Raw genomic sequence first — 56,089 nt, 5'->3', positions numbered from 1 at the left:
GAGACCGACGCCGACGCGATCCGGCTGGCGAACACGTTGCTGCGGAGTGCCCGCTTCGGTGCCCTGGCGGTGCTGGAACCGCAAACCGGGTCGCCCCTGGCGAGCCGGGTCGGTGTCGCCACCGATATCGATGGCGCGCCTCTGATCCTGGTGTCGCAGCTTTCGGCGCACACGCCTGCCCTGCTTGCGGATCCCCGCTGTTCTCTGCTGCTCGGCGAGCCCGGAAAGGGCGACCCGTTAGCCCATCCGCGCCTGACCCTGGTCTGCCAGGCATCGCGGCTCGAGCGTGGCTCGGATGCTTATGCTCGCGCCGAGCGCCGCTATCTCAACCGCAATCCCAAGGCCAGCCTCTATGCCGGGCTCGGCGACTTTTCGATCTTTCGCCTCGATCCGCAACGCGCCAGTCTGAATGGCGGCTTTGGCAAGGCCTATCGGCTCGGCCGGTCCGATCTCATGACCAGCGGACCGGTCGTCGAAGAGCTCGCGGCGAGCGAACAATCGGCTATTGATCATATGAACTCCGACCATCTCGACGCGATCGCCGTTTATGCACTGCATTTCGGGAAGTCGTCCGGCGACAATAGCTGGGTCATCAGCGGAATTGACGCCGATGGCATGGATCTGCTGTCGGGCGACAATGTTTGTCGGGTTTTCTTTCCGCAACCCCTATCGACGGCACGTGAGTTGCGCCCGGTTCTGGTCGACATGGCCAGGAGCGGCCGGGCCGCGCAGGGCACGACAGAGTGATTAGCATTTGATCAAAAGCAATGCTTGAGATTTAAATGAAATGTTCTAGGCTTTATCTGTGACGCTGACTCGTCAGCGCCATTCACAAGCGAGTTGATGGATTCAGGTGCCATTGCCCCCATGGCGCCTTGATGAGCAAACAGCATGGGGGATCGATGGTCTCGACAAAGCTAATCGCCAACGCCGAATCGGCAGCCGAATTTCTGATGCTGATGGGCAACGAAAAACGGCTGTTGATCATGAGCTATCTGATCGACGGTGAAATGTCGGTCGGTGCCATCGCCGAAAAGGTGATGCTCAGTCAGTCCGCCCTGTCACAACATCTGGCCAAGTTGCGGGGACTCGACCTCGTCGAAACCCGTCGCGACCGCCAGATGATCTACTATTCCTGCAAATCCGACGCTGTGCGCGAACTGCTCGGCGTGCTGGATGGCATTTTTGGCAGCGGCAAGGATGATTTGTCCCAGATGGCACACAGGTTGCGCCGCGCGGGAACTTGACCGGCAAGCCCTGCTGCCGCTTACCTCGTCGACGTATGAGCGCCGAGGAGCGGCATGGAACCCATTCGGATCGACGACCCGCGAGACCCGCGTGTCGCAGCCTATCTCGATATCCGCGAACGTGATCTTGCCGGCCGGCAGGGCCGTTTCGTCGCCGAAGGCAAGGTGGTGCTCGACCTGCTGTTATCGGCCGGACGGTTCAGTGCCGAATCGGTGCTGGTCCTGGAAAATCGTTTGGCAGGCCTTGAAGACATCTTGCGTAAGGCCCCGGGCGACCTGCCGGTCTATGTCGCCAGCGGCGCTGTGATGGATGCCATCGCCGGCTTTCACATGCATCGCGGCATCCTGGCCATTGGCCGCAAGGGCACGCCGCAACGGGCCGAGGCGCTGCTCGATGCCTTGCCTGCCCAAGCATTGGTCCTGGTGCTTGTCGGCATCGCCAACCATGACAATATGGGATCCATTTTCCGCAACGCCGCCGCCTTCGGCGCCGATGCGGTCTTCATGGATGCGACCTGTTGCGATCCACTCTACCGCAAGGCGATCCGCGTTTCAGTCGGCGCCGCGCTCAAGATTCCCTTCGCCTCCTTCACCGATGCCGCCGGGTTCACAGCAGAACTTGACCGGCGCTTCTATGGCCAGTTTGCGTTATCGCCGCGTGGGCACACCGACATACGCGACGCGCAGCGCAGCCAGCGCCTGGCGCTTTATCTCGGCACCGAGGGCGAAGGCCTGCCCGAAAGCCTGCTTGCCCGTTTGCAGACGGTGCGCATCGGCATGGCGCAAAACTTCGACAGCCTGAACGTCGCGGCCGCGTCAGCCATCGCCCTGCATCATTTCTGCGCAGGCAGGACCTGATTTCCGTTCGCCGCCTTCTGCAACGCCCGCACGCGGTCGGCGAGGCTACGGTCGCCATTTCCGGAACTGCTGTCCTGTGGCTCGGCCAGCGCCTTGGCGATTGGCGAGTCCGGCCCTTCGAGCTTGGCCGTCAGATGGACGACCTCCGCCGCCAGTTCGTTCATCTGCTCGCGCAGCGCGGCACTGCCGTTCGCGGGGCCTGATGCCGTCATGGCCGCCTTCAAACGCTTGTTCTCGCTCGCAAGCGCCGTGAGCCTGGCTTCCAACCGCTCGCGATCGCTGTCGAGCTTGGCGATCGCCTTGTCCAAATCGTCCCGCCTTTCAGCTTCCCCATGCCTGTCGGCTCCATTCTGGTTGCCGACCAGCCGCAGCGCCGGCCCGCCCTCCTCGGCTTTCACCTTTTCACGCGACCGCGCCAGCTCCTTTTCGCGACGCTCGAGCTTGTCTTCGCGATCGGCGAGCGTAGCGAGCAGCCGCTCGACCTTCTTGTCGAGTTCGGCCGTTCTCTTCTTCTCGGCTTTCAGGGCTTCGCGCGCGGCCCTGTTCTCGGCTGCGATTTCCTGGCCGCGCCGGTCCGCTTCCTTGCGCTGGCTGCGCAGCAGCGCAATGTCGTTGGCAAGCTTCTGCAATTCGGATTCGCGCGCCACCAGTTCAATCTGGCGGCTGCTGGAGGAGAAGCTGGCGTCGTCATACATATGCTCCAGCTTTTCAAGCTCGAGCGCGCGTTTTTCCAGTTTGCGTTCGATCTCCTTGAGCCGTGCCGACAACAGATGCTGTTCCTCCTCGCGCTGCCGCAACGCCTCGCTCTTGGCGCCGAGTTCGGCAAGGGCAAGGTTCTTGTCCGTGCGCTCGACCGCCAGCCCCTTCAAAGCCTCGCGGCCGCGATTGATCTCGACCAGCTGTTCGGCTGCCTTCTCGCGCAGCGCCTTGACGTTCATTTCGAGGCGGCGCGTGGACATGGCGAATTCGGCGCGGATCCGGTCCTTGTCGGCCTGAATTTCGGCCTGCGTCAACGGGATCGAGGCCTCTATCCGTTTGCGGGTCAGGGCGACGGCGCGCCGCCAGATCGCCGGAGCCAATATCAGCGCCAGAAAGCCGGCACAGAGAAAGCCGAGTGCAAAGAACAGGACCGACTGAACCAAGGGACTACCCGTTATCGAAGGCAACCGCGAAACTAATGCATGTCGTCCAATGTGGGAGCCGGTTTTGGGACGACGACATGCAATCAGACGAAGACCAAAAGCGCGTCTTGCGCTTTTGACCGTGGCACATTGGCATGGCGGAAATCCGGCGCTGCGGCAAGGGGCTTGCCACAGCGCGCTTCGGTCATCGGCTTGTGAAGACTCGCGGACATGTCCGCGTTTCGATCACGCCGACTGGGGCTCAGAAGGGATTCCAGGTCGCCCGCTCGGTAAGTTTGAGGTAGCCGAGATTGACGCCGAGCCGAGCGCCGACACCGGTGCGGATCGGCACCAAAAGCACGTTGTTGTTCTTCAGCACATTGAAGCCGACGCCAGCCACCACATAGGCTGAGCCGGCGACGCCGCCATAGCGGTTGTAGAGATTGCCGACATCGTCGAGATTGTAGACCAGCATCATCACCCGCGACCCTTCGCCGCCGAAATCCCAACCCAGCGACGGGCCTTGCCAGAACACTTTGTGGTCGCCGGCATTCTTGGTGTAGAGCGTGCCTTCGCCATAGGTCAGGCCGCCGATCAGCGCGCCCGAGCCCTCTTCGCCAAGCAGATAGCCGTTCGGCAAGCCGTAGGAGGCGAAGACCTTCTCGACGACGGTGGCGAGCCCTCCCGATGTCGCTCCGAAGAACTTGTGGCCGGAATCCACGATCTCCTGAGCGGTGTATTCCTGGGCCCGCAAGGCTGAGGTCGAAAAGACGAGAACGCTCATGAGCGCGACCGCCATTGAGACGACACGGAAAAAGCTCCGGTCTGGGACACGGATAAAAATCCGGTCTGGGATGACACGGAAAAAGCTCCGGTCGTAGAATCGGGAAAACATGCTTCCAATCTCCGTCAGGGAGCACTTTCGCCGACGCCCCACACCCGTACGGCTCTCTTATCCGGCCGTTAAGGGTAACTGTTACGGGCAAACTATGCCGTAATTCTTTTTCAACCATTAAGCTTCCACATGAAGATGGCGGTTCGAAGGCTGTTTTGGGGTCGCACACGTGGGGCGGCAGCCTGCGTGAACGCGCATTTGCCATGACCATAATTTTGGATTTGTTGCCGCACGCACAGGCGCTGTGTATTCAGAGGACCTGGGGAGAGAGCGTGATTCGTGCGGGCAGGCGACGATTGATCGCTCGGCCGTGAGTTGTGAAATTTTGCAGGGATTTTTCGCCAATGGCCGATCTGTTCACCATTTCCGCACCCGATCTGGCAGCGCTTTTGTGCAGCCGCGTCTGCCACGACATTATTTCCCCGGTCGGCGCGATCAACAACGGGCTTGAACTCCTCGACGAGGGCGGCGCCGACGAAGACGCCATGCGGCTCATCCGCCAGAGTGCCAAGAATGCCTCGGCCCGGCTGCAATTCGCCCGGATCGCCTTCGGTGCAGCCGGCTCGGCGGGCATGCTGATCGACACCGGAGACGCCGAGGCGGTCGCCATCGCTTTCCTCAAGAACGAAAAGCCGGAACTCGTCTGGAAAGGGACGCGCGCGCTGCTGCCGAAGAACAAGGTCAAGCTGCTGCTGAACCTGATCCTGGTCGCCAACGCCGCCATTCCACGCGGCGGCAAGCTGGTCGTCACATTGGAAAATCTCGAGACCGAGCCACGCTTTTCGCTTTCGGCAAGCGGGCCGATGCTGCGCGTGCCGCCAAAATTCCTCGAACTGCATTCCGGACACAAGCCGGAAGAACCGATCGACGCGCATTCGGTACAGCCCTACTACACACTGCTTCTGGCCCGCGAGGCCGGCATGACGATATCGATCCATGCGACCGCCGAAGAGATCGTGCTTTCGGTAGCCTGAGAATCCGGCTGATCCACTACGAGCAAAGTATTTCAGCGAAATAATATTGCCATACGGACAAATCCGCGGGAATTGAACTGCTTCTGATTGCAGCAGCGAAATATCCGCAAGAAAAAGCCATGAAACGGCATCCTTGCAAAAAATTTACCTAATCGCTTTCCGGGTTCTTTACCAGATCGGCCTAGTGTGCACCGCAGATGCCCCGACGACCGGATCGCCATAAGGCAAAGAGGACCCGGAAATGAAGCGCTGCATGTTCGTCGACGATTCCAGTGTCATCAGAAAGGTTGCAAAACGCATCTTGGGTGGTTCCGACATGACGGTAATCGAAGCAGCCAGCGGGCTTGATGCGCTGGAAATGTGCGCCGCCGACATGCCCGACATCATCGTCGTCGACGGCGCCCTGCCCGACGTGAAGGCGGTTGACCTGATCCGCCGTGTGCGCGCCATGGAAAGCCCGGTCAAGCCGCAGATCCTGATCTCGCTGGTCGAGCTCGATATCGCGTCCATCATGCGGGCCAAGCGCGCCGGCGCCCAGGGCTATCTCCTGAAACCCTTCAACCGTTCGCAGTTGCTCGAACGGTTCCGCGCCCTGAAGATTGCCGCTTGATTCGCCGGCTTGGAGCAATTCCAAGAAACGTGCGTCATGGCCTTTCCGTCCAGGATTGCGTAGAAACAAACGGCTAATTTAATGGCCCATTCGCACAAAAACCCGGCTTGGCCGGGTTTTTGTCGAAGAGAGTCGGACGGTGTTCGCCGTTCAGGCGCTGACGCGGATGTCTTCGGGTTCGCGCAGCACATAGCCGCGGCCCCAGACCGTCTCGATGTAGTTCTGGCCACCGGACGCGGCGTCGAGCTTCTTGCGCAGCTTGCAGATGAAGACGTCGATGATCTTCAGTTCCGGCTCGTCCATGCCGCCATAAAGGTGGTTGAGGAACATTTCCTTGGTGAGCGTCGTCCCCTTGCGCAACGAGAGCAGCTCCAGCATCTGGTATTCCTTGCCGGTGAGATGCACGCGCTGGCCGCCGACTTCAACGGTTTTGGCATCGAGGTTGACCACCAGGTCGCCGGTTGTGATGACCGATTGGGCGTGGCCCTTGGAGCGCCGCACGATGGCATGGATACGGGCGACCAGCTCATCCTTGTGGAACGGCTTGGTCATATAGTCGTCCGCGCCGAAGCCGAGGCCGCGCACCTTGTCCTCGATGCCGGCCATGCCGGAGAGGATCAGGATAGGCGTCTTAACTTTGGAAAGGCGAAGCGTTCTCAAGACCTCGTAGCCGGACATATCGGGCAGGTTGAGGTCGAGAAGGATGATGTCGTAGTCGTAGAGTTTGCCTAGATCGACACCCTCTTCGCCGAGGTCTGTCGTATAGACATTGAAACTTTCCGATTTCAGCATCAGTTCGATGCTTTGTGCGGTTGCACTGTCATCTTCTATCAGCAGAACACGCATCTCATTCCCCTTTTCTGCTGCCGGACCATCTCGCGACCCGTCCTGGACCGGAGCAGTGATTGCCTAATGCAGAGGCTGCCATCGAATGGTTAACAAAACCTAATTCCGCGCCGATTACGGTACCAGATTTTTTAACCTCTTTCTACACCCTCTTGAATCTAATAGTGAATCACAGACCCAAACCGCTAATGCACAACATTAATAACCTGGACTAAGTGACTCCAGGGACTCATCGACAGCGCTTCCGTGTCGTCGGTCGGATTTTTACCCGGCCTTAAGCCCTGACCCGTATGATTAACAATGCCCGTAAACGAATGGTTACCGCCGGCAAAAAACTTTAGGGTTTTGTTTCCCATAGTTCGGGGAAAGCTGGTGGAAACGGGCAACGCCTGGGGCGTTTCCGGGTGATTGGACGATATGTGCAGGTGTGCGTTTCCGGGAGTACCGAATCATGAAGTCACGTGAGAACCTCGTTCGACTGAAGCAGTTTCAGGTGAATGAGAAGCGGCGGCAGCTGCTCCAGCTCGACATGATGATCGCCGAGTTCGAACGCATGGCCGTCGAACTGGAGCTTCAGATCAATGCCGAGGAAAAGAAGGCCGGCATCACCGACATCAACCATTTTGCCTATCCGACCTTCGCCAAGGCGGCACGTTTGCGCCGCGACAATCTTAGAAATTCGCAAAGCGACCTCGCCCAACAGCGCAGCGCTGCCGAATCACTACTCGGCGAAGCTGAAGCGGAGCTTTCCAAGGCGGAGATGCTGGAATCGCGAGACACCAAGATCCGCGAAACCGAAAACGGCGGTCGCAGCGCCATGATCGGCTGAAGTCCGGCTATTCATAACGCAGGTGCTTGCCACGCGGGCGGGCACCGCACCAGGCTGCGAGGCGCTCGACCAGGGCAAAGCTCCCTTAGGCGGCCCAATCCCCTTCACTCCCGGCCACCGCCCGCGCACGGGCGTCCTTGATATCAGGCGCATGCTGCTCCGCCCATGATCTTATCTGGGTAAGCAGCCCCGCCAGGTTCTGGCCGAGTTCGGTCAGTTCATATTCGACGCGTGGCGGAATGACCGGAAAGACCTCGCGCCGCACCAGACCGTCACGCTCGAGCACACGCAACGTCTGCGTCAGCATCTTCGGCGTTATGCCTTCGAGCTTGCGGGCAAGCTCGCCATTGCGCTGCCGGCCTTTGCGCAGCGCGCAAACCACCAGATAGACCCATTTGCTGGCCAGCATCTCAAGCACGGTATGCGAGGGGCATGTCCGCCGGAAGGCGTCATAGCCGAAGGGGCAGTTATCTTCACTATCCATGGGGTGCCTATATACCAAAAAGGTACATACTGGACAAGGGATCATTACTATCCAAATGATAGTGGCACCAATCAAGCAGGAGATATCCAATGCGTGCCGTGATCCAGAATTCCTTCGGCGGACCCGAAGTCCTTGTCATCACCAGTCAGACCGACCCCACGCCGAGGACCGGCGAAGTGCTGGTGCGTATCAAAGCCGCCGGCATCAATCCCGTCGACGGCGCCGTCCGCGCCGGCTATTTTCCGTTGCTTGGCGAACCGCCCTTTACCCTCGGCTGGGATATCTCCGGAACAGTCGCCGCGCTGGGCGCAGGTGTCGCCGGCTTCAAAATCGGCGACGACGTGTTCGGCATGCCGCACTTCCCCAAACAGGCGGCGGCCTATGCGGAACTGGTGGCCGTGCCTGCCGACGAGATCGCGCTGAAGCCGAAGAAGGCCGATCACCTACAGGCCGGTGCGCTGCCGCTGGCCGGCCTCACCGCCTGGCAAGGCCTTGTCCGTCATGGCGGGCTGAAGTCGGGCCAGCGCGTACTGGTGCATGCGGGTGCCGGCGGGGTCGGCCATCTGGCGGTGCAGGTCGCCAAGGCGCGCGGCGCCTGGGTTGCCGCCACCACCAGCCCGGACAAGCTCGATTTCGTACGCAAGCTCGGCGCCGACGAGGTCATCGACTACACCAAGGACGATTTTACCGGAAAACTTCATGATATCGATCTCGTGCTGGAACCAGTCGGCGGCGACCATGCCGAACGCTCGCTCAAGGTCCTCAAGGACGGCGGCGTACTGGTTTCGCTGCTCAATGTCAGCGACGCCACGAAGGCGCAAGCCAGCATACGGGGCATCCGGGTCGAGCGCATGTCCGTCGTGCCCGACCGTGAAGGTCTGCTGGAGCTCGGCCGGCTGATCGACGCGAAAAAGCTCGCCGTCCATGTAGCCAGGAGCTTTCCGCTCGACCAAGCGGGAGCCGCCCACGCCTTTCTCGCCACCAAGCCGGTCGGCAAGGTGGCGCTGACGGTCTGACCGCGGCGAGGGTTCGGAGCCATTCGAAACCAGAAGGGTGCGGAGTGCCGCGCCCTTTTTTGGCTCAGACCGGCTCTAATGCCGGTATTGCTGGATGCGCGTGGTGCGCAGCCCGGCCAAGCCATATTCGTCGATCGACGCTTGCCAGGACAGGAATTCCTCGGTGGTCAGCTTATAACGCTGACATGCCTCTTCGAGGCTCAACAGGCCGCCGCGCACCGCAGCGACCACCTCCGCCTTGCGCCGGATAACCCAGCGACGTGTGTTGGTCGGCGGCAGATCGGCAATCGTAAGAGGGCTGCCGTCGGGCCCAATAACATACTTCACTCTAGGTCTAACCAGATCGGTCATCGTACTCTCTACAAAAAACTCAAAGACCCAATCCCCGCCACGTTACCGCCACAGCTTTAAAAATTGCCTAAGCAGACCCTAATGACTAGGTAAGGATCGTGAACGCCGCGTTAGTCTTTTCGCGGGCATTTGAAACATTCGGCAGGAAGCCTTGATTCACCGGGGAAAAATCCGAGCGTTCGCCGGATCAGCCGCATCCGGGGAATCGTCCTGCAGCTGGCGCAGCCGGAAAGCTTGACCTATATTCGCGTCCTTGGCATTCAGGCGCCGCGCAGAACGAAAGCATCATGAACAGTCTCGATCTTCCCGGACGTCCCGAAAAGACCCGCATCGTCGTCGCCATGTCGGGCGGCGTGGATTCGTCCGTGGTCGCCGGCCTGTTGAAGCGCGAAGGCTATGACGTCGTCGGCGTTACCCTGCAGCTATACGACCATGGCGCGGCGACGCACCGGGCTGGCTCGTGCTGCGCCGGCCAGGACATCGACGATGCTCGCCGCGTGTCGGAAACGCTCGGCATCCCCCACTATGTGCTCGACTATGAGGAGCGCTTCCGCAAGGCGGTGATCGACCCCTTCGCCGAGAGCTATGTCGCCGGCGAGACGCCGATCCCTTGCGTTTCCTGCAACCAGACAGTGAAGTTTGCCGACCTGCTCGCCACCGCCAAGGAGCTTGGCGCCGACGCGTTGGCAACCGGCCACTATATTCGCTCCGGCGCCAACGGCGCCCATCGCGCACTCTACCGGCCGGTCGATGCCGACCGCGACCAGAGCTATTTCCTGTTCGCCACCACGCAGGCACAGATCGATTATCTGCGCTTTCCGCTCGGTGGCTTGTCGAAGCCGCAGGTGCGCGCCATCGCCGAGGAGATGGGGCTGACGGTGGCTGCAAAGCAGGACAGCCAGGACATCTGCTTCGTACCGCAAGGCAAATATTCCGACATTATCGCCAAGCTGAAGCCGACTGCCGCCAATCCGGGCGACATCGTCCACATCGACGGTCGCGTGCTCGGCCGCCATGAGGGTATCCTGCGCTACACGATCGGCCAGCGCCGCGGCATCGGCATCGCGTCCGGCGAACCGCTCTATGTCGTCCATCTCGATGCCGAGCGGGCCCGCGTCGTGGTTGGCCCGCGCGAAGCGCTGGAGACGCACAAGATCTATCTGCGCAATATGAACTGGTTGGGCGACGGGCCGTTGGCCGATGTTCCTGCCGGTGGCCTCGAGCTTTTCGCCAAGGTCCGCTCGACCAGGCCGCCACGCCCCGCGGTGCTGCGCCACAAGGCGGGCGTGACGTCGGTCGAATTGGCCGACGGCGAGTCCGGCATCGCGCCGGGACAGGCCTGCGTGCTCTATTCCGACGACGGCAACGAGGCCCGCGTCTTCGGCGGCGGCTTCATCGAGCGCTCCGAGCGCGGCGCCGAGGCCGAGGCGATGCTGACCCGGCTGGCCGCTTTGCCTGCGCAGGTCCCCGCCGAGTAAGCCGAACAGGTCTCTCAGGACTTGGTGTGGGTCAGGACTTGGTGTGGGTGACCGTGCCGGCCGTCAGGATCCGCAGCACCCTGATTGCTTCCTCGCCGCTCGTGCGAGGTTCGGCCCGCGTCTCGATGCACTGGATGAAGTGCTCCAGCTCGCGCGTCAGCGGCATGCCTTGCCCGACCGCGACATAGGACGGCTCGTTGGTGGTGAAGGCCCACTGGCCGCTGTCCTGCCAGACCGCATGGCGGTAGACTGCAAGTTTGCGCTCCCAAGGCTCGACATCGTCGAATACCGCCATGGCCTTGGTGCCGACCACGGTCAGCCGCCGCTCGCGGTAAGGGTTGAGCCGCGAGGCGAAAAGATGGCTGCGCAGGCCGTTGGGAAAGCGCATGTGCAGATGCGCGAAGTCGCTGAGACTGTCGAGCAGGGCCGCCCCCTCGCCGCGCACCTCGATCGGCTCGGTGCCGGTTATGGCCAGGATCATCGACAAATCGTGCGGCGCCAGATCCCATAGCGCGTCGTTCTCGGTGTGGAACTTGCCGAGGCCGAGCCGGTGCGAGTGGATGTAGCGGACTTCGCCGAGCTCGCCATTGTCGATCAGGCCTTTCAGCGTCTCGAAGGCGGGATGGAAACGCAGGACGTGGCCCACCATGAAGACGCGGCCATTGTCCTTGGCCGCTTGCACCGCGCGCTCGGCGTCCGCCACTGTCAGGGCGATCGGCTTTTCCACCAGCACGTCCTTGCCGCTCTCGACGGCGCGCACGGCAACGTCGGCATGGTATTGCGGCGGCAACGCCATGACGATCGCGTCGATATCATCACGGACGAACAGCTGGTCCGGTTCTATCGCGAGGCAGTCCTGCTCGCTGGCGAAGCCTTCGGCGCGTGCACGGTTGGCGTCGGAGACCGCGTGCAACGCGCCGAGCCCCTTGAGGGTGCGGATATGGTTGCTGCCCCAGTATCCGCAACCAAGGACTGCAATGCGCGGCTTCATCTGTTTTCAAACTCTAAAACTCGTGGCCGAGACATAGCGACGTGCCCCTTCGAACTCAACCCCGGTGACCGCAACCAAATGTCCACGCCGCAAAGCTTTTCGGCAATGAGAATATGCGCCCACATCGAATGTTTCGAAGCTTGACAGGCTCGCCCTCCCAACCTTATATCCGCGCGACCTTGGCGAACGCCTCCGGAATGCCTTTCGATTTTAAGGCAGATTTCGGACCTTTCGCCGCCCTGGCGGGGTAGCTCAGTTGGTTAGAGCACGGGAATCATAATCCTGGGGTCGGGGGTTCAAGTCCCTCTCCCGCTACCAAAACTCAACATGTCGGATCCGGCAGCACCTCACGTCGGCTATTGAGCAGGCGAGCCTGACGATTTGAGGTTCGGGCTTATGGTCAAAGCCGGAGTTCGGCGGATGGCCGCTGCCGCGACCATTCCTGTCAGCCGAACCTGCTGCCGTACGAGGCGTCCGCGCGGCCGATCTGGCAGCCTCGGCTTGTCAATATAGCAAAAGATATATTAGCTATTGTTGACAAACTGCCTAAGCTCTGGTTTCGTCATTTGAGGGTAATTAAAATAAGTTCGTTGCGTTTTTTACGGACGGTGTTCGCATGTCAACTTTGGTTGTCGCGGACCCGCGGGGGGTGTATCTCGCCGGTCTGGAGTGGGTGTTGCGCAAGGCCGGACACGATGTTGTCGCCGAGTGCCACCGCGCGGTTGACGTTCTCACGCATGTGGAGCGCCATCGGCCTGATATTGCCATCGTCGGCGTGGAGGCAGCAGGTCCGCAAGCGACCAGTCTCTCCGTACGGCTGAAAGCCAGCCACAGCGCACTCGGCATCATCTTCATCGTGCAGCCAAACGGCGGTCTTGATGTCAAGGAAATACAGGCGCTCGACATCGACGGGCTGCTGCTGGACGGCGTTAGCCACCGCAGTCTCGTCGAGTGCGTGAATGCGGTGGCAAACGGCAAGAAATGGATCGACAACAAGATCGTCCAGCATCTGCTGATGCGGAGCCCGCAACAGCTGCTGTCGTCGTCGAAGCTGACGGGGCGAGAGAGCGAAATCGCTGATCTCGTCTCGCGCGGAATGCGCAACAAGACCATCGCGCAAAGGCTGCACGTGTCCGAAGGCACGGTGAAAATGCACCTTCACCACGTCTACGCGAAGCTTAATCTCGGCAGCCGGGCGGAACTGGCCTGGGCGGCGCATGGCAAGGGCTCCGACCACCCGGGAACCCGCCCCACCGAGCTGATCTAACCATCGCTTTAGCCGGCATGGAGATGGTGCCGTGACGGGCCGGAAGGCCGCCTGACGGCACTCGCCGGCGCCGGCGCCGGAACTATCGAAGGATATATATCGTTCGATCAGCTACGGCCATTGATCCCAATACTATCGAAGCGGGAATGGACGCGCCCTCTGCGACAGCGGCACAATGAGGTTGGAGGGGACGCATTCAGTAAGCGACCGAATACCGGATGCGGTCGGGCAGGTGCATTCCGGCGTCATCAGATCGAGGGATCGAGCGGTCACACACGTGACTGATTGATCGGGGCAAGATCAAAACGCCGCATCATTCGCATCTCGCCTTTATAAATAGATCCATTTGGATAGCCGTGCTTAAGGCGTCTGTAATATAATAACGCCGTATAGGCGTCTGGGGTTGTGTCATGTCCGAAAACTTCTCTATTAGCAACGCTAATACCGTATGGAATTTCTGCAATAGAAATGTCTTTTGGGGTAACGGAATAGAGTTGATTCGACACGCTCAAACTTCGTCTACCCCAATTCTCACTATACCTACAAAATCAAATATTGAGTTCCACAGATGCGGGGGCGACTTTCGTCGCGCCGCAAGGGAGATTGATCATGGCTGTTACCATCAACGTGCTTGGCACGACCTCGATCGACGAAACGCCTGGTTTGCAACAGGACGACATCGACCTCAGCAGTTTCCAGACAAACCATGCGAGTGCTCTTGCCGCGATCAACGCGGCTCTGGCTGCCGACACATTAACGGTAGCCAACGCGATCCAAATCGCCGGTGACGAGGATGTCGATATCACGCTGACCAATGCGACGAGTCCGGTCCAGGGTCTCGGCTTCGTGACGCTCGATTCGAACGGCCAGAATCCGGCCCCGGTCGACGGCCTGGACAGCGGCCAGCAAACGCTCGACGGCAACGAGATTTTTCTCTACGCCGACCCTGACAACGACAATATCATCCTCGGCCGCGAGGGCTCGGGAACGACGGCAGATTCCAGCGGGAAGATCGTTTTCGCGGTCTATCTGGAGGAAGTTACCGACCAGAACAACGTGATCACCGGCGGCCAGCTCTGGACCGTTCTGTTCGAGCCGCTGGCGCATCCGGACGACACCAATTCCGATGATGTTGTGAAGCTGCCTAATACCTTGGGCGTTGCCGCCACAGGGGAGCAGAACTTCAGCTTTGCGGGTGCACCGGCCGGCAACAACCTTTTCATGGCGTTCGGGAGCTCCGCCGACGCATTGCTGGTGAGCGGCACCTCAATTAGCCACACCGTCAACAGCAGCAAGGGCGGCGGCGCCACGACGCTCGGTACCGACGCGCAGGACGTGCGTGCCGGCAAAGGCTTGTACTTCACCTACGTCACCGGCATGGACGCGAATTTCCTCGCTCCGGACCTGACGCACAAAGAGGCGACCACCGTCAATGACATCTCCTTTACGGGCGTGCTGGATTCGGACGCGGCGTCGCTCACCATCGTCAAACTGACCGGCGGCGCCAGCGTCTCGGTGAAGCTGACGGCGTTTACGACGGATGTCGAAACTGGAGCCAATTACTTCCCGGGGCTCGGCGACTCCGATGATGTTAACGTCACGATCACCCATGTCTACATCAACGGCAGCGAGGTCTCATTCACGCTCGACGGCGATGGCACTGGCGTGATCGTGGCGGGTGTACATGACGGCGACGTGATCAAGTTCGAGACCGACGGCGATCACAACCGCGTCCTGGTCGAGAATGGTGAGGCTCTCGGATCGAACATCCACTTCAGCATCGGCGGGTTCGCGATCGAAAATGCAGTAACGGCGGCCGTGCCGGTCGGTGATCACCTCGAGTTCTACGACGACGGGCCGGCGGTCGCGGTCGCGGACGTCACGGACGGCGACTACGCGAACGGTGCCCAGGGCACCTGGACTCACGATCCAGGCGCTGACGGGCTCGGCTCGTTCAGCGCCAACTTCGACAGCTTCCAGATCGATAGCCATGGCATCGTCGATACAACGGGCACCAACAGCACCTTCGAGCAGACGGGCGACTTTACCTTCGACGGCTCGATAACCGCCGACTTCAACGGCGACGGCAGCAACGATACCGTCGAATTCACGCTGACACTGAATCCTGACGACGACAGCTACGACCTTCAGGTGACGACGCCGCCCACGACCACGACCACCTTCTCGACGGACCAGGGTAGTCTCGATGCGGGCGGCCCGGATCCGGTGCGGACGTTGACGATCGGCAGTGAGAATATCGTCTTCTCGGCGGTCAATGCTTTGACCGACCCGAATGACATCAAGCTGTTCCTTGATGCAAGTGAGGCCACGATCCAAGGGTCGGCAACCTACCTTAGCCCAGCCCAGATGAATGTCAGCACCGCGGGCATCGGACTTGGTGACAACCTGTTCGAGGGCAACTCCATCGCCGGGATCGACGGTGCCACGACCTCTGGGGGTAAGTTCGACGAGAGCTTCGTGATCGACCCGCACGGTGATGTGAGCAGCATGACGGTGATCATCAACAACAAGACGAACGGCGGCTACACACCGCTTACTGGGGAGGAACTCTACTACCGCATCTACGACAGTAACGGCGGCTGGAGCGCCCCTGTCAAGGTACTGCAGGGCGACCTAACCGTTACGAGCTCAACGGCCAGCTTCACTGTCGGCGATCCAAATGGGCCGAATGATATCGATGCGGTCCAGCTCATCATGGGCAAGGGCACCATCAAGGTTCCCACCATCACGTTCTCGGTGTCGACCGAGTTCTCGCCGCAACCGCTCGACCTGAACTTCACGGCCGATCTCTTCGATGGCGACCATGACAGCAGCACGGACCCATTCACGATCCATCTGGATGCCGCCACCGTTTGAGCACCTAACGAGCCCGCCCCTCGACGAGGGGCGGGCTCTCACCCTTCAGGATCTAGCGTCTGGACCGGGGCACAAAGCCGATGCTTAAACAAACCAGCAACTCCCGCCTTTCGCAGGTAATGAACGCTGTCCGCAGGGAGTTCCCGCTCCTGATAATCCTGAGTTGCCTGCTCAACCTGCTGCTTCTCGTTTCGACGATCTACATGCTCCAGGTCTATGACCGTGTGCTTTCGACGGGATCGCTGGACACGCTGTTGTGGCTGACCGTGATCGCCCTGTTTGCCATCGCCGTCTACGGCGTGCTCGAACAGTCGCGACGCATGGTTCTGGGTCGCGTCGCAGCCTGGGTGGAATGCGAGTTGAACGCTCCCGTACTCAAGCGCGCGATGGAAGCCCGCCTGGAAGGGGAAAACCTGCAGGGCGGCATTCGGGACGTCGGCAATCTAAAAAATTTTTATGGAAGCGACGCCGCCCAAGCTTTTCTCGATATGCCCTGGAGCATCATTTTCCTGGTTTTCATGTGGGCGCTGCACCCGGCGATCGGCATTGTCGGCACGCTTGGCGCGGTTCTGCTCTTCGGGCTGGCCGTCACCAACGATCTGTTGACCCGGGAGCGCCAGAAGAAGGCCTCGGTCGACGCGCGCACCAGCCAGGACAACGCCATCCGGTTCGTCGATGCGGGCGAGACGATCGGCCCACTCGGCATGGCGCGCCAGGTGTTCGAACGCTGGCGTCTGCGCCATGCCGAGATCGCTACGGAGCAGCAGTCGCTGCAAGACAAGACAACCGTGATTCTTTCCCTTTCCCGCAGCGTCCGCATCGCGCTTCAGGTGGCGATCCTTGGCGTCGGCGCCTACTATGTTCTTGCCGGCGAGATCACCGCCGGCGCGATGATCGCGGGTTCGATCACCATGGGGCGTGCGCTCGCGCCGATCGAACGCGCCACCGCTGCCTGGCGGGCCTTTGTGGCCGCGAGAGGAGCGCATGGCAACCTGCGGCAGCTATTCGAGCGCGTCGATCGTGATGGCAGCGAGCGCGTTGCGCTTCCCCGGCCGAAAGGCAGATTATCGTTCGAGGACATCTTCTATGTGCCTCCGGGTAGCGCGGAGCCGTTGCTTCACGGCATCCGCTTCGCCCTGGAGCCCGGCGAGAATTGCGTGGTGGTGGGGCCGTCCGGTTCCGGCAAATCGACACTATGCCGCCTGGCCGTCGGCGCCTGGAGGGCGGCGAAAGGTCATGTCCGGCTCGATGGAGCGGACGTATTCGACTGGCACCCCGAGGATCTGGGTGCCTATATCGGCTATCTGCCGCAGCAGGTCGAGTTCCTACCCGGTACTGTTGCGCAAAACATTGCCCGTTTCAGGGAAATCGACAGCGGAGCGCTGGTCCGTGCAGCCAAGATGGCTGGCGTGCACGAGTTGATCCTCGCTTTGCCCGCTGGCTACGAAACCGACATAGCGCTGCACTCGCGGCGCATCTCGCAGGGTCATCGGCAGCGGCTAGGCCTTGCGCGGGCTTTATATGGCGATCCGACGCTTGTGGTGTTGGACGAACCGAACGCCAACATGGACGAGGCCGGCGATAGAGCGCTTATCGAGACCTTGGCCACCCTTAAGCAGATGCAGGCCACCGTCCTGATCGTGACCCATTGCGTTTCCGTGTTGAAATCAGCCGATAAGGTGGCGGCATTGGACCACGGTACGCTGGCGGCGTTCGGTCCGCGCGATCAAGTGATCAGGCCAGTGCCGACTTTGGTGCCCGCGAAGTCACCTTTGCAGGCGGTTCCGTCTGAATGGCCGGCTTCGCCCCCCGTGTCAGAACATCCAGTATCAGCTGCAGCGGAGTGAACCATGCAGGACCACCCTGATGCCGTGCGTGTGATGATCACCTGGTTGGAAACCTTGCTTTCCGACATAAGCAAAGTTCTGCACTCGGCTTTCACCGCCCTCATCGCTGCCGTGCATCGCCAGTTGGCTGTCTATGGCATCGAAACCAGTGACACTGCCATCACGCTAGCAATTGGCGGCGCTGTGCTTCTGGTGATCGCGATGCTCATGAGGCTGTTTGGTTCAAGAGCAGCATCCGCTAGAACAGGTCATGCCAGATCTCTCGCGGACATCACGCGCTTTCCACGCCGGCTTGGGGTCGTGGCGACTGCCCTTTTTGTGCTGGTGCTGGGCGGCTGGACTGCCTTCGCCCCTTTGGCCAGCGCGGCTCTGGCTCCCGGCATCATCAGCCCCGACGGGCATCGAAAAACCGTCCAGCATCTCGAGGGCGGGATCATAAAAACCATCCACGTTCGAGAGGGTGACCTAGTCAAGGCCGGAATGCCGGTTGTCACACTCGACGATACGAGGGCTAAAGCGCTCGATGCGGAGCTTCGCGAGCGGTTCTCGTATCTGCTGGCAAGCCAAGCCCGACTTGAAGCGGAACAAACCGGTGCCGTTGAAATAAGCTTCCCGGAGCAACTTCTTCTCAAGGACTCGAACGAAATGCGAAAGGTCGTCGATGGGCAACGGCAATTGTTTTTCAGCCGACGCGCCGCGCATCAGGGGCGGTTGCAGATACTCGACGCCCGAATTCGTCAGTCCCAGGAGCAGAACGTCGGACTTCGGGAGATGATTGCTGCGGAAGACGAGCAACTCGCCCTAATCGATGAAGAAATATTGGGTGTCCAGACCCTTGTCGACAAGGGGCTCGAACGCAAGCCACGGGTGCTGGCGCTGCGCCGCGGACGCGCCGACGTTGCTGCCACCAAGGCGGCAAATCATGCGAAGATCGCCGAGAACGAGCAAGAGATCGGAGAAACGCGGCTGCAACTGGTCACGCTGGGCGAGGAACGCCAGGAGAAGATCGGTTCGGAGCTCGCCGAAGCTCGCCGGATGACGGCGGAAATCAATGGCCAGTTGCCATCGCGCGAGGACATGCTCATTCGCACTGTTATTCGTGCCCCGATCGACGGCACGGTGATGAACCTGCGGGTCAATACCGAAACGGGCGTCGTGGCACCCGGGCAGCCGCTGCTCGATATCGTTCCCGACGGCAACCATTTGGTGATCGACGCCCGGGTGCGTCCGACGGATATCGAGCGCATTAGACCCGGAATGTCGGCCCGGGTAGTTCTGACCGCCTACAGGCAGCGGAACCTGCCGCTCATTCATGGCAGGCTGCGCTCGATTTCCGCTGACGCGATGGCCGATGACAGAACGGGACTGCCATACTTTCTCGCGAAAGTAGAAGTCTTTCCTGAAGACTTGGCAGCGTTGCATGAGGTGACGCTGGTCCCCGGCATGCCTGCCGAGATAATGCTCATGGATGGCGAACAAAGCGTATTCGCTTACCTGCTTGGCCCCATCATTGATAGCGCGCGGCGGAGCCTTCGCGAGAATTGAAGTTGCTTTGCATAGCCACTGCCGCAGCCCCTGGATGTTTGATTCCAGGTCTTAATCCGGCCCACTTGCCGCCGACAATGGTCTCCCAACCCGGTGTTTCCAGCTTCAGCTCGACGACGACACCAGTCTTGTGAACCCAATCGAGCCTCTCTCCGGCCCGGGCCGCCGAAGCCGCCATGGTCAGCGTCAGCGCGAAAGCCGCAATTCCCGAAACCGAGATCTGCATGCCTGGTCAAATCTCGTTGTTGAAACCGAGATTTGCTGCACTTCACCCGCGTCCTAAGGGGCGGACTCTTCAATTAACTTCGGCAACGACGAAAAACCATCCGCGTCGTTTCAGCTAGCCGGCCTCAGCCGAACCTGCTGCCGTACGAGGTATCCGCGCGGCTGGATCTGACAGCCTAGGCTTGTCAATATAGCAAGAGGTATATTAGCCGTTGTTGACAAAATGCCCAAGCTCTGGTTTCGTCATTACGGCAAATTAAAATAAATTCGTTGCGTTTTTACGGACGTGTTCGCATGTCAACTTTGGTTGTCGCGGACCGACGGGGGGTATATCTCGCCGGTCCGGAGTGGGTGTTGCGCAAGGCCGGACACGATGTTGTCGCCGAGTGCCACCGCGCGGTTGACGTTCTCACACACGTGGAGCGCCATCGGCCTTACATTGCCATCGTCGGAGTGGAAGCAGCGGATCCGCAAGCGACCAGTCTCTCCATACGGCTGAAAGCCAGCCACGGCGCGCTCGGCATCATCTTCATCCTGGATGGGGATATGACACCGAGGCAGACCACAGTCCTTGACGTCGCCTGATACCTGACCAACGGGGGCAGCCAATGCTGCCCCCGTGCCCGCGATCTGTTATACGGAGACGTCATCTAAATCATGAAAACCAACCAACAGCCCTCTGCCCTTCAGATGGTGATGAAAGAGGCCAGGCGGGCCGTCCAGCCGCTTATCTGGTTCAGCGGCGGCATCAACGTGCTGATGCTGACCGGAGCGCTTTATATGCTCCAGGTCTATCACCGCGTACTCGGCAGCCATAGTCTGGAGACGTTGGTGATGCTGTCGCTGATGGCACTGGCCGCGCTCGGGACGCTCGCGGGGTTGGAAGTGGTACGCGGGCGTCTGTTGGCCAAGGTCGGGTCATGGATGAACGCGCGGTTGGCCCCGGTCCTCCTGACCGCATCGGTGGAATACGCCGCTTCGGCCCCCGGTCAGGTTAACGCGCGACCACTGCGCGACCTCGACCAGGTACGAAATTTCTTCACCAGCCCGAGCATCTTCCCGATCCTTGACGCGCCTTGGGCACCGCTGTTTTTCGCAGCCATATTCGTCATGCACCCTTGGCTGGGTTGGTTGGCGCTGTGCGGCGGCATCGTACTGTTTGCGTTGGCGTTGCTCAACGAATACATCACACGCAAGCCGTTGATCGATGCCGCAAGCGCACAGTCGCGGGCATATGTGCAAGCTGAGGCGGCGATCCGCAACGCCGAGGTCGTCCAGGCAATGGGCATGTTGAAGCCACTGCTGCAGGGCTGGAAGGCGCAGCAGGACGAGGCAAACAAAGCGCAAGTTCTTGCCGCCAACCGTGGCGGCGTCATCGCGGCCATCGCGCGTTTTCACCGGCTGGCCCTGCAAATGGCCATACTGGGCCTTGGTGCCTATCTGGTACTTCGCAACGAGGCATCACCCGGCATCATGATCTCCGCCTCGATCCTGATGGGCCGGGCGTTGTCCCCCGTCGAGCAAGCAATCGGCACATGGAAAGCGACGGTCGGAGCGCGTGCCGCTTACCGGCGACTGACCGCAGTTGCCGGACAGCACCCGGAGGCCACGCCGGTTCTGCCACTACCACGACCCAAAGGCAGGTTTGAGGCCGACAACCTTGTGCTTGCCCGTCAGGGTGGCGAGCACATCCTGAAAGGCATCAGTTTCCAGCTCAAGCCGGGCGAAGCAATGGCGTTGATCGGCCCGAGCGGCGCCGGCAAGACAAGTCTGGCGCGAATACTGGCCGGGGCTTGGCGCCCATCCGGGGGGCGTGCTCTACTGGACGGCATGGACGTCGCCCAATGGGCGGCGGAGGACCGGGGCCGTCACGTCGGTTACTTGCCGCAGGACATCGAGCTCTTCGCCGGGACCGTCTCCGAAAACATCTGCCGCTTCGCGAATCTCAACCCCGCGGTTTTCAACAACGTGGTCAGGGCCGCGCAGTTGGCGGGCGTTCACGAACTGATCAAAAGGCTGCCGAAGGGCTACGCCACCGAGATCGGCGAAGCGGGCGCAATACTGTCAGGCGGGCAACGCCAGCGTATCGGGTTGGCGCGGGCGCTCTACGGCGACCCGGCACTCCTTATCCTGGACGAGCCCAATTCCAACCTCGACCGCGAAGGCGAGGAGGCATTGATCGCCGCCCTAGGCGTGGTCAAGGCAACGAAAACAACCGTTATCCTGATCGCGCACCGCCCGAATATCGTGGAGAAGGTCGACAAGATATTGGTCCTCATCCGGGGCCAGCAAGACCTCTACGGCTCGCGCGACTATGTCTTCAACGAACTCGCCAACCGCGTCCGCAAGGTGGCTCATATGCCAAAGGCAGTCCAACCGCCAACCCTTGAAGTGGTCACGGAAGCCAAAGAAATCAAAGAGGTCAAGGAAGCATGAGCCGTTCCCCAGAATTGAACGTGGTGCCACTACCCGTCGCGCCGCCCTCTCTCTTGGAACCGATGCCCCTGCGTCTCACGGGCGTGACCTGCACCGGGTTCGCGATCATGTTCCTGTTCTTCGGCGTGGCCGGAGGTTGGGCGGCGCTGGCGCCGTTGGACAGCGCCGCGGTGGCACCGGGCGTCATCAAGGTCGCCGGCGACCGCAAGCTCATCCAGCACCTCGAGGGCGGCATCATCGCGGAATTGAATGCTGCCAACGGTGATATCGTCAAGGCGGGCAAGATCCTCATCAGGCTCGACGACACACAGGCAAAGGCGCAGCTTGACCTGGTCCAGAACCGGATCGCAACGCGTGACGCGCTGGCCGCGCGTCTCAGGGCCGAGCGTGATGGCAAGGCCGAGATCGAGTTTGATCCGTCGTTGCTCGCAAATCCCGCCGCCGCCGCAAGGGACGCGGTGGCCGCACAACGTGACGTGTTTGCGGCCAAGCACCACAACTTGAAGGACGAACGGGAAATTCTCAGCCAGCGCCGCCACCAAACGGAGGAAGAGACAAAGGGACTGGAGGCGCTTATCGCCACCGAGGACAAGCAGATCGAGGCGATCGAGGGTGAGACCAAAGACCTCGAAAGTCTGCTCAAGAAAGGACTGACCACCCGCGAGCGGAACCTGTTGCTCAGACGGCAGCAGCAGCAAATCGAAGGAGAACGCGCTACCAACGTCGCGGCAATCGCTCGTGCCAGAAGCGCCATGGCCGAAATTGACATGCAAATCTTGAACCTCAACACGGTGCGGCTGAACGAGGCCGTCGACGAGTTGAGCAAGGTCGAGTCGGAGTTGTTTGACCTCGGGCAGCAGGAGCGCTCCGCCAGGGACGTGCTTACCCGTACCAATGTGGTCGCACCGGTTGACGGTATCGTCATGGACCTGAAGGTCCACACGGCGGGCGGTGTCGTGAAACCCGGTGAGACATTGATGACCGTCGTGCCGCTCGGACAGCAACTCGTGGTAGAGGCTATGGTCAAACCGGAGGATGTCGAGACGATCGCGCCCGGACAGCCCGCGCGCGTCAGCTTTCCGGCTTTTGCCCGCTATAACCTGCCGCCACTCGACGGCGTCGTGGAGATCGTATCGGCTGACCGCATGGTGGAGGAGCGCAGCGGGGCACCGTATTTCGCCGCGACCGTGTTGATCGACAAGAGCGAACTTGCCAAGCTGGAGGGCCGTAAGCTGCTGCCCGGCATGTCGAGCGAGGCGATGATCAGAACGGGTGCGCGCACCGTGCTTGCTTATCTCGCCGAGCCGATCACGCAGAACTTCCGCCGGGCGATGCGGGAAAAATAGCCGTAGCCTCCGCTTCGGACGGGCCTTCCGAACCGGTCGATCGATGATCTTGGGAAAGGTGGGTAACGCTCCCCCGCGCTACCACCATACCATTGTTGTTGAATTTCCATTTGGCAAAAAAAAATCGCGGCTGTTTCCAGCCGCGGGGGTATGGGAGAGCTCTTGGGTACTCGCGGTCAGATGTTGGCAAGCAATTCGTTGACGCGGCTTTCCATGTCGGCAAGCGCGGCATCGACGTCCTTCTGGCCAGTGATTGCAGCGCTCATCTCTTCGCCGATAATATCCTGGATCGCAAACTGGCGCTGCACCGTGGATGGCAGCGGCTTGCCGAGATCGGCGATTGCGGAAATCGTGTTGCGATGCGGCAGAGCCTTGAAGGCGTCCGAGGTGATGACGGCCTTATATGCCGGCAGATGGCCGGTGCGCGACCATTCGAAGTCGTTGTCCGCGAAGAACTTCAGGAACTTGCCGATGGCCGCGGTCTGCTCCGGCGTACGGTCCTTCTGCGAGACTGCCCAGGTGTGGCCGTCGGCATATTGCGCATGAGTGCCGTCAAACAGCTGCGGATAGGGGTAGACCGCATAGCCGCCCTTGTTGAGCGCCGTACCCTTGGTTTCGGACTGGGCGTTGTTGTCACCGACAACCCAGGTGCCGTTGAGCTGGACGCCACCCTCGCCAGCAAGAAAGGCGTTGATCGCGCCGCCATAGTCGAGGTCCTTGGTGGTGTAACCCTTGTCGAAGATGGCCTTGTACATCTCGACCACCTTCTTGGCTTCCGGCGTATTCAGCTTCACATGCCTCGGATCGGCAAAGAAGTCGGAGTCCTGCTGGAAGAGATAGGTATAGAGATTGCGCGTGTAGAGTGCAGTCTCATTGGCCAGGTTCTGAACGAAATAGGGCTTGCCGGTCTTCTGTTTGAACTGTTCGGCTTGGGCGAGCAGTTCGTCGGGCGACTTCGGAAGGATCGGCGTGCCGTCGGTATTGACGAGCCCGGCTTGTTTGAAGAGATCCATGTTGATGTGATAAAGCATCGTCCAATTGTCGATCGGCAGGCCGTAGATCTTGCCGTCTTTGGTGGCGCCGTTACGCGCCGCATCCGTGAAGGCCTCGGGCGTCAGACCGACGGACTTCAATAGATCGTCGAGCGGCATCAACAGGCCCTTGGACTGGTAGTCCGAAAGCACCGACTCGTGGATCGTGACGATGTCCGGAGCATCGCCCGAAGCGAACTGCGCGGTCAGCTGGTCATAGCCCGGCCATTCCACGGTGGTGACGCTGACGTGCACATCGGGATTGTCGGCGTTGAACTTGTTGATCAGCGAGGTGATGATACCGCATTCGCCTACGGCCTTGGCGACATCGGTGTTGGTGCCGAAATCGGCATCGCAGGCACCGAAAAAGCGCTGCACGGTAAGTTCCGTCGCCGCAAGGGTCGGGCTTGCGAGCATCATCACGCCCGCCGAGACTGCGGCAAACAGTATTTGCTTCATTTTCATATCAGTTCCTCCTACTGGGTCTGCGCCGTTCCACACTGGATTGGCTTCATGCTTCAATCGCCGCGGCGCACTCCCCGCCGGTCAGTTTCGTCATCTCACCGCAGCGCCAGAGACGGCCGTGACGATGTATTTCTGGAAAAAGAGATAGACGATCAGGATCGGCGCGCCGGCGAATACCGCCTGCGCCATCAGGAAGCCGATGCCTTCCGACTGGGCGAAATTGGTCTGTGTCGAGGCCATGCCGACCGTCAGCGTGTACATGTCCTTCTTGGTCGCCGAGATCAGCGGCCACAAATAGTCGTTCCACGCGCCGAGAAAGGTGAAGATGCCGAGCGTCGCCTGTGCCGGTACCGTGAGCGGCAGAAGCACCTTCCAGAAAATCTTGAACCGGCCGGCATTGTCCAGCATGGCGGCTTCGTCCAGCTCCTTCGGGATGGCCTTGAAATATTGGGTCATCAGGAAGACGCCAAACGAAGCCGACAGGCCGGGGAGAATGAGGCCGTGATAGGTGTTGTGGAATTTCAGCACGCTGAAGATCTGATGACGGGCGACAAGCACGGCTTGCTCCGGGACCGCCAGACCGAAGAGCACGATCACGAACAGGATGTTTCGGCCGGGGAAATTCAGCCGCGCAAAACCGTATCCGGCGAGTGACGACAGGATCAATGTACCGAGCGTCAGCCCGCCCGAGACGATGATGCTGTTGAGCACCCAGAGGAATACATTCGAGGTGCCGATGGTGTTGATGTAGTTCTTCAGCGTGTAGGGCGCATGAAACACCGAATTCGGATCGGCCATCAGCTCGGCATTTTCCTTGAGCGACAGGCCGATGACCCACAGGACCGGCGCGATCATGACGATCGAAAGCAGGATGACGAGGGCCAACAGCACCCGGTCGCCGAATGCTCGTCCCTTGAGGGAAGTGGCTGGAGCACTCATGCTTGGTCGCCCCTGTTGCGTGCGACGAGGTACTGGGCCATGGCCGCGATCAGGATGAGGATGAACAGGATTTCCGATGCCGCGGCACCCAAGCCCAGATCCCAGCGACGGAATGCGGTGTCATAGATGTAAAGCACGATCGGCTTGGTCAGATTGTTCGGACCGCCGCGAGTCATCAGCCAGGCTTGGCCGAACAGCTGGAACTGCAGCACGATCTGGACGATGATTACCAAGATGAAGGTGCGTTTGATCGACGGCAGCGTAATCGAGCGCAACGTCTGCCAGCGATTAGCATTGTCCAGGGCTGCCGCTTCGTAGATATCCTGCGGGATTTGCTGGAGTGCCGAGAGAAAGAGCATCATCGGCAGGCCGATGCACCACCAGATGGTGGCAATGGCGATACCGATCATGGCAAGGCTGGGATCGGAAATGAAAGCCGGGGCGGTGGCGCCGAACCATCCATAGATTGTCGACAACAGACCGACATTCGGAATGAACACGATGCGCCAGATCAAAGTGACGATCGTGACCGACAGCACCGAAGAGGAAAAGAACAGAGTGCGCAGCACCGCGGCAGTGCGCGTGCGGCGGTTGAGGCAAAGCGCGAGAAAGAGACCGATCAGCGCCAGCGTCGGTACCGTCAGAAGCACGAAGTAGAAAGTGTTCCAGACCGATTGCAGGAAGACCTTATCGTGAAACAGCCTGACATAATTACCGAGGCCGACAAAGTTTCCGGACGAGAAAGTGTCGGCCTTATGGAAACTCAGCCATATCCCCCACAGCAGCGGGAAGAGCAGCAGCGTCGTGAAGAAAAACAAGAACGGCGCAACGAAAATGAAGTTTCGCCATTGCGGCGCGTGGATATCGACGCTTGGGGCTCTCGCGCCGGCGGCTGACATCTCGGTCTGCTCGATTGCCAGCCGGTCAGCCATATCAAGCCTCCCTCGCGTGCCAGGCGCGGCCGTTCTCGCTGAACAGATGTGATTTCTGGCCGTCCAAGACGAGCCCGACCTTGTCGCCGATCGCGACGCGGCTGTTGCCGGCATCGGAGCCGACGATCTGCTGGCCATTGCCCAGCCGCGCATAGATCAAGGTACGCTCGCCGAGCCGCTCGAGCACATCGACGAGGCCGTCGGCATTGCCCTGTCCGGCCGGAACGATGCGGACGTCTTCCGAACGGATGCCCAAGGTGTAACTGCCGTCGCTCAATTGGCTGGAGGCGATCTCGGTCCCCACCAAAATGCCGTCCGCTAATTTGGCCGTGGCGTTTTCGCCCGATCTGTCGAGCGTCGCATCGACAAAGTTCATCGCCGGTGCGCCTACGAAGCCTGCGACGAATTTGGTCGCGGGGCGTTCGTAAATCTCCATGGGAGAGCCGATCTGCTCGATCTTGCGATTGTTCATGACCACGATGCGGTCGGCGAGCGTCATCGCCTCGACCTGGTCGTGGGTGACGAAAATCATTGTCGATTGCAGGCGCTGGTGAAGCTGGGCAAGCTCGATGCGGGTCCGGGTGCGCAAAGCCGCGTCGAGATTGGAGAGCGGCTCGTCGAACAGGAAGGCCTTCGGCTCCTTGACGATCGCACGACCGATGGCGACGCGCTGGCGCTGGCCGCCGGAGAGCTGACCCGGCTTGCGCTCGAGCAAGTGCGGCATTTCGAGGATGCGGGCGGCTTCGTTGATCCGCCCGTCAATAACCTCGCGTGACATGCCGACATTCTCAAGCCCGAAGGCCATGTTGTTGCGCACGGTCATATGCGGATAGAGCGCATAGGACTGGAATACCATGGCAATGCCACGCTTGCCGGGCGGCAGATGATCGATGCGCTGGTTGTTGATTGCGATCTCACCGCTATCAATAGTTTCGAGGCCTGCGATCATTCGCAAAAGCGTCGACTTCCCGCAGCCGGACGGTCCAAGGAACACGATGAATTCGCGGGCCTTGATAGAGAGCGACAGGTCGTCCAGCACCGACATGGCACCGAACTGCTTGCTCACATTCCTGATTTCGATATCAGCCGTCACCTCGACGCTCCTCCTCAGCGCATGCAGCTTTTCGACGACACGCTCGAGGTCAGAGCTTCAGGCGTATCATCTGGTAGGAATAGGCTGGCAACGACAGGGTCAGATTGCCGCCGGCCACCGAAGCGCCCTCACCTTTCCTGGGGCCGACATTGCCGGGAGTCTCGGCCGAATTGACGGCTTTCAGATCGGCATGCACCATCACCTGATGATCAACGATTTCAGCCACGCCGAAGCCGGTGATATCGATCACGGTTTCGATCGCCGCGCTCGCGTGACGGTTGACGGCGAAGAAGGTGACGTGGCCGGTTTGCGTGTCATGCACGCCGGCGACGTCGACATAAGAAACGTCGCCCGCAACGCTGGATTTGTAGGTCGGGCTTTCCACCTTGAGATCCAGCGCATTGCCGCGGCCGTAGGTCGAGGCATAGAGATAGGGATAGAAGATCGTCTGACGCCATGCCGGGCCATTCGGAACGGTCATGATCGGCGCGATGACGTTTACCAGTTGCGCCAGGCAAGCGATCTTGACCACGTTGGAACGACGGATGAAGGTGTTGAGGATCAGGCCGACCTGTAGCACGTCCTCGAAATTGTAGATGTCCTCGAGCAGCGGCGGCGCGAAGGGCCAGCCGTCATTGCCGCCAAGGATTCTCTTGTCCTGCTCCTTGGAATGGTACCAGACATTCCATTCGTCGAACGAGATGTAGACCTGCTTGTTGGAGCGCTTCTTGGCCTTGATATAGTCGATGACGCCGGCGACCGAGACGATGTAGTCGTCGAGCTTCTCGCTCATCGCAAGGTAATTGGGTGCGTCATTGGCCTCATTGTCGAAATACATGTGCAGCGAGATGTAATCGACCTCATTGTAGGTGTGGTCGAGAACGGTCGCTTCCCATTCAGGATAGGTCGGCATCTTGGCATTCGAAGAGCCGCAGACCACGAGTTCCAGCGATTTGGAGAAGGCGCGCATGGCCTTGGCGGTCTCGTGGGCCAGGCGGCCATACTCGTCGGCGGTCTTGTGGCCGATCTGCCAGGGGCCGTCCATTTCGTTGCCGAGGCACCAGAGCTTGACGTCGAACGGCTCCTTGCGGCCGTTGGCGATACGTTTGTCGCTCCACTCGCTGCCGCCGGAATGATTGGTGTATTCCAGAAAGTTGCGGGCTTCGTCGAGGCCACGCGAGCCGAGATTGACGGCAAGCATCATTTCGGTGTTGGCGGCGGCGCACCAGTCGGCGAATTCATGCAGACCGACCTCGTTGCTTTCCGACGTGTGCCAGGCGAGGTCGAGGCGCACCGGGCGCTCTTCCTTGGGCCCGACGCCGTCTTCCCAATTGTAAGCGGACACGAAATTGCCGCCTGGATAGCGGACGATCGGAACGTTAAGTTCCTTGACGAGGTCGATGACGTCCTGGCGCATGCCATTGGCATCCGACGTCGGATGGCCGGGCTCATAGATGCCGGTGTAAACCGCGCGCCCCAGATGCTCTATAAAGGACCCATACAGCCTCGGATCGATTTCCGAGACGACATAGCGTGGATGTGCCGTAACGGCCGCCCTCATGCATTTCCTCCCTGCGTATCGCAAATGATGATTTAAATCACCTTGCCCGATACTAAACGGAATTGAATGCCGTCCGTCAAGTCGCAATAGCCAAAAGTCTGACAATTGACCGATGATCTGAATATCCGGGAATAATAGAGCATTGAAATTGCTGCCCTATTTTTTAAACCCGGATTTAGGATATCATCCTGTTTTGATCCTCAGCAGGATGTCCTGGTCATAATTTCCAAACCCCTTGCCGAAAATATTGATCCCGCCAGGACGCTTGGCGTCATCCTTGACGCCGATGCGGACGCGGATTGAATGATGGCTTTTGAGGTCCAGCGCGGCGAGGCTGGTTTCAGAAATCCTGACGCCGTCGACATAGGTGCCGTCGGTAGAAATCCGCCAATTCTTCAGCTTGCCATATTGGGAGCCCTTGAGCTTCCACCAGGACGGTGTGAAGACGCCGCGCTTGTCGCCGAAATCTCCAGGTGACGTCCAGGTGCCGACATCGAAGCCATTGATCGTCAGCGTGATGTCGGAGGGCCAGTCGGCGCTCGTGCCTGGCACTTCAGAGGACAGCTCTACCGCCACTTCGAGTTCGGTGATCTCGGCATTGGCTAGCTTGGCATTGTTGGGAAACTGGTATTCGACAAAACCGCGCGTGAACCACAACAGCCCAGCTTTCATACGATCCGGATCGAGGAAAGTGTTCGGCACATCGAGCAGACCAATGATGCCGTCCGGCGAACAGAGACCGCAGGGCGCCGTCACCTCGAAACCGGTGTAAAGCCCGATCGGCATCGACACTTCGATGGCATTGTTCTTGAGCGCACGATATTCGCTCTTGAAGACCACGAGCACTTCCTCTGCGGTCGGATAACAGATCTTCTGGCTGCCCTTCTTCGCCTTCTGGTTCTCGGTGCGGATCAGTCCTGCATCCTCCAGCACCTGGATATTGGTCGACACCGTCGATTGCGGCAGCGACAGCACGGCAGCAATGTCGTTAACATTCATCGGCCCTTTCTCATGCAGCAGCTTGAGCATGGAAATGCGTGCCGAAGAGGCTAGTCCCTTGAGGACGGCAATGCCTTCCTCAGGTTCGATCACCAGAAAATTGCGACTCATGGATTTGCCGGTCTATCCGAAATCTATATCCGAAATTATCTTGTATATCGAGATATTTGATTTAATCAATGCGCGGGCTCAGCCCGCATCAATTTATTGATCAGCGGCAGGTCACGCTGGTTTCGATCAGCTGTCGGCGGCCAGGCCTGTCGGTATCGAAAGGACCGAAGCGCGACACTCCGCAGACGTTGCGCACAAGCTCCGCTCGCAGGGCGCGATCGGACATCAGTAGTTTCGATACCGCCGCCAATCTCGGTGGATGTGCGTCCGCCCTGGCCGGATATGATTATGTGCCGTTGTCGAGACCGCCGGCCTCGCCTGTGTGACGCATCATGCGGCGAAAGCTCATCGAGATGTGCGCGCGCCTTATATGGCCGATCGATTCCAAGTCCCCGATCTCCGCAGCGGCAAGCACTTCCTCCATTTCGCGGCGGAAGGCGGTGAATTCTTCGACAAGGCCGAGCTGCGGCATCATCTTCAGCACGACCCGCGCGACCTGAAAATACAGACGCTCGCTGATCTCGCGCAGCGGCTGGTTGCCGGTCATGGCAGTGAGTTCGTAGAAGAAATCCATGTTGAGGCGAAGGAACGCACGCTGGTCCGGATTGAGCATATCGGAACTACAGCGCGCGATGAGTGTTCTGATCCGATCGAGATCCTCCGCAGTGCGCGGGATCGGTGAAAGCTTGCCTACGAGCAGCGCCAATTCCAGCCTGAGGTGATAGACCTGTTGCAATTCCTCGATATCGACGTCGGTGACGATCGTGCCGACGCCATGGACGGATTGGACAAGCCCCTCTGATTCGAGACGCGCCAGCACGCGCCTGACCGGGGTTCGGCTGATCTGGAATTCCTGGGCCAGTTCTTCCTCGGAGAGACGGCTTCCCGGGGCGTAGTCCAGCAGGCAGATGCGATCGCGCAAGATCCGGTAGATGCGCTCGAACCGCTCCCGCGCCGAGAGCGGGCGCGGGGTCACGACTATCGGCGCGGCATCCGTCTCAAGCGTCATCCAGCCTCCAGGACAGCATGCAGGAATTGCCGCGTCCGCTCATTCTTGGGTGCCCCGAACAATTCGCTTGGCGGCCCTTGCTCGCAGATCTTGCCTTGGTAGAAGAAGCAAACGCGATCGGAAAACTCCTTGGCGAAGCCCATCTGATGGGTGACCATCAGCATCGTCAGATCGTGCTCACGCCCGATCTGCCTTATCACCTGCAGCACTTCGCCGACAAGCTCGGGGTCGAGCGCCGAGGTCACCTCGTCGAACAGCATGATTTTGGGCCGCATGGCCAACGCCCTGGCGATAGCCACACGCTGCTGCTGGCCACCGGACAGCTGCGACGGATAATGATCCTTCTTCTGGGCCAGTCCCACCAGTTCCAGGAGTTCCGCCGCCCGCGCCTCTGCATCCGCCCGCTTCATGCCAAGCACCGTCATCGGCGCCTCGATGCAATTCGCCATCGCCGTCATGTGCGGGAAGAGGTTGAAGGATTGGAAGACCATGCCGATCTTCGCCCTGATGCGGCGGATATGCGCGAGGTCGGCGGGAACGAGCGTGCCGTTCTTCTTCATGTGGGTCAGCGGTTCGCCCTCGACCCAGATGACGCCGTCGTTGATCGTCTCCAGCGTCATCAGCATGCGCAGTACCGTCGTCTTGCCGGAACCGGATGGGCCGATGACGGAGACCTTTTCGCCGCGCGCGATTTCGAGATTGAGCCCGTCGAGAACGGTCAGCGCACCGTAGCGTTTCGAGACGTTCTCGAAACGGACCATCGGTTGTTCGATCATCGAGTGGTCCTCCGGTTGAGCAAGCGTTCGAGAGCCCGGATGAGCGCGGCCGAAACCAGGCTCATGGCAAGAAAGAACAGACCGACCAGCGTGATCGGCTCGGTGTATCGGAAGGTTTCGGAGCCGATGATCTTCGCCGTCTGCATCAGTTCCATCACGGCGATCGCGGAGAGCAATGGCGTCTCCTTGAACAAGGCGACGAGATAGTTGCCGAGCGCCGGAACGATCGGCGGGATCGCCTGCGGGATGATGATGTCGCGAAACGTCGTCCATGCCGACAAATTGAGCGCGATCGCGGCTTCCCACTGGCCGCGATGGATGTTGTCGAAGCCGGCACGATAGACCTCGGAACAATAGGCGGCGTAGTGGATGCCGATGGCAAGCACGCCTGCGGTGAAGGCATCGAGCACGACGCCGAATTTCGGAAAGACGAAGTAGATGAAAAAGATCTGGATGAGCAGCGGTGTCGAACGGATCAGTTCGACCAGCACCGAAATCGTCCAGCCGGTTCGCGGCACGGCGATCCGCACCACCGCCAGCACCAGGCCGAGGGTCGCGGCGAGCACGAAGCCGATCAGCGTCGCCTCGACCGAAACGATTGCCGCCTGCGCCAGCACCGGCAGGATTTCGAGGGTGAAGCTCCAGTCCCAGATCATGCCGCCCTCCCCCGCGCCAGGCCGGCCGACGCGCGTCTTTCGAGCAGCCGCATGCCGATGGTGAGAACCAGCGACATGGCGAGATACATAAGGAGCACGAGCGTAAAGATCGGAATGGTCTTGAACGTATTCTGGTTCATCTGCTGCGCCTTGAAGGCGAGGTCAGAGAGCGTGATCAGCGAGACCAGCGAGGTCGATTTGAGGAGTTCGATGAAGAGGTTGCCCCAGGGCGGGATCATGGCGACGAAAGCCTGCGGCAGGATGATCCGGCGCAGCATCTGGGCTCGGCTCATATTCAATGCCGTGCATGCCTCCCACTGGCCGCGGGCGACCGACAGGATTGCGCCGCGTACCACCTCCGATCCGTAGGCGCCGACGTTCAGGCCGAGCGCCACGACGGCCACCAGAAACGCGTCGAACGTGACGCCGAATTGCGGCAGTACGAAAAACAACCAGAACAGTTGCACCAGCGCCGAGGTGCCACGGAAGATCTCGACATAGATCGTGGCCAGCCATCGGAGCGGCGCCGGACCATAAAGCCGGGCGAGCGCGGCAAGCACGCCCATGATGACCGCGAGCAGGCTGCCAAGAACGGCGATCTGAACGGTCAACACCACGCCTTGCAGCAGGCCCGGCAGAAACAGGCTGTAGCTTGCCTGTGTCGCCAGGATACCGATGATGGCGAGCGCAGCCGCTAGCATCGCAACAAGCGTGCCGATACCCATCTGCTTCTCCAAAAAAGGGTGGCGCCTTCGCGCCGCCCAGCAGTTGGGACCTATTTGCCGGCGCAGAGCTCGGCGGTGGTCTTGTTCGGCAGGTAGTCCTTGCCGAAGCCGAGCGGCTCGACCAGGGCGATGTGCTCGGGCGAGCCGAGGAATTTCTTCAGCTCGGCGTTGAAGGCCTCCTGCAGATCGGTGTCTTCCTTGCGGAAGCCGAAGCCGCCATGGCCTTTCACCGACTTGCCGCCGACCTCGCCGAACGGCTTCGTCGATTCGACGCCGTCAGCCTTTTTGGCCATGTCGGCGATCGACAGCGCTGTCAGCGCGGCGGCGTCGGCGCGGCCGGACTGGACGGCCGCGACCAGGCTGGACTGGTCCGGCAACGAGACGACCTGCCCTGCCGCGACACCAGCATCCTTGGCAAACCCGCCCTCGACCGCGCCGGCCATCACGGCGAGCTTGAGGTCGGGATTGTCCTTGAAGCTCGAAAAGTCCTTCACCGCCTTCGGATTGCCCTTTGCTACCAGCAGGGCCTCGCCGATGCCGTAAGAAGGCTCGGAGTAGTTGATCTCGGCGCAGCGCTTGGGAGTGATGAACATGCCTGCGGCGATGATGTCGAAGCGACCGGCCTTGAGACCCGGGATGAGCGAGCCGAATTCGGTCAATACGCCGTCGACCTGCGGGATGCCCATCCTGGCGAGCACCGCCTTGGCGACTTCCGGCGCCTCGCCGGTCAGCTTGCCGTCAGGCGTGGCGTAACCGAACGGCGCCTCGTTGGCGAAGCCGACACGGATGTATCCATCCTTCTTGGCCCGCTCGAGGGTGGTTTCCGCGTGTGCGGCCACGGACATGAGCGACGTGGCGGCAAGTGCAAGACATGCGGCCGCCTTAACGGCCATACGGCGCGATATCGATGATTTGAGCATGCTTTTCTCCCATTGAACAACTGATGAAGGGTTCCCGGGGCACGGCCTTCTTCGAGATCGATGCCCGCTTGCTAAGACGTATACAACTACCCTAGACATTACGCAAGGCGAGATGTAGAAACCTGAAAAATCCGACGATATTTCGAAAATCTAAGGCAAGCTGCTGTCGAGTTGTGCACAATTTGGGCACTTTTCCTATTGCGAGTTGGGCAACTGCATGGCCGGAAAGCAGGGTTTCCAGTGACGGGCGCAGGCGGCTTCAAAACATCCGCGCAAGCGGAATACGCGCGGTGCCTGCCGGCGAAGGCACGCATCAACAGCAGCAAGCATGAGGACGCCTGATGGAGCGCAATCCCTTTTCCGAACCCGAAATCGCCGGCCGTCTCGCAAGGATCCGCACCGCACTGGCCGAGCGCGAACTCGACGCCGCGGTCTTCGCTTCGCCGGAGAACGTCTTTTACCTGACCGGGCTGGATCACTGGGGATATTTCGCGCCTCACCTGCTGATCGTCCCGCTCGAAGGCAAGCCCGTTTTGGTCACCCGCTCAATGGAAAGGGTGACCATCGAAAAACAGGTGAAGGCAGCGGATTTCCGCGGCCATTCCGACAGCGAAACGGCGGCCGATCTTGCCGCACGGGTGCTGGCGGAACTCGGCCTGTCCGGCAAGCGGATCGGCCTCGAATACTGGACGGCCGGCCTCAGCCACGGGCTTGCCGTGGCGCTTCAGGCACAGGCGGATGGCAGATGGAGCGACGTCTCCGGTCTGGTCGACAGGATGCGGCGGGTGAAGAGCGCCGAGGAACAAGCCCTGATGCGGCGGGCCGCCAAGGTGACCGACGCCGCCGCCGGGGCCGCGATCGCGGCGATCTCGGACGGCGCCGCCGAACAGGAGGTCGCCGCTCACTGTGTTTCTGCGATGATCCGCGCCGGCGGCCATGCGCCGGGCTTCGGCCCGTTCATCCGCCCGGCCGCACGGCTTGGCGAGGAGCATACGACCTGGGGCGATAGCGTCTATCGCAAGGGCGAGCCGGTCTTCGTCGAGCTGTCCGGCTGCATCTCGCGCTATCATGCGCCGCTCGGCCGGCTCGTCCGCATTGGCCACATCAGCGACGAAGACGCCGCGATGGCGCAAGTGACCGCCAAGGCGTTCGACGCTGTCGTCAAGGCGCTGCGGCCCGGGGCCAAGGCGCGCGATGTCTACGCCGCCTGGCAAGCCGTCGCCGACGAGGCCGGCCTTTCCCATTATCGCCGCCATCACTGCGGCTATCTGGTCGGCGTCGGCCAGCCGCCATCGTGGACCGGCGGCAATTCGGTGACCGGGCTGCGGCACGATTCCGATCTCGATATCGAGACCGGGATGAGCTTTCATATCCTCTCCTGGCTGATGGGCACCGGCCGCGGCGACGACTTCGTCTCCAACACCGTGCTCTTGACCGATGCGGGCGCCGAAGTGCTGACCCGCACTTCGGCCGGCGCAATCGTTCGATAGGCCGGCCTGCATGGCGCGCTACTCGGCATTCCAGATTTTCCGCAATGCGCTGTCCGGCCAGAAGAACTGGCAGCGCGCCTGGCGGGCGGCGGAGCCCAAGCCATCCTATGACGTGATCGTCATCGGCGGCGGCGGACACGGCCTCGCCACCGCTTTCTACCTCGCCGAGAACCACGGCATCCGCAATGTCGCCGTGCTCGAAAAAGGCTATATCGGCGGCGGCAATGTGGGCCGCAACACCACTGTCATCCGCTCCAACTACCTGCTCGACGGCAACACCCAGTTTTACGAATTCTCGATGAAGCTTTGGGAGGGCATGTCGAAGGCGCTGAACTTCAATGTCATGTTCTCGCAGCGCGGGCAGCTCGTCACGGCGCATTCGGCCGATCAGCTCGACAGCTTCAGTCACCGCGCCAACGTCATGCGGCTGAACGGCATCGATGCCGATATCCTCGACCGTGACGAGGTGCGCCGATTGGTGCCCTATCTCGACTTCTCCGACACGGCTCGCTTTCCGATCCATGGCGCCATCTTCCAGGGCCGCGCCGGCACGGCACGCCACGACGCCGTGGCCTGGGGCTATGCGCGCGCGGCCGATGGCCATGGTGTCGACATCATCCAGAACTGCGAGGTGACCGGCTTTATCCGCGACGGCGACAGGATCGTTGGCGTCGAAACGACGAAAGGCCGGATCGGCGCCGGCAAGATCGGCCTTGCGGTTGCCGGCCACACGTCCGTTCTCGGCGCCAAGGCCGGCCTCGAGCTGCCCATCGAAAGCCACGTCCTGCAGGCCTTCGTCACCGAACCGCTGAAGCCGCTGGTCGACCATGTCGTCGCCTATGGCGCCGACCATTTCTACGTCAGTCAGTCGGACAAGGGTGGGCTGGTGTTCGGCGGCAATCTCGACGGCTACAATTCCTACGCCCAGCGCGGCAATCTCGGTGTCGTGCGCGAAGTGGCTGAGGCGGCGATCGCGTTGATGCCGTGCATCTCGCGCATCCGCCTGCTGCGTCATTGGGGCGGCGTCATGGACATGACGCCCGATGCCAGCCCGATCATCTGCCCGACACCGGTCGACGGCCTCTATCTCAACGGAGGCTGGTGCTATGGCGGCTTCAAGGCGACGCCGGCTTCCGGCTGGTGCTTCGCCCACACGATCGCGACCGGCAAGCCGCATCCCTTGATCGCGGCCTATGGGCTCGATCGTTTCCGCACCGGCCGCACGCTGGACGAGGCCGGCGTCGGCCCCTCGGCCTGGCTGCAATAGGAGCGGAAGCAATGCTTCGCATCGAATGTCCCTGCTGCGGTCCGCGCGACCATGACGAGTTCCGCTATGGCGGCGATGCTTCCGTCAGGCGTCCGGCCCATGACGATCCCGATCCGGAGGCCTGGTATGCCTATGTCTATGTTCGGAAAAACCCTGCCGGCCTGCACCGCGAGTTTTGGCAGCACGTGATCGGCTGCCGCCAGTGGCTCGTGGTCGAGCGCGATACGCGCAACCACCTCATTTCTTCGGTCGCCCTCGCCAGGACATCGCAAGCATGAACGCCCAGAACAAGCGGCTGGCAGCGGGCGGGCGCATCAACCGCTCTGATCCCATCGAATTCAGCTTCGACGGCCGCAAGCTCGCGGGATATCGCGGCGACACGCTTTCCGCCGCGCTGCTCGCCAACGGCGTCACCCTGGTCGGGCGCAGCTTCAAATATCATCGCCCGCGCGGCATTCTCTCTGCCGGGCCGGAGGAGCCGAACGCGCTGGTCACGCTCGGGACCGGCGGCAGGCGCGAGCCGAACCTGTCGGCGACGACGCTGGAACTGGGTGGCGGCACGGTCGCGGAAAGCCAGAACCGCTGGCCGTCGCTCGCCTTCGATGTGCAAAGCATCAACGGGCTGTTTGCACCGTTCCTTTCGGCCGGCTTCTACTACAAGACCTTCATGGGCCCGACGCGGCGTGCCTGGATGTTTTACGAGCATTTCATCCGCAGAGCGGCCGGCTTGGGCAGAGCTGGAACCGAGCCGGATCCAGATCGCTACGAAATTCGGCACGCCTTCGCCGATGTGGCCATCATCGGCGGCGGTCCGGCGGGATTATCCGCGGCGCGCGCCGCCGCAGCGGCAGGGGCGCGGATCGCGCTCGTCGAGCAGGATTTCCTTTTCGGCGGCCAATTGTTGGCGGAGCGATCGGAGAGCACGGCAGCCGCGTGGTTGAACCGGACAGAAGCCGAGCTGAAGAGCTTCGAAACCGTCGCGCTGATGAAGCGGACCAGCGTCTTCGGCATCTATGACGGCAATGTCATTGGCTTGGTCGAACAACGCGTGCAAGCCAGCCCGCGGTCGGCCGGCGAAGCCCGGCAGACAGTCACCATGCTTCGCGCCCGCTCGATCATTTTCGCAACCGGCGCCATCGAGCGTCCAATCGTGTTTCGAAACAACGATCGGCCCGGCGTCATGCTCGCCTCTGCTGCCCGGATCTATCTCAACCGCTTCGCCGTTCTGCCGGGCAAAAGAGCCATCGTCGCCGCCACCAATGACGGTGCCTGGCGCACCGCCTTCGATCTTGCCGATGCTGGCGCCGAGGTGACCGTAGCGGACCTGCGTGCCGCCGCGCCCGCGGCACTTGTCGCCGAAGCCGCACGCCTCGGAGTCGCTGTGCGGGCCGGAACCCGCATTGTCGATTTGCACGGCAGCCATGTCGTCAAAAGCGCAACGCTGAGCGGACCGGACGGCCAGTTCGAGGCCACCTGCGATCTGGTCTGCGTATCCGGCGGCTGGTCGCCGACCGTGCACCTCACCTCGCATCTCGGCGTCAAGCCTCGATATCGCCAAGACATCGACGGCTTTGTGCCGGGCACGTTTCCAGCCGACCGGTTCGGCACCGGCGCGATGATGGGAATCTACGCGACCGCCGATGCCATCGAGAGCGGTCACCGCGCCGGCATCGAAGCGGCGGCCTTCTGCGGCAGGTCGGTGGCGGTGCCGGCTTCATCGAAGCTCGATCTGAGCGAGACCATCTCGGCTCCGCTGCGCGAAGTGCCGCCCGTCAAACATGGAAAGGCCTTTGTCGATTTCCAGATGGACGTGACGACGAACGACATCGAACTCGCTCATCGCGAAGGCTATGAATCGGTCGAGCACCTGAAGCGCTACACCACGCTCGGCATGGGCACGGACCAGGGCAAGACCAGCAATTTCCCCGCACTGTCCGCAATGGCCGCGCTGCGCGCTACAACGGTCCCCGAGACCGGCACCACGACATTTCGCCCGCCCTTCACGCCGGTCGCCATCGGTGCGCTTGCCGGACGTGCCACCGGCCATCACTTCAAGCCGTTCCGCCGCACGCCGATACATGATTGGCACCTGGCGAACGGCGCCGACATGCTGGAGGTCGGGCTCTGGATGCGGCCCTGGTTCTACAGGCAGTCCGGGGCCGATGTGAACAAAGCCTATGTCGCCGAAATGCGCAATGTGCGGCAGGCCGCAGGCCTGATGGACATCTCCACGCTGGGCAAGATCGACGTCCAGGGCCCCGATGCGGCGACTTTCCTGGACCGCGTCTATGCCAATGGCTTTGCCAAACTTCCGGTCGGCCGCGCCCGCTACGGCGTCATGCTGCGCGACGACGGCATCGTTCTCGACGACGGCACCACGACGCGGCTGGCGGAAAAGCGTTTCTTCATGACCACTTCGACAGCCAAGGCCGCCGAAATGCTGTCGCGGCTGGAATTCCTGCTCGACACCGCCTGGCCGGAATTGCGCGTGGCCGTCACCTCGGTGAGCGACGAGTGGGCGGCGATGTCGGTCGCCGGGCCGAACAGCCGCGCCATCCTGGCGGCGGCATTGCCGTCGCTCGACGTTTCCAACGAAGCGCTGCCGCACATGGGATTGCTCGAAAGCCAATGGAAAGGCCGCGCGCTGCGCATCCTGCGCCTCAGCTATTCCGGTGAACGCGCCTATGAAATCTATGTCGGCGCAACTGCCGGCGCACAACTCTGGAGCCACTTGCTCGAAGCCGGCGGGCCGTTTGGCCTGAAGCCCTACGGCGTCGAGGCGCTTGGGGCGCTGCGCGTCGAGAAGGGCCATGTCGCAGGGCCTGAAATCGATGGGCGCACCACGCTCGACGATCTCGGCCTCGGCCGCATGGCCGGCAACCGCAGCGGCTTCGTCGGAGATGTGCTGCGCCGCCGCCCTGCCCTTCTGGCACCTGACAGGCAGCGCCTGGTCGGATTGGAATGCATCGAGGACGGAAAGCGCCTGCGCGGCGGCGCCATCCTGTTCCTGCCGGGCGAGAAAGCATTCGGCCACGGCCGCGGGCGTATCACCTCCGTCACCTTCAGTCCCGAACGCGGTCACTATGTCGGGCTGGCGCTGCTTGCCGGCGATGTCGCGGCGGAAGGAAGCGAGATCGTGGCCGTCTATCCGATGAAGGGTGAAACGGTGCGCGCCCGCATCGTCTCGCCGGTATTCCTCGATCCGCAAGGAGAGCGTCTGCATGGCTAGCTCGGATTTCAGCCTGTCCGTCGCCGATTGCCCGCTCATCCAGGTAGAGGGCTGGGACGGCACGCTGAGGCAATTCGAAGCGAGCCTCTCAGCGTCGCTCGGCACAAGACTTCCCGCTTCCGTCGGAGAGACGGTTCATCACAACGGCCTCCTCGTCATCCGCGTTGCGCCTCGCCGCCTGTGGCTGGTACTCGACGACGTTACGCAAGCGCCGTCGCTTGCCATCGATCCGAATCTCGGCTGCTCGGTTCCGCTCGGCGAAGGTCGCGTGCGGTTCAGCCTGGCCGGGACCGACATAGCCGGAATTCTCTCAGCCTGTATCGCCGTCGACTGGCACGCGCCGACCGCCGCTCCAGGCCGCGCCGTGCTGACATCTCTCCACCATGTGCCGGTACTCTTCCTGCGTACCCGCGACACGGCATGCGATCTCGTCGTGCCGCGAAGCTTCGCCCGCAGCCTCTCCGATTGGATTGCCGGCGAATAAGGGCAGGCTGCTGCTTCAAGCGGTCGACGTTGACGGAACAGGAAACCATCACAAGTGCTGGAGACCGCGAGAAGACCCCAGCCCGGAAGCTTCGTTCCGGCCGACATCCGATCGATGGTATCTGGATGCGGCCGCTCCCGACGAAATTCGGTGCAGGTTCGCCGACCGTAGCTGGAGTGGCTGGAACTATAGTCAGCGACGATGGTTGTATCGTCACCAAGCTGGTCCTCCTCAAGCAAAACGAAAGGAACGATCATGCGCATGTCGATGGTATTCGCCGTCTGCTCTGGTTTGGCGCTGGCCTTGCCGGCTTTCGCGCAATCGACGGTTTCCCCTGCCGTGCCCACGCCCGACCAAAGCGCGCCCGGCCAAAGTGCACCCGATCAAAGTTTGACCGGCCAGAATTTCACCAACGTGGCGATCGTCGCGGTCGAGGATTTGCCTGCCGAGATCAAGGCGCAGGCGGATGCCGTGATCACCGAGACCAAGGCTGAGGACTTGCTTCGCCTGCAACATTCGATCGACGCTTCGCCGGAGGCAACATTGGCACTGGCGGCGCACGGGCTCAACTCCTCGCAGGTCGTGGCCGCCAACATCGACGGCGATGGAACCTTGACGCTGATCATCCAGACGACAACTTGATCGGCAATCCGGGCGGCGAGCCTTCTGTCCGGATCCGCCGTGACGCAACAAAACGCAGGTGCCGCGGGAAGAGCCGTCATGACGGAAGCCGCCGTCCGCAACTTCACCATCAATTTCGGACCGCAGCATCCGTCGGCCCACGGGGTTCTCAGACTTGTGCTGGAACTCGACGGCGAAATCGTCGACCGCGCCGATCCGCATATCGGCTTGCTCCATCGCGGCACCGAAAAACTCATAGAATACAAGAATTATCTGCAGGCGCTGCCCTATTTCGACCGGCTCGACTATGTCGCGCCGATGAATCAGGAGCACGCGTTCTGCCTCGCCGCCGAGAAACTGCTCGAAATATCGGTGCCAAGGCGTGGGCAACTTATCCGTGTCCTGTTTTGCGAAATCGGCCGGCTTCTGTCGCATCTCCTCAACGTTACGACACAGGCCATGGACATCGGCGCGCTGACCCCGCCGCTCTGGGGCTTCGCCGAGCGTGAGAAGCTGATGGTCTTCTACGAACGCGCCTCGGGCGCCCGCATGCATGCGAACTATTTCAGGATCGGTGGCGTGCACCAGGACCTTCCTGCCAAGCTTCTCGACGACATCTGGGACTTCTGCGATCCTTTCCTCCGGGCCTGCGACAATCTCGACAGCCTGCTCACCGAGAATCGGATTTTCAAGCAACGCAATGTCGATGTCGGAGCAATCGGGCTCGACGACGCCTGGGCCTGGGGCTTTTCCGGCGTGATGGTGCGCGGGTCCGGCGCATCGTGGGATCTGCGCAAGGCTCAGCCATATGAATGTTATCCGGAGATGGATTTCGACATTCCCGTCGGCAAGAACGGGGACTGCTACGATCGTTATCTCGTGCGCATGGAGGAGATGCGCCAATCGGTCCGGATCATGAGGCAGTGCCTGGAAAAGCTGCGGTCGCCGGAAGGCCAAGGACCGGTGGCGATCCCCAACCGCAAGATCACGCCGCCACCACGCGCCACGATGAAACGGTCGATGGAGGCCACGATCCAGCATTTCAAGCTTTACACTGAGGGGCATCGTGTACCGGCCGGAGAAGTCTACGCCGCTGTCGAAGCGCCGAAAGGCGAATTCGGCGTCTATCTGGTTTCTAACGGGAGCAATACTCCCTACCGGTGTAAGATACGCGCGCCTTCCTTTGCCCATCTGCAGGCGATGGACTTTCTGTCCCGAGGGCACATGATCGCCGACGTTGCCGCGATCATTGGATCACTCGACATCGTGTTTGGCGAGATCGACCGCTGAGTCGACGCGAGGAGTTTGACACATGCGACACAACTGGCAGAAACAGCGCGAATTCCTGGAGCGTCACTTTGACCTTGTCATCGCGTTGGGCCTGCTTGCGGGTTTGGCGGCGTTGGCAGGAATGGGCTACACGCCTTAGCCCATTCCAGGAAAGCCGTGAAACGGGTTCCGCCTGCCGGAACAAAGAGATAGAAGGGTTCTGCATTGCCGCGGAACGATGAACCGTCCTGGCCCCCGAGTACCGCTTTCATGCACTCCCTCGTGTAGGAAGATCGTACATGCGCGTGCCTGTTGCGTGGCGCGCCGCACGGTCTGGTCGACGACGGAATCCGGCGCCACCGCCTCGCTGCAATCGACCGCGCACCACATGCGAAATGCGCGATGGCGCCGATGGCGCGATCCACACCCGCTCACTGTCCGATCAAGGTCAATCCAAACAGAATGGCCAGCCACAGGGCGGCGGTCGCCGCGGCGAGGCGCGGCAGGACGCCATCCGCGGCCAGTTGCATGAACAGTAGGGCGATGATCCCGGCCTTGCCCCCGGCGATCACAAGATTGAGCACCGAATTCAATCCGCCAAGGGCGAAGAAGCTGGAGCCGACCGTCAGGACCAGCAGACCCAGAAGCCCGAGATATGCGAACGCAAGTTTGCGAAATTCGCTCATCGGTTGATCAGATAGAGAACGGGAAACAGGAAGACCCAGACGGTGTCGACGAAGTGCCAGTAAAGGCCGATGGCGTGCACGCGACGAAGGCGGCTGGCTTCGTTAGCACGCGTCCACAACATCAGCATGCCGGCAATGACGACGATGCCACCAATGAGATGCAGTGCATGCAGCGAGGTCATCGCGAAATAAAGCCCGAAGAAGAATTCGGCATGCACCCGATCCGGCCCGTCATAGGTGAAAGGCGCGCCAAGCACCGGTGCGATGCCTTCGCGGAACTCCATCGTGTATTCCGCTGTCTTGATGCCGAGGAAACCAAGGCCAAGCAGCACCGTTGCAGCAAGCGACCAGAGCGCGGCGCGCCAGCGGCCGGCACTGGAGTAGAGATGCGCGAGCGCCATGGCGAAGCTGGATGTGATCAGCACGACCGTATTGAGCGTGCCGAGCGGCAACGACAGACGTTGCGATGCGGCGGCAAAGGCAGCGCCATAGCTGATCCTTGCCATGAAAAACACCAGCAGGATCGCGCCGGTCGCGTACATCGTCCAGACGAAGATCGGCAGACGGAACCATGTCAGTCCCGGCGCCCGCAGCGTGTGAACGGTGACGATGAAATTGATGCCGGTCATGATCGTCGAAAAGCCGACGATAAAGACGCCCAGTGCGGCCATCGAGACGAAGCCGTTGGCATAGAGCGTGGAGAGCGGCGTATAGAAGGTCCAGCCTGTATCGACGCCCCCGGCGAGCACCGAGAACAAGGCAAACATGCTGCCCAGCATGAACACATACCAACTCGCGAGATTGAGGCGCGGAAAGGCGAGATCGCGCGCGCCGACCATCAGCGGCAAAAGGAAATTGCCGAGCGTTGCCGGGATCGACGGCACCAGGAAAAACCAGATCATGATGATGCCGTGCAGCGAAAACAGCCGGTTGTAGCTGTCGTCGGAGACGAGATCGCCGGAAGGTGTGGCTAGCTCCACGCGCATCAGCACGGCAAACGCGCCGCCAAGAAAGAAGAAGGCGGTGAGCGAGGCCAGGTAAAGCCATGCGATGCGCTTGTGGTCGGTGGTCAGCAGCCACGCGGCGGGACCGGCGCCTTCGCTCAGATAACCCGGAGGACTCAGCGCCTCGGTGCTCATTGGTTTGCCTCGCCTGTCGCCGGTGCCGAAAGCGATTTGAGATAGGCGAGCAGCATCTGCATCTCTCCTTCATCGACAAGGCCATCGAAGCTCGGCATCACCGGCTCGTAGCCGGCGGCGATTTCCTTTTTCGGATTGAGGATGGAATCGCGCAGATAGCGCTCATCCGCGATGACCGTCTGCCGGTTGTTCAGCGGCACCGGCCGTCCAAATATTCCGGCCAGATCCGGCGCCCTCACCTTGCTCGAATTGCCATGGCAGCCGGAGCAGCCAAGGGCGCGAAACAGCCTCTCCCCGTCTGCCGCGAGCGTTTCGGCGTGACCCTGGTTGCCAAGCCACGCCGCATAGGCTTCGGGCGGCATCGCCGTCACCCAACCGCCCATCTCCGAATGCTGGGTGCCGCAATATTGCGTGCAGAACAGATGGAAACGTCCGGGCTCTTCAGCGATGAACCAGACATGTGTCGTGCGCCCAGGTACGACGTCCTGCTTGACCCGGAAGGCCGGCACGAAAAAGGAGTGGATGACATCTTGCGATGCCAGTGACACGATCACGGCCTTGCCGACAGGGATATGCAGTTCGTTGATCTCGCGCTGGCCGCCTGGATGGCGGAACTCCCACATCCACTGCTTGCCGAGGCCGGCGATTTCGAGCGCGTCCAACGGCGGATGCTCGCGATGCAGGAAGAGCACTACGCCCCATCCGAAAATGACGAAAGCGATCAGTATGCTCGCAACCGTCCAGGTCAGTTCCAGCGGCAGGCTTCGTCCACGCTCTCCCGTGCGGTCGGCCTTGGAGCCGGCTCGGTATTTGATCGCATAGAAAACGACCAGCCCGGCCAGGAAGGCGCCCAACGCAATCGTGAAAGCAAGCAAGGTGTAGAATAGCGTGTCGACGCTGCCGGCTATCGAAGAGGCTTCGGGTGGCGTGAAGGGGATGCCGAAATTCAAATCCGCCTCCGCCGCGTAAACATGAACAGGGTTGCCCCAAGCGCCAGAAGTGTCGCTACGCCCGCCATCTTCACGACAGCCTCTATTGCCGAGGTGTACCGGCCCTTCGACCTGTCGAAACCGGAGCAGAGCAGGAAGACATGGTCGGCGATGGACCCAAGCCGGCCGGCCGATGCCTCGATCAGCGCAAGCTTGAGATCGCGCGGCTCAAAGGTCAGCGCCGGCAGCACCTGTGCGATCCGCCCCTGCGGCGTCAGCGCGATGACGGCGATCGGATGGACGAATTGGGCGATGCGGTCGCGCCGGTCGAAGGTGATGCCGGCCTCTGCTGCAAGAACGGCCCCCGCCCCGCCGGCACTGGTTAGAAAGCGCCAGGCCGACAGCCCGTCCTGACCCGCCGACTGCGCGATTTCGGCTCTGGCTATTCTTGCATCCTGAGACGTTTCGGAAGGATCTATCGAGACGAAAAGCGCTTGGTAGCTCTGCGGGTCGAGGCCGGTTTTATTCAGATCGGATGCCACCGCCTGCTGCGTCACGCCACAGAGATTGGGGCATTTGTCATAGCCGAAGATCACCAGCGCCGGGCGCCCGCCGAGAATGCCGGACAGTGTCATCTGGCCACCGGAAATATCCTGAAGAACGGTATCGAGGCCAAGTTGCGCACCGATCTGCGGGTCGAAGGACGGCCGCTCCGTCGCATCGAGGCGGATTGGAGCGAGCAGGAAAGCCATGACAACGAACCACCGTGTCATGGCGCCACTCCATTGATCGGCGAGGCAGTGCCCAGGCGACGCGCACGATCGGCTGGCGGTGTTCCGCCAGCCGCGGCAGGACAGTTTCGGGCTTGCGAAACCCTTGGAACCTGGCCTTCGAGCAAGGCGCAATCCTGAGCGGCCGAACCAGCTTGCCGTCCCCAGTCCGGCAGTCCCTGAACAGCGATCAGCTTCATTGCATCTTCGATTGGAATGCGTGCAATACCGGCACTGCGGTCGACCCAGGCAAGCCTGCCGAGTTCCTTGTCTTCCAGCGTACGGAATGCCGCGAGGTCAGGTCCCGGGGAGCGCTGCAATGCGGGATTTGCTTCACTACCCTTCGTCCGGGCCTCCATCAGCGGCCAGTATGGCGTCGTGTTGAAAAGCAGCTTCAGCGCTATCGCTACCAGCGCCACAAAGATGAGCAGGCCGAGGCCGAAAAGCACGATCGCCCGTGGCCGGACATCACCGGTTTCAGGATGCAGGGCCTTAGCCACGGGCGTGCCTCCCATGCCAAAGCCAAATGCGATCCGGCCGTGCAAGCGCATGGAAGAACCCCACGCACCACACGCCGCCCGCCCCCGCCATCGCTGCCAGATCCGGCCAGGACAGTTGCGCGCCGGCGGAGGATAGTGACGGGCGCACGCGCCAGACGACATCGGCGAAATGTCCCGCCAGCACAATCGCTCCGAGCCCCAGCAAACCGCGATGGCTACGCTTAACCGGACGGCTGAGGAAGCCGGCAAAAGGCACTGCGAATTGCAGCGCTATGATAAACCAAAGCAGAACCTGCCAGCCATCCTGGCCGCGGACTATGTACCAGTGGATTTCTTCCGGCAGGTCACCAGCCCAGACGACCAGCCACTGCATGAAGGAAAGGTAGGTCCATAACAGAACGAAGCCGAACAGCATGTTGGCGAGGTCTTCGCCAAGCGCTACATCCTCCTCGCCACCGGGCATTGTCTCGATCGCGCGGCTTGCCGCCATCATCGTCAAGGACAGTGCGCACGCACCGACGACCTCTGCCGCGGCTTCGATCATTGCATAGATGGTCGAGGTGAACTCCGGCTCGATCGACAGCATCCAATCGATGGCAAACGCCGTTATCGCAAGGCCGTGGGCGACGAGCCCGATAGCATATCCTCTGCCGCTCCTGGGTCCACGCCGGTCGGGCGCGGTCCAGGTGATCGTCAGCCAGCCCAGCACCAGCCAGACCAGCGCGCAGGCGACGAAGCGTGCGACAAGGAACGGCACGTTGAGGTAGGCGAGTTTTTGTCGCACCGCCTCCGGCAAGGTGGCCTGGTCCGCTGCCGCCCACGGGAACACCAGATCGGGCCGCGCCAGGACGGGCAGGAGCAACGGCAATGCCAGCGGCAAGGTCGCCACGACGGCACGCAAGGGCGGGCGTAGCGCATCGCCCCAGCGCCCGCCGGTCAGTCCGTGCACCATCAGGATCGTCATCGCCCCAAGCGGCAGTCCGAGCAAGAACAGCGCTGCCGTCAGCCAGCCGGCCAGCGTGGTGCGCGGGTCGAGGAACAGGCCGGCGCCGCACAGCGCAAGCCCTGCGGCGGCCACGACAGCCGCAAGGGCGGAATACCCATCGGGCCATGCTGGACGCCTCATCGCGCTGGCTCCGCGTCGAGCTTGCTGCGCAGATCTTCCGGCAATGCGCCGGCTGGTGCGTAGCGCGAATACTGCAGTGCCCTGATATAGGCGACGATCGCCCAGCGATCGGCCGACGGCACGCGCGCTGCATAGGAATACATGGCACCGTAGCCATTGCTGATGACATCGTAGAAATGCCGGTCCGGCGCATTGCGCAGCGCATCCTGATGGTAGCTCGGCGGCGCGGGAAAGCCGCGCTGAACCACCATGCCGTGGCCGTCGCCGGTGCGGCCATGGCAAGGCGAGCAGAAGATGTCGAAGCGCTGCTGTCCGCGTCGCAGCAGAGTCATTGTAACCGGATACGGAAATCTGTTCGGCACCGCCGCAAGGTCGGCATCGTGCGTCACGGTGCCTTCGACCGGTGCCCTCGCCGACATGCCGTCGGCGAACTGTTTGCTGCCTTCAAGCGGATCGTAGCGCGGCTGGTCCGCCATATCCTGCTTGCAGCCCGCGATCAGCGGGAGAACGAGCAGCAGGAGCTTCCACGCCGTCATGCTTCCACCTCCTCGACCGTCTCGGCGCCAAGTCGTGTCAATTGGCGCTTGGTGACGCCCTTGCGGTACTTCGGGTCGGCCGCTTCGACGAGCAGATAGAACTTGCCGCCCCGAGCGTAGGTGAAGGTCGCGGCGTTGAAGACCGGATGGTAATATTGCGGCAAACCGTTTGCCCAGAGCATGCCGAAGAAGCCCGCCAGGGCCGCGCCGAGAATGCCCGCCTCGAAGGCGATCACCAGGAAAGGCGGCCAGGAATGCAGCGGCCGGCCGCCGACATTGACGGGATAGTCGATCTCGACCGAATAGAGCATCAGCGTGTAGACGAGCACGGCGCCGACAGCGCCGCCCGACAGCACGGCCCATGGCAGGCGCGTCTTTCGCATGCCGAGACTATCGGCGAGGCCGCGCACCTCGAACGGCGAGAACGCGTCCATGCGCCGGTAGCCCTTGTCGCGCATCGCACTAACCGCCTGCGTCAGCGTGTCCGGATCGGCGAACGCCGCTATGATGCCGTAGAGACTCATGCCGCGCCGCCCTTCTCCTCGGCCAGTTCCTCGACCTCGAAGATGGTGATTGCCGGCAGGATGCGGATGAACAGGAAGACGAGCGCGAAGAAGGTGCCGATCGAGCCGAACAGGATCCCGAAATCGAGCCAGGTCAGCGATTGTTCGCCCCACGAGGACGGCAGGTAGTCGCGGCTCGGCCCCGTCACCACGATGACATAGCGTTCCAGCCACATGCCGATGTTGATGACCAGCGCGATCGAGAACAGCAGCGGCATGTTGAGCCGGACGCGGCGCAGCCAAAGCAGCTGCAGCACGACGCAATTGCACAGGAGCATGGTCCAGAACAGCGGCGCATAGGGCCCGACGGCGCGCTCGGCCATCATGGCGCGCTCGTAGGGCTGCCCCGAATACCAGGCGAAGAACGCTTCCGACGTATAGCCGTAGGCGACGATCATGCCGGCCGCGATCATCAGCTTGGCGGCGTTGTCCATGTGGCGCAGCGTGATCAGATCTTCGACCGCGAAGGCCCAGCGCAAGGGAATGGCAATGGTCAGCACCATCGCGAAGCCGGAAAACAGCGCGCCGGCGACGAAGTAAGGCGGGAAGATCGTCGAGTGATAGCCCGGGGTGATGGCAAAGGTGAAGTCGAGCGCGACGATCGAATGCACCGAGACGACGAGCGGCGTCGCAAGCGCGGCCATCAGGAAATAGACGGTCTGGTAGCGCGCCCAATGGAAGGCCGAGCCGCGCCAGCCAAGCGCCAGGATACCGTAGAAGAGCTGCGCGAAGCGTGACCTGGCGCGGTCGCGCAACACGCCGAGGTCCGGCAGCAGGCCCATGTACCAGAACAGCAGCGAGACGGTGGCGTATGTGGAAATCGCGGCAAAATCCCAGACCAGCGGACTGCGCCATTGCGGCCAGTGCATATGGGTGTTGGGCAGCGGCAGCAGCCAGTAGAAGAACCACGGCCGGCCGAGATGCAGGATCGGGTAGAGCCCGGCCATCGCCACGGCAAACAGCGTCATCGCCTCGGCGAAACGGTTGATCGAGGCGCGCCAGGGTTGGCGCAGAAGCAGCAGCACTGCCGAGATCAGGGTGCCGGCATGACCAATCCCGATCCACCACACGAAGTTGGAGATCATCGTGCCCCAGACGACGGGAATGTCGATGCCGATGGCGCCGATGCCGACCGAAATCAGGTAGGTGATGGAATAGAGGAACAACAGCACGAAGGCGAAGCAGACGAAGAACGCAACCCAGAACAGGCGGGGCAACTTTCCGTCCAGCACGATCGCGCTGATGCGGCCGCTGATTTCCGGGAAATCGTGCCGTCCGCGCAGCACCGGCAGGCGCGGCGGGGCGTTTTTGGCCCTGATGCCGGCCGCGTCAGCCATCGGCGGCCTCCGCCCGCGCTTTCCCGGCAATCCGGACGTTCGGGTTGGTGATCTTGCCGAGATAAGTGGTGCGCGGTCGCGTGTTCAGCTCTTCGAGCAGCGCATAATTGTGCGGCGCCGCTTTCTCGCGTTCAACGCCTGAACCCTTCTTGTTGAGATCACCGAAAACGATCGCCTGCGTCGGGCATGCCTGCTGGCAGGCGGTCACCACCTCGCCATCGGCAATCTCGCGGTTCTCGATCTGCGCGCGGATGCGCTTTTCCGAAATGCGCTGGACGCAATAGGTGCATTTTTCCATGACGCCGCGCGACCGCACGGTGACGTCGGGATTATGCGCCGCCTGTTGCGGTCCCGCACTCTGCTTGTCGAACTCCTGATAGCCGAAGAAATTGAACCGCCGCACCTTGTAGGGGCAGTTCTGCGAACAATAGCGCGTGCCGATGCAGCGATTATAGACCTGCGCGTTCAGCCCGTCATGCGTATGCGTGGTCGCGTTGACCGGACAGACCACTTCGCATGGCGCCTTCTCGCAATGCATGCACGGCACGGGCTGGAAGAAGATATCGGGATCGTCGATGGCGCCGGCATAGTAGCGATCGATGCGCAGCCAGTGCATTTCATGGCCGCGTGCCGCTTCGTCCGGACCAACGGTCGCGATGTTGTTCTCGGCCTGGCAAGCCGATACGCAGGCCATGCAGCCGATGCAGGCCGACTGGTCGATCGCCATGCCCCAGGCTTCCTGGTCATAGCTCCAATCCGGATAGAGAGATTCGGTCGGCTCGGTCGGCGCGCCGTCGCGCACGAAATGTGGATCATGCCTGAAGGCATCGAGCGTCGCATGGCGGATGATCGCCCTGCCCTCCATCGCCTGGTGATGCTGGGTGGTCACCACGCGCGCCGAGCCGTCGCGCACGGTCAGCACCAGACCATCGGCGAACCAGGCCGCATCAGCGGTCCGCAGGCCAAAGGCGTCGTACCCTTCGGCCATCGTGGCGACCGAACCGATTTTGCGCCCGAAACCTAGCGACAGCGTCACGGTATTGTCCGGCTGGCCAGGCGTGATCCAGACCGGCGCGTCCAAATCCCTGCCGTTTCGCGCCAGGTTGACCATGCGCCCGTTCCCAAGCCCCAGGCGCTGCGCGGTGGCAGGCGAGATCAACGCCGCATTACCCCAGACCAGCTTGCTCAGCGGGCGCGGCAGTTCTTGCAGCCACGAAGAGTTGGCGTAGCGGCCGTCGCGCAGCCAGGGATCGGCGACGAAGCGAACCTCCAGCGGGCCGTCGGCGGAGACACGCCGCGCACCCGCGCCGATATCCGCCGCCATGCCGACGGCGACGGGGCGCGCGGTGCTGTTCGGCACGACACCGTCGCGCAGCGCCTTGCGCCAGGCCGGCTCATCCATGGCCGCCCATGTCCGGCGCACCAGTGCCTGCATATCGGCGTTGAATTCACCACCGAGCGCGGCAAGCAGCTGGTGCAGGCTCTTGCCGCCGAACAACGGCTCCACAAGTGGCTGCACGATCGAGGCCGTACCGTCATAGGCGCGGATGTCGCTCCAGCCTTCCAGTTCGTGCGCTGCGGGAATGTGCCACCGCGCCAGGAATGCCGTCTCGTCGCGGTAGAGTCCCCAGTGGACGAGAAGCTTGAGGTCCGAAAAGGCCTTGCGCACGTCGATATCCGACGGCGCCGTATGCAGGGGATTGGAACCGAGCACCACGACCGTGTCGACCGAGCGGCCAGCGATCGCCTGGCAGAGCGAGGCAAGGTCGCCGTCGGCCCCCAAGGCGTCGGGCGGCTCAATGAATTCCAGCGTGTTGCCGATGGTATCGAGCCTGGCATTCATAGCAAAGGCCAGGGCATGGACGAATTCCGTCTGGTGCGCGCCAGGCACCACCAGTGCATTGCGGCCAGCCCCGCGCAGATCCTCGACAAGTGCGCTTGCCCATGCCGGCTCAAGCAGCGGCCGGCCGGCCGCGCGATTGTCGCCCTCGAGAGCCGCTTTGATTGCAGCCGCGATGCTTTCGACAGCGCTTGGCCTGACTGCGCGGCGATGATCGGCCGCGGCACCGGTGATCGTAGGCGTCGATTCGATGACGTAGAGGCGGCTCATCGTGTCCGTCGCCTTGCGTACGCGCCGCCGGTCCGCAAACCGTCGAGCATAGGCCAGGCGCCCCGGACCATCGCCGAGAAAATCGGCGTCAAGGCTGACGATCACATCGGCGCGGTCGAAATGGTAGATCGGTGTCAGCGCTCTGCCGAACAGTTTCGCCGTTGCCTGTTCTCCGGAACCGGCCGCAAGCGGATCGTGCCGGAAGACGCGAAGTCTGGGATAGCGCGCCTTGAGCGCGTTGATCTGGGCTTTGGCCGTCGGTGATGTCGTCGCCTCGACCAGCAGCGCCAGGCCTTGCCCGCCAGACGCGATCGACCCGCCGGCCAAGCCAGCGATCTCCTTCAGAAAATCACCATAACTTGCCGGCTCGCCCTGCTTGAGCGGTGCGCGGGATCGTTCGGGATCGAACAGCGACAGCACCGCGGCCTGCATGACGGCATCGGTCGCGCCGCGCGATGCCGGATGATCAGGATTGCCCTCGATCTTGGTCGGCCTGCCCTCATGGCTCTCGACCACAGCGCCGATGCCGTAGCCATCACTGGCGAGAGCGGTTGCGTAATAGAGCGGTTTGCCGGGAATGACGTCCTCCGGCTGGTGCACGTAAGGCACGATGCGTTCAGCCTCGCTGCACGCGGTCAAACCTGCCAGCGACAGCGACGCGCCCATCAGTTTCAACAAAGTGCGCCGGTCCAGACTGAGTGGCAGGCGTTCGGCGATCGCCGGAAACTCCGCCTCCACGAAACGCCGAAACTCCGCCGTGTCGGCCAGTTCGTCCAGGCCGCGCCATGGCTCACGGCCCGCCGCGGCGAGCCTCAGCGCCGCAAGATCCGGCTGTCTGTCAGCGATGGCAGACATAGCAGTCCGTCATCGTCTTGGGGTGGATATCGAGGATGCTGATGAGCGAGCGCCGGATCTGTTCGATGTCTTGCGGCGGCTTCCAATGCAGGAGGAAAACATCTTGCGGCGGGCGAAGATTGGGAGCCGGATCGCGATGGCAGCCCAGGCACCATTCCATCGACAGCGAATGCGCCCGTTGCATCAGCGGCATATCGTCGACATCGCCGTGGCAGGTCTCGCATGCGACACCTTTGGCGATGTGGATCGAATGGTTGAAATAAACGAAATCCGGCACGGAATTCACCCGCTGCCATTGCAGCGGTCGTCCCGAGGCAAGGCTTGCGCGCACCGGTGCCAGCATTTCCGCATTGGTGAAGAGCTGCGAATGACAGGTCATGCAGACCTCGGTCGCGGGCAGCCCCGCCGAGGCCGACGTTTCGACGCCGTTGTGGCAGTAGCGACAGTCTAGGCCGATGTCGCCGACATGGTGCTTGTGGCTGAAGGGGACAGGCTGCGCCATTGGATGGTGGGCACCCGTGACGAAGTCCGATCGCAATATCGCAGTGCCTGCCACGGCCGCAAAGATCGCCATGAAACATGCGCCCCACAGAACAAGGCGCGAAATGCCGTTGGCGCTTTTTGAAAAGACCTGCGGCATCTCTCGCCGGGTTTTCGTTTGAAGCAAGTCCTCGTTGAGGAGAGGTAACGGCGGTTTTGCGGGGAAGGTTCCGAGCCCAGCGGCATAGATCACAGAATGGTGAGCCGCGCCGGTTTCTTCAGATCCGCCCAGCGGCAACTATCGATGCGGCCACGCGTTCGGGGACATAGAGCTTTTATTGCCGCTGGAGGTGCATCGTGACCGATCACGCCGCAGGTTTCCATTCGCAACAACCAGGTTTCCGCCGCCGATCAGGTGTTGCATTCTGGTGGAGAATGTTCGTCGGCGCGCTGCTGGTCGTCCTTGGCTTGCTGATCGGCGCCGGCGGCGCCTGGCTCATCGCGCTGGGCGGATCCTGGTATTATTTGCCAGCTGGCATCGGCTTGCTGGCAGCAGGCGCGTTGCTGCTTTCCCGCAATGTCGCCGGAGTATGGCTTTACGCCTTGACCTGGGTGGCCACATTGATCTGGGCCTGGTGGGAGGTGGGGGCCGACGGTTGGGCTCTGATGCCACGCGTGTTGGCGCCGACGGTCATCCTGATCTTCGTCCTGCTGACCTTGCCCAGCTTCGGCAACGACGCCGCCCGGCTCACCGGCTATGCCGCGCAGGCAGCGGCCTCGATCGTCCTGTTCGCAGTCGCCGGTGCGGTCGGGCTTCCTCAAATCGCACCTTGGGCGCGCTCGCAGGGGGCTGCGCCGTCGGCGGCCGTCCAGCCCGGCGCCGTGTCGGCGCCAGCCTCGGCCGACACGTCGATCCACAAGGCCGGGGAGGATTGGCCGCTTTATGGTGGATCCGAACTGGCGACACGCTATTCACCGCTCAATCAGATCACGGCCGGCAATGTGACGATGCTGACGCCGGCTTGGCACGCCCACACCGGCGACATGCCCGGCAAGGCGGCCGCCGATAAGTATTCGCCGGAAAACACACCATTGGAAGTTGGCGGCCACCTCTATGCCTGCTCGGCCAAGAACATCGTCATCGCGCTCGACGCTGTCACCGGCAAGGAAGAATGGCGCTACGATCCGAAAGTGGCCGACAATGCCATTCCGTATGGAGCGACGTGCCGTGGTGTCGCCTATTACCAACTCCCGGGCGCCAATGCCGACCAGCCTTGCGCGACCCGGATCCTGGAAGGCACGCTCGATGCCAGGCTGATCGCCGTCGACGCCAGGACGGGCAAGCTCTGCCCAGGCTTCGGCCAGCAGGGCGCGATCGATCTGACCGAAGGTATCGGCAAAACCGTGCCCGGTTGGTATTCGGTCACCGCGCCGCCAGTCATCGTGCGCGGCATCGCCGTGGTTGGCGCACAGGTCAAGGACGGCCAGGCGGAGAATGCCCCCTCGGGCGTGGTGCGGGGTTATGATGCAGCGACGGGCAGGCTGGTCTGGGCCTGGGATATGGGCCATCCCGACCGCTCCGGCGCGCCACCCGCTGGCGACACCTACACACGCGGCACACCAAACATGTGGACAGTCGCCGCCGCCGACCCCGAACTCGGCTATGTCTATTTGCCGCTCGGCAACGCAGCCGTCGACTATTACGGCGTGGATCGCAAGGATTTCGAAGATCAATACAACTCCTCGATCGTTGCCATTGACGTCGCGACAGGCAAGCCGGCCTGGCATTTTCAGACCGCCCATCACGATCTTTGGGATTACGACCTTGGTTCGCAGCCGACGCTGGTCGATTTCCCGGCAGCGACCGGAAACGTCCCCGCAATCATCGTTCCGAGCAAGCAGGGGCAGATCTACGTATTGGATCGCAAGACGGGAAAGCCGCTATTCCCGGTCGAGGAGCGCCAGGTCCCTTCGGGCGGCGTGGAACCCGACAGATTGTCGAAGACGCAACCCTATTCCAGCTATGCCCACCTCAATCAGCCCGTTCTGACCGAGAAGGACATGTGGGGCATGAGCCCGCTCGACCAGCTGATATGCCGGATCCAGTTCCACCGGGCATCCTACCAGGGTGAATACACGCCGCCGACCGTCGACAAACCCTTCATCGAATATCCCGGCTACAATGGCGGCTCGGATTGGGGCAGCATCGCCGTCGACGCAAAGAACGGCATTCTCGTC

53 protein-coding genes, 1 tRNA gene and 1 pseudogene (2 of these 55 running past the window's edge) are annotated in these 56,089 nt (G+C 61.6%); 24 read left to right on the top strand and 31 right to left on the bottom strand.

Annotated features, from left to right (window positions below):
* The 3 genes from NKJ26_RS12380 to NKJ26_RS12370 form a co-directional block, all read left to right on the top strand.
* Nucleotides 1-747, top strand: the 3' portion of a protein-coding gene (locus NKJ26_RS12380; protein ID WP_352695447.1) for a HugZ family pyridoxamine 5'-phosphate oxidase. Its footprint begins 30 nt before the window's first position; the window shows 747 of its 777 coding nt (coding positions 31-777); its start codon lies beyond the left edge, outside the window; its stop codon occupies nt 745-747.
* Nucleotides 748-902: 155 nt separating this feature from the next.
* Nucleotides 903-1,247, top strand: coding sequence for an ArsR/SmtB family transcription factor (locus NKJ26_RS12375; RefSeq protein ID WP_352600987.1), 345 nt, complete (start codon nt 903-905; stop codon nt 1,245-1,247).
* 54 nt (nt 1,248-1,301) lie between these two features.
* Entirely contained in the window at nt 1,302-2,105 is an 804-nt protein-coding gene (locus NKJ26_RS12370) for a TrmH family RNA methyltransferase (protein WP_352695446.1), read from the top strand.
* Here NKJ26_RS12370 and NKJ26_RS12365 read toward each other — a convergent pair.
* Together NKJ26_RS12365 and NKJ26_RS12360 are read right to left on the bottom strand one after the other, a co-directional pair.
* Nucleotides 2,081-3,247, bottom strand: coding sequence for a coiled-coil domain-containing protein (locus tag NKJ26_RS12365; protein ID WP_352695445.1), 1,167 nt, complete (start codon nt 3,245-3,247; stop codon nt 2,081-2,083). The two genes, NKJ26_RS12370 and NKJ26_RS12365, sit on opposite strands and share 25 nt — an antisense overlap.
* A 241-nt stretch (nt 3,248-3,488) precedes the next feature.
* Nucleotides 3,489-4,025 (bottom strand): DUF1134 domain-containing protein, encoded by a 537-nt coding sequence (locus tag NKJ26_RS12360; RefSeq protein ID WP_352600993.1) that lies wholly within the window; start codon nt 4,023-4,025, stop codon nt 3,489-3,491.
* Between the two features lie 440 nt (nt 4,026-4,465).
* On the opposite strand from NKJ26_RS12360, the gene chpT reads away from it, so the two are divergent.
* Nucleotides 4,466-5,095 (top strand): histidine phosphotransferase ChpT, encoded by a 630-nt coding sequence (chpT, locus tag NKJ26_RS12355; RefSeq protein WP_027024381.1) that lies wholly within the window; start codon nt 4,466-4,468, stop codon nt 5,093-5,095.
* Nucleotides 5,096-5,336: 241 nt separating this feature from the next.
* Nucleotides 5,337-5,705, top strand: coding sequence for a response regulator (locus NKJ26_RS12350; RefSeq protein WP_352600995.1), 369 nt, complete (start codon nt 5,337-5,339; stop codon nt 5,703-5,705).
* A gap of 150 nt (nt 5,706-5,855) precedes the next feature.
* Here NKJ26_RS12350 and ctrA read toward each other — a convergent pair whose 3' ends face one another.
* A complete protein-coding gene (gene ctrA / locus NKJ26_RS12345) occupies nt 5,856-6,551 on the bottom strand; it encodes a response regulator transcription factor CtrA (RefSeq protein WP_006203583.1) in 696 nt (231 codons plus the stop codon).
* Nucleotides 6,552-7,002: 451 nt separating this feature from the next.
* On the opposite strand from ctrA, the gene NKJ26_RS12340 reads away from it, so the two are divergent.
* Nucleotides 7,003-7,380 (top strand): flagellar export protein FliJ, encoded by a 378-nt coding sequence (locus tag NKJ26_RS12340; RefSeq protein WP_352695444.1) that lies wholly within the window; start codon nt 7,003-7,005, stop codon nt 7,378-7,380.
* A gap of 85 nt (nt 7,381-7,465) precedes the next feature.
* Here the strand turns inward: NKJ26_RS12340 and NKJ26_RS12335 are convergent, their stop codons facing one another.
* The gene (locus NKJ26_RS12335) at nt 7,466-7,864 is read right to left on the bottom strand and encodes a winged helix-turn-helix transcriptional regulator (protein WP_352600999.1); all 399 of its coding nucleotides are present in this window, start codon (nt 7,862-7,864) and stop codon (nt 7,466-7,468) included.
* Between the two features lie 89 nt (nt 7,865-7,953).
* Between NKJ26_RS12335 and NKJ26_RS12330 the strand changes: the two genes are divergently transcribed.
* Entirely contained in the window at nt 7,954-8,880 is a 927-nt protein-coding gene (locus NKJ26_RS12330) for an NADP-dependent oxidoreductase (protein WP_352695443.1), read from the top strand.
* A gap of 75 nt (nt 8,881-8,955) precedes the next feature.
* On the opposite strand, the gene sciP is transcribed toward NKJ26_RS12330, so the two are convergent.
* Nucleotides 8,956-9,231, bottom strand: coding sequence for a CtrA inhibitor SciP (sciP, locus tag NKJ26_RS12325; RefSeq protein ID WP_006203587.1), 276 nt, complete (start codon nt 9,229-9,231; stop codon nt 8,956-8,958).
* 287 nt (nt 9,232-9,518) lie between these two features.
* On the opposite strand from sciP, the gene mnmA reads away from it, so the two are divergent.
* Nucleotides 9,519-10,709, top strand: coding sequence for a tRNA 2-thiouridine(34) synthase MnmA (gene mnmA / locus NKJ26_RS12320; protein ID WP_352695442.1), 1,191 nt, complete (start codon nt 9,519-9,521; stop codon nt 10,707-10,709).
* 31 nt (nt 10,710-10,740) lie between these two features.
* On the opposite strand, the gene NKJ26_RS12315 is transcribed toward mnmA, so the two are convergent.
* Complete coding sequence (locus tag NKJ26_RS12315; protein ID WP_352601007.1) at nt 10,741-11,700, bottom strand: Gfo/Idh/MocA family protein; 960 nt, start codon at nt 11,698-11,700, stop codon at nt 10,741-10,743.
* Nucleotides 11,701-11,941: 241 nt separating this feature from the next.
* Here NKJ26_RS12315 and NKJ26_RS12310 point away from each other — a divergent pair.
* Together NKJ26_RS12310 and NKJ26_RS12305 are read left to right on the top strand one after the other, a co-directional pair.
* Nucleotides 11,942-12,018, top strand: a tRNA-Met gene (locus NKJ26_RS12310).
* A 298-nt stretch (nt 12,019-12,316) separates the two neighbouring features.
* Nucleotides 12,317-12,967 carry a response regulator transcription factor gene (locus NKJ26_RS12305; RefSeq protein WP_352695441.1) on the top strand — a complete coding sequence of 217 codons (651 nt, stop codon included), beginning with the start codon at nt 12,317-12,319 and terminating at the stop codon, nt 12,965-12,967.
* Nucleotides 12,968-13,236: 269 nt separating this feature from the next.
* Here the strand turns inward: NKJ26_RS12305 and NKJ26_RS12300 are convergent, their stop codons facing one another.
* A complete protein-coding gene (locus tag NKJ26_RS12300; protein ID WP_352695440.1) occupies nt 13,237-13,473 on the bottom strand; it encodes a hypothetical protein in 237 nt (78 codons plus the stop codon).
* A 103-nt stretch (nt 13,474-13,576) separates the two neighbouring features.
* Between NKJ26_RS12300 and NKJ26_RS12295 the strand changes: the two genes are divergently transcribed.
* From NKJ26_RS12295 to NKJ26_RS12285, 3 genes are all read left to right on the top strand, one after another.
* Complete coding sequence (locus NKJ26_RS12295) at nt 13,577-15,844, top strand: hypothetical protein (protein WP_352695439.1); 2,268 nt, start codon at nt 13,577-13,579, stop codon at nt 15,842-15,844.
* Between the two features lie 119 nt (nt 15,845-15,963).
* The gene (locus tag NKJ26_RS12290) at nt 15,964-17,691 is read left to right on the top strand and encodes a type I secretion system permease/ATPase (protein ID WP_352695438.1); all 1,728 of its coding nucleotides are present in this window, start codon (nt 15,964-15,966) and stop codon (nt 17,689-17,691) included.
* A gap of 3 nt (nt 17,692-17,694) precedes the next feature.
* Nucleotides 17,695-19,236, top strand: a complete 1,542-nt coding sequence (locus NKJ26_RS12285) for an HlyD family type I secretion periplasmic adaptor subunit (RefSeq protein ID WP_352695437.1) — start codon at nt 17,695-17,697, stop codon at nt 19,234-19,236.
* Here NKJ26_RS12285 and NKJ26_RS12280 read toward each other — a convergent pair.
* On the bottom strand, nt 19,199-19,462 hold the full coding sequence (locus NKJ26_RS12280; RefSeq protein WP_352695436.1) for a hypothetical protein: 264 nt from the start codon (nt 19,460-19,462) through the stop codon (nt 19,199-19,201). The two genes, NKJ26_RS12285 and NKJ26_RS12280, sit on opposite strands and share 38 nt — an antisense overlap.
* A 293-nt stretch (nt 19,463-19,755) precedes the next feature.
* Between NKJ26_RS12280 and NKJ26_RS12275 the strand changes: the two genes are divergently transcribed.
* The 3 genes from NKJ26_RS12275 (at nt 19,756) to NKJ26_RS12265 (ending at nt 23,243) form a co-directional block, all read left to right on the top strand.
* Nucleotides 19,756-20,046, top strand: a complete 291-nt coding sequence (locus NKJ26_RS12275) for a hypothetical protein (RefSeq protein ID WP_352695435.1) — start codon at nt 19,756-19,758, stop codon at nt 20,044-20,046.
* Nucleotides 20,047-20,118: 72 nt separating this feature from the next.
* The gene (locus tag NKJ26_RS12270) at nt 20,119-21,897 is read left to right on the top strand and encodes a type I secretion system permease/ATPase (protein ID WP_352695434.1); all 1,779 of its coding nucleotides are present in this window, start codon (nt 20,119-20,121) and stop codon (nt 21,895-21,897) included.
* Nucleotides 21,894-23,243: an HlyD family type I secretion periplasmic adaptor subunit gene (locus NKJ26_RS12265; protein ID WP_352601023.1), complete on the top strand. Its 1,350-nt coding sequence runs from the start codon at nt 21,894-21,896 to the stop codon at nt 23,241-23,243. Before NKJ26_RS12270 ends, NKJ26_RS12265 begins: the two co-directional genes overlap by 4 nt.
* A gap of 176 nt (nt 23,244-23,419) precedes the next feature.
* Here the strand turns inward: NKJ26_RS12265 and NKJ26_RS12260 are convergent, their stop codons facing one another.
* The 11 genes from NKJ26_RS12260 to ehuB all read right to left on the bottom strand — a co-directional run bounded on the left by NKJ26_RS12260 (nt 23,420) and on the right by ehuB (nt 34,460).
* On the bottom strand, nt 23,420-24,733 hold the full coding sequence (locus NKJ26_RS12260; protein WP_502899504.1) for an ABC transporter substrate-binding protein: 1,314 nt from the start codon (nt 24,731-24,733) through the stop codon (nt 23,420-23,422).
* A gap of 96 nt (nt 24,734-24,829) precedes the next feature.
* A complete protein-coding gene (locus tag NKJ26_RS12255; protein ID WP_352601025.1) occupies nt 24,830-25,678 on the bottom strand; it encodes a carbohydrate ABC transporter permease in 849 nt (282 codons plus the stop codon).
* A complete protein-coding gene (locus NKJ26_RS12250; RefSeq protein ID WP_352695433.1) occupies nt 25,675-26,610 on the bottom strand; it encodes a carbohydrate ABC transporter permease in 936 nt (311 codons plus the stop codon). Before NKJ26_RS12250 ends, NKJ26_RS12255 begins: the two co-directional genes overlap by 4 nt.
* A gap of 1 nt (nt 26,611) precedes the next feature.
* Nucleotides 26,612-27,703: an ABC transporter ATP-binding protein gene (locus NKJ26_RS12245; RefSeq protein ID WP_352695432.1), complete on the bottom strand. Its 1,092-nt coding sequence runs from the start codon at nt 27,701-27,703 to the stop codon at nt 26,612-26,614.
* A 49-nt stretch (nt 27,704-27,752) separates the two neighbouring features.
* Nucleotides 27,753-29,264: an arabinosylfuranosidase ArfA gene (gene arfA, locus NKJ26_RS12240; protein WP_352695431.1), complete on the bottom strand. Its 1,512-nt coding sequence runs from the start codon at nt 29,262-29,264 to the stop codon at nt 27,753-27,755.
* A 183-nt stretch (nt 29,265-29,447) separates the two neighbouring features.
* Nucleotides 29,448-30,374, bottom strand: coding sequence for an ArsR/SmtB family transcription factor (locus NKJ26_RS12235; protein WP_352695430.1), 927 nt, complete (start codon nt 30,372-30,374; stop codon nt 29,448-29,450).
* 286 nt (nt 30,375-30,660) lie between these two features.
* On the bottom strand, nt 30,661-31,383 hold the full coding sequence (locus NKJ26_RS12230; protein ID WP_352695429.1) for a GntR family transcriptional regulator: 723 nt from the start codon (nt 31,381-31,383) through the stop codon (nt 30,661-30,663).
* Nucleotides 31,380-32,159: an ectoine/hydroxyectoine ABC transporter ATP-binding protein EhuA gene (ehuA, locus tag NKJ26_RS12225; RefSeq protein ID WP_352695428.1), complete on the bottom strand. Its 780-nt coding sequence runs from the start codon at nt 32,157-32,159 to the stop codon at nt 31,380-31,382. The genes NKJ26_RS12230 and ehuA overlap by 4 nt, the downstream gene beginning before the upstream one ends.
* On the bottom strand, nt 32,156-32,815 hold the full coding sequence (ehuD, locus tag NKJ26_RS12220; RefSeq protein WP_027024348.1) for an ectoine/hydroxyectoine ABC transporter permease subunit EhuD: 660 nt from the start codon (nt 32,813-32,815) through the stop codon (nt 32,156-32,158). Before ehuD ends, ehuA begins: the two co-directional genes overlap by 4 nt.
* Nucleotides 32,812-33,540 carry an ectoine/hydroxyectoine ABC transporter permease subunit EhuC gene (gene ehuC, locus NKJ26_RS12215; protein WP_352695427.1) on the bottom strand — a complete coding sequence of 243 codons (729 nt, stop codon included), beginning with the start codon at nt 33,538-33,540 and terminating at the stop codon, nt 32,812-32,814. The genes ehuD and ehuC overlap by 4 nt, the downstream gene beginning before the upstream one ends.
* A gap of 50 nt (nt 33,541-33,590) precedes the next feature.
* Nucleotides 33,591-34,460: an ectoine/hydroxyectoine ABC transporter substrate-binding protein EhuB gene (ehuB, locus tag NKJ26_RS12210; RefSeq protein WP_352695426.1), complete on the bottom strand. Its 870-nt coding sequence runs from the start codon at nt 34,458-34,460 to the stop codon at nt 33,591-33,593.
* Between the two features lie 341 nt (nt 34,461-34,801).
* Here ehuB and NKJ26_RS12205 point away from each other — a divergent pair, with 341 nt between their 5' ends.
* From NKJ26_RS12205 to NKJ26_RS12175, 7 genes are all read left to right on the top strand, one after another.
* Entirely contained in the window at nt 34,802-35,950 is a 1,149-nt protein-coding gene (locus NKJ26_RS12205; RefSeq protein WP_352695425.1) for a M24 family metallopeptidase, read from the top strand.
* A gap of 10 nt (nt 35,951-35,960) precedes the next feature.
* Nucleotides 35,961-37,217, top strand: coding sequence for a sarcosine oxidase subunit beta family protein (locus tag NKJ26_RS12200; protein ID WP_352695424.1), 1,257 nt, complete (start codon nt 35,961-35,963; stop codon nt 37,215-37,217).
* 11 nt (nt 37,218-37,228) lie between these two features.
* Nucleotides 37,229-37,495, top strand: a complete 267-nt coding sequence (locus NKJ26_RS12195; protein WP_352695423.1) for a sarcosine oxidase subunit delta — start codon at nt 37,229-37,231, stop codon at nt 37,493-37,495.
* Complete coding sequence (locus NKJ26_RS12190; RefSeq protein WP_352695422.1) at nt 37,492-40,446, top strand: sarcosine oxidase subunit alpha family protein; 2,955 nt, start codon at nt 37,492-37,494, stop codon at nt 40,444-40,446. The genes NKJ26_RS12195 and NKJ26_RS12190 overlap by 4 nt, the downstream gene beginning before the upstream one ends.
* Nucleotides 40,439-40,930 (top strand): sarcosine oxidase subunit gamma, encoded by a 492-nt coding sequence (locus NKJ26_RS12185; RefSeq protein WP_352695421.1) that lies wholly within the window; start codon nt 40,439-40,441, stop codon nt 40,928-40,930. Before NKJ26_RS12190 ends, NKJ26_RS12185 begins: the two co-directional genes overlap by 8 nt.
* 255 nt (nt 40,931-41,185) lie before the next feature.
* A complete protein-coding gene (locus tag NKJ26_RS12180) occupies nt 41,186-41,572 on the top strand; it encodes a hypothetical protein (RefSeq protein ID WP_352695420.1) in 387 nt (128 codons plus the stop codon).
* Between the two features lie 78 nt (nt 41,573-41,650).
* On the top strand, nt 41,651-42,841 hold the full coding sequence (locus NKJ26_RS12175; protein ID WP_352601055.1) for an NADH-quinone oxidoreductase subunit D: 1,191 nt from the start codon (nt 41,651-41,653) through the stop codon (nt 42,839-42,841).
* Between the two features lie 410 nt (nt 42,842-43,251).
* Here the strand turns inward: NKJ26_RS12175 and NKJ26_RS12170 are convergent, their stop codons facing one another.
* The 12 genes and pseudogenes from NKJ26_RS12170 to NKJ26_RS12115 form a co-directional block, all read right to left on the bottom strand.
* Nucleotides 43,252-43,506, bottom strand: a complete 255-nt coding sequence (locus NKJ26_RS12170) for an oxidase (RefSeq protein WP_352695419.1) — start codon at nt 43,504-43,506, stop codon at nt 43,252-43,254.
* Complete coding sequence (locus NKJ26_RS12165) at nt 43,503-44,012, bottom strand: cytochrome c oxidase subunit 3 (RefSeq protein WP_352695502.1); 510 nt, start codon at nt 44,010-44,012, stop codon at nt 43,503-43,505. The genes NKJ26_RS12170 and NKJ26_RS12165 overlap by 4 nt, the downstream gene beginning before the upstream one ends.
* 6 nt (nt 44,013-44,018) lie before the next feature.
* A pseudogene (locus NKJ26_RS12160) lies at nt 44,019-44,645 on the bottom strand (cbb3-type cytochrome c oxidase subunit I); the annotation flags it as partial.
* Entirely contained in the window at nt 44,642-45,595 is a 954-nt protein-coding gene (coxB, locus tag NKJ26_RS12155) for a cytochrome c oxidase subunit II (protein ID WP_352695418.1), read from the bottom strand. The gene coxB and the pseudogene NKJ26_RS12160, both read right to left, overlap by 4 nt.
* Nucleotides 45,592-46,347: an SCO family protein gene (locus tag NKJ26_RS12150; RefSeq protein ID WP_352695417.1), complete on the bottom strand. Its 756-nt coding sequence runs from the start codon at nt 46,345-46,347 to the stop codon at nt 45,592-45,594. The genes coxB and NKJ26_RS12150 overlap by 4 nt, the downstream gene beginning before the upstream one ends.
* The gene (locus NKJ26_RS12145) at nt 46,344-46,844 is read right to left on the bottom strand and encodes a hypothetical protein (protein ID WP_352695416.1); all 501 of its coding nucleotides are present in this window, start codon (nt 46,842-46,844) and stop codon (nt 46,344-46,346) included. Before NKJ26_RS12145 ends, NKJ26_RS12150 begins: the two co-directional genes overlap by 4 nt.
* A complete protein-coding gene (locus NKJ26_RS12140) occupies nt 46,837-47,970 on the bottom strand; it encodes a hypothetical protein (RefSeq protein ID WP_352695415.1) in 1,134 nt (377 codons plus the stop codon). Before NKJ26_RS12140 ends, NKJ26_RS12145 begins: the two co-directional genes overlap by 8 nt.
* Nucleotides 47,967-48,506 carry a c-type cytochrome gene (locus tag NKJ26_RS12135; protein WP_352601071.1) on the bottom strand — a complete coding sequence of 180 codons (540 nt, stop codon included), beginning with the start codon at nt 48,504-48,506 and terminating at the stop codon, nt 47,967-47,969. The genes NKJ26_RS12140 and NKJ26_RS12135 overlap by 4 nt, the downstream gene beginning before the upstream one ends.
* Nucleotides 48,503-49,030, bottom strand: a complete 528-nt coding sequence (locus NKJ26_RS12130; protein ID WP_352695414.1) for a DUF3341 domain-containing protein — start codon at nt 49,028-49,030, stop codon at nt 48,503-48,505. The genes NKJ26_RS12135 and NKJ26_RS12130 overlap by 4 nt, the downstream gene beginning before the upstream one ends.
* Nucleotides 49,027-50,406, bottom strand: a complete 1,380-nt coding sequence (gene nrfD / locus NKJ26_RS12125) for an NrfD/PsrC family molybdoenzyme membrane anchor subunit (RefSeq protein WP_352695413.1) — start codon at nt 50,404-50,406, stop codon at nt 49,027-49,029. The genes NKJ26_RS12130 and nrfD overlap by 4 nt, the downstream gene beginning before the upstream one ends.
* A complete protein-coding gene (locus tag NKJ26_RS12120; protein WP_352695412.1) occupies nt 50,399-53,371 on the bottom strand; it encodes a TAT-variant-translocated molybdopterin oxidoreductase in 2,973 nt (990 codons plus the stop codon). The genes nrfD and NKJ26_RS12120 overlap by 8 nt, the downstream gene beginning before the upstream one ends.
* Nucleotides 53,355-54,011, bottom strand: coding sequence for a cytochrome c3 family protein (locus NKJ26_RS12115; RefSeq protein ID WP_502903104.1), 657 nt, complete (start codon nt 54,009-54,011; stop codon nt 53,355-53,357). Before NKJ26_RS12115 ends, NKJ26_RS12120 begins: the two co-directional genes overlap by 17 nt.
* A 197-nt stretch (nt 54,012-54,208) precedes the next feature.
* Between NKJ26_RS12115 and NKJ26_RS12110 the strand changes: the two genes are divergently transcribed.
* On the top strand, nt 54,209-56,089 hold the 5' portion of the coding sequence (locus NKJ26_RS12110) for a membrane-bound PQQ-dependent dehydrogenase, glucose/quinate/shikimate family (protein WP_352695410.1). Its footprint extends 582 nt past the window's final position; the window shows 1,881 of its 2,463 coding nt (coding positions 1-1,881); its start codon is at nt 54,209-54,211; its stop codon lies beyond the right edge, outside the window.

It is taken from the genome of Mesorhizobium sp. M0152 (assembly GCF_040322415.1).
In the GTDB taxonomy this organism is placed as follows: Bacteria; Pseudomonadota; Alphaproteobacteria; order Rhizobiales; family Rhizobiaceae; genus Mesorhizobium.
The sequence above is the reverse complement of the archived record's forward strand: the minus strand, read 5'-3'. Positions and strand labels throughout refer to the sequence as shown.

Coding starts and splice junctions, on each gene's coding strand:
- NKJ26_RS12285 (WP_352695437.1), top strand. CDS start 17,695: ATGCAGGACCACCCTGATGCCGTGCGTGTGATGATCACCTGGTTGGAA.
- NKJ26_RS12375 (WP_352600987.1), top strand. CDS start 903: ATGGTCTCGACAAAGCTAATCGCCAACGCCGAATCGGCAGCCGAATTT.
- NKJ26_RS12120 (WP_352695412.1), bottom strand. CDS start 53,371: ATGTCTGCCATCGCTGACAGACAGCCGGATCTTGCGGCGCTGAGGCTC.
- ehuC (WP_352695427.1), bottom strand. CDS start 33,540: ATGGGTATCGGCACGCTTGTTGCGATGCTAGCGGCTGCGCTCGCCATC.
- arfA (WP_352695431.1), bottom strand. CDS start 29,264: ATGAGGGCGGCCGTTACGGCACATCCACGCTATGTCGTCTCGGAAATC.
- NKJ26_RS12255 (WP_352601025.1), bottom strand. CDS start 25,678: ATGAGTGCTCCAGCCACTTCCCTCAAGGGACGAGCATTCGGCGACCGG.
- NKJ26_RS12315 (WP_352601007.1), bottom strand. CDS start 11,700: ATGAAGCCGCGCATTGCAGTCCTTGGTTGCGGATACTGGGGCAGCAAC.
- NKJ26_RS12275 (WP_352695435.1), top strand. CDS start 19,756: ATGTCAACTTTGGTTGTCGCGGACCGACGGGGGGTATATCTCGCCGGT.
- NKJ26_RS12175 (WP_352601055.1), top strand. CDS start 41,651: ATGACGGAAGCCGCCGTCCGCAACTTCACCATCAATTTCGGACCGCAG.
- NKJ26_RS12180 (WP_352695420.1), top strand. CDS start 41,186: ATGCGCATGTCGATGGTATTCGCCGTCTGCTCTGGTTTGGCGCTGGCC.
- NKJ26_RS12200 (WP_352695424.1), top strand. CDS start 35,961: ATGGCGCGCTACTCGGCATTCCAGATTTTCCGCAATGCGCTGTCCGGC.
- NKJ26_RS12280 (WP_352695436.1), bottom strand. CDS start 19,462: ATGCAGATCTCGGTTTCGGGAATTGCGGCTTTCGCGCTGACGCTGACC.
- NKJ26_RS12170 (WP_352695419.1), bottom strand. CDS start 43,506: ATGAGCGAATTTCGCAAACTTGCGTTCGCATATCTCGGGCTTCTGGGT.
- ctrA (WP_006203583.1), bottom strand. CDS start 6,551: ATGCGTGTTCTGCTGATAGAAGATGACAGTGCAACCGCACAAAGCATC.
- NKJ26_RS12235 (WP_352695430.1), bottom strand. CDS start 30,374: ATGAGTCGCAATTTTCTGGTGATCGAACCTGAGGAAGGCATTGCCGTC.
- NKJ26_RS12330 (WP_352695443.1), top strand. CDS start 7,954: ATGCGTGCCGTGATCCAGAATTCCTTCGGCGGACCCGAAGTCCTTGTC.
- NKJ26_RS12250 (WP_352695433.1), bottom strand. CDS start 26,610: ATGGCTGACCGGCTGGCAATCGAGCAGACCGAGATGTCAGCCGCCGGC.
- NKJ26_RS12290 (WP_352695438.1), top strand. CDS start 15,964: ATGAACGCTGTCCGCAGGGAGTTCCCGCTCCTGATAATCCTGAGTTGC.
- NKJ26_RS12135 (WP_352601071.1), bottom strand. CDS start 48,506: ATGACGGCGTGGAAGCTCCTGCTGCTCGTTCTCCCGCTGATCGCGGGC.
- chpT (WP_027024381.1), top strand. CDS start 4,466: ATGGCCGATCTGTTCACCATTTCCGCACCCGATCTGGCAGCGCTTTTG.
- ehuB (WP_352695426.1), bottom strand. CDS start 34,460: ATGCTCAAATCATCGATATCGCGCCGTATGGCCGTTAAGGCGGCCGCA.
- nrfD (WP_352695413.1), bottom strand. CDS start 50,406: ATGGCTGACGCGGCCGGCATCAGGGCCAAAAACGCCCCGCCGCGCCTG.
- NKJ26_RS12335 (WP_352600999.1), bottom strand. CDS start 7,864: ATGGATAGTGAAGATAACTGCCCCTTCGGCTATGACGCCTTCCGGCGG.
- NKJ26_RS12370 (WP_352695446.1), top strand. CDS start 1,302: ATGGAACCCATTCGGATCGACGACCCGCGAGACCCGCGTGTCGCAGCC.
- sciP (WP_006203587.1), bottom strand. CDS start 9,231: ATGACCGATCTGGTTAGACCTAGAGTGAAGTATGTTATTGGGCCCGAC.
- mnmA (WP_352695442.1), top strand. CDS start 9,519: ATGAACAGTCTCGATCTTCCCGGACGTCCCGAAAAGACCCGCATCGTC.
- NKJ26_RS12305 (WP_352695441.1), top strand. CDS start 12,317: ATGTCAACTTTGGTTGTCGCGGACCCGCGGGGGGTGTATCTCGCCGGT.
- NKJ26_RS12150 (WP_352695417.1), bottom strand. CDS start 46,347: ATGACACGGTGGTTCGTTGTCATGGCTTTCCTGCTCGCTCCAATCCGC.
- NKJ26_RS12165 (WP_352695502.1), bottom strand. CDS start 44,012: ATGGCAAGGATCAGCTATGGCGCTGCCTTTGCCGCCGCATCGCAACGT.
- NKJ26_RS12360 (WP_352600993.1), bottom strand. CDS start 4,025: ATGGCGGTCGCGCTCATGAGCGTTCTCGTCTTTTCGACCTCAGCCTTG.
- NKJ26_RS12205 (WP_352695425.1), top strand. CDS start 34,802: ATGGAGCGCAATCCCTTTTCCGAACCCGAAATCGCCGGCCGTCTCGCA.
- NKJ26_RS12230 (WP_352695429.1), bottom strand. CDS start 31,383: ATGACGCTTGAGACGGATGCCGCGCCGATAGTCGTGACCCCGCGCCCG.
- NKJ26_RS12340 (WP_352695444.1), top strand. CDS start 7,003: ATGAAGTCACGTGAGAACCTCGTTCGACTGAAGCAGTTTCAGGTGAAT.
- NKJ26_RS12190 (WP_352695422.1), top strand. CDS start 37,492: ATGAACGCCCAGAACAAGCGGCTGGCAGCGGGCGGGCGCATCAACCGC.
- NKJ26_RS12265 (WP_352601023.1), top strand. CDS start 21,894: ATGAGCCGTTCCCCAGAATTGAACGTGGTGCCACTACCCGTCGCGCCG.
- NKJ26_RS12295 (WP_352695439.1), top strand. CDS start 13,577: ATGGCTGTTACCATCAACGTGCTTGGCACGACCTCGATCGACGAAACG.
- NKJ26_RS12195 (WP_352695423.1), top strand. CDS start 37,229: ATGCTTCGCATCGAATGTCCCTGCTGCGGTCCGCGCGACCATGACGAG.
- NKJ26_RS12130 (WP_352695414.1), bottom strand. CDS start 49,030: ATGAGTCTCTACGGCATCATAGCGGCGTTCGCCGATCCGGACACGCTG.
- NKJ26_RS12185 (WP_352695421.1), top strand. CDS start 40,439: ATGGCTAGCTCGGATTTCAGCCTGTCCGTCGCCGATTGCCCGCTCATC.
- NKJ26_RS12260 (WP_502899504.1), bottom strand. CDS start 24,733: ATGAAGCAAATACTGTTTGCCGCAGTCTCGGCGGGCGTGATGATGCTC.
- NKJ26_RS12270 (WP_352695434.1), top strand. CDS start 20,119: ATGAAAACCAACCAACAGCCCTCTGCCCTTCAGATGGTGATGAAAGAG.
- ehuA (WP_352695428.1), bottom strand. CDS start 32,159: ATGATCGAACAACCGATGGTCCGTTTCGAGAACGTCTCGAAACGCTAC.
- NKJ26_RS12350 (WP_352600995.1), top strand. CDS start 5,337: ATGAAGCGCTGCATGTTCGTCGACGATTCCAGTGTCATCAGAAAGGTT.
- NKJ26_RS12140 (WP_352695415.1), bottom strand. CDS start 47,970: ATGAGGCGTCCAGCATGGCCCGATGGGTATTCCGCCCTTGCGGCTGTC.
- ehuD (WP_027024348.1), bottom strand. CDS start 32,815: ATGATCTGGGACTGGAGCTTCACCCTCGAAATCCTGCCGGTGCTGGCG.
- NKJ26_RS12115 (WP_502903104.1), bottom strand. CDS start 54,011: ATGCCGCAGGTCTTTTCAAAAAGCGCCAACGGCATTTCGCGCCTTGTT.